Source organism: Microcoleus sp. AR_TQ3_B6, assembly GCF_036702785.1.
GTDB lineage: Bacteria > Cyanobacteriota > Cyanobacteriia > Cyanobacteriales > Microcoleaceae > Microcoleus.
Genome location: NZ_JAUBVJ010000022.1, coordinates 4,935 through 47,281, shown reverse-complemented (window position 1 = coordinate 47,281; position 42,347 = coordinate 4,935). Strand labels below are relative to the sequence as shown.

General features: G+C 47.2%; 38 protein-coding genes. 26 read left to right on the top strand and 12 right to left on the bottom strand.

The annotated features are described in order from the left end of the window. Window positions 1–207: 207 nt before the first annotated feature. Window positions 208–900 (bottom strand): SRPBCC family protein, encoded by a 693-nt coding sequence (locus QUB56_RS13300; protein ID WP_332955706.1) that lies wholly within the window; start codon window positions 898–900, stop codon window positions 208–210. Window positions 901–918: 18 nt separating this feature from the next. After that, a complete protein-coding gene (locus tag QUB56_RS13295) occupies window positions 919–2,082 on the bottom strand; it encodes a baeRF3 domain-containing protein (RefSeq protein ID WP_332955705.1) in 1,164 nt (387 codons plus the stop codon). Window positions 2,083–2,338: 256 nt separating this feature from the next. Between QUB56_RS13295 and QUB56_RS13290 the strand changes: the two genes are divergently transcribed. From QUB56_RS13290 to QUB56_RS13275, 4 genes are read left to right on the top strand one after another with little or no spacing between them, the layout of a single operon-like run. Then, window positions 2,339–3,019: a DUF2834 domain-containing protein gene (locus QUB56_RS13290; protein ID WP_332955703.1), complete on the top strand. Its 681-nt coding sequence runs from the start codon at window positions 2,339–2,341 to the stop codon at window positions 3,017–3,019. A gap of 33 nt (window positions 3,020–3,052) precedes the next feature. Then, on the top strand, window positions 3,053–3,187 hold the full coding sequence (locus QUB56_RS13285; RefSeq protein ID WP_332955701.1) for a hypothetical protein: 135 nt from the start codon (window positions 3,053–3,055) through the stop codon (window positions 3,185–3,187). A 9-nt stretch (window positions 3,188–3,196) separates the two neighbouring features. After that, entirely contained in the window at window positions 3,197–3,796 is a 600-nt protein-coding gene (locus QUB56_RS13280; protein ID WP_332955700.1) for a class I SAM-dependent methyltransferase, read from the top strand. Between the two features lie 21 nt (window positions 3,797–3,817). Continuing rightward, window positions 3,818–4,114, top strand: coding sequence for a hypothetical protein (locus tag QUB56_RS13275; RefSeq protein ID WP_332955698.1), 297 nt, complete (start codon window positions 3,818–3,820; stop codon window positions 4,112–4,114). Here QUB56_RS13275 and QUB56_RS13270 read toward each other — a convergent pair. After that, window positions 4,111–4,596, bottom strand: coding sequence for a GNAT family N-acetyltransferase (locus tag QUB56_RS13270; protein WP_332955696.1), 486 nt, complete (start codon window positions 4,594–4,596; stop codon window positions 4,111–4,113). The two genes, QUB56_RS13275 and QUB56_RS13270, sit on opposite strands and share 4 nt — an antisense overlap. Window positions 4,597–5,065: 469 nt before the next feature. Between QUB56_RS13270 and ycaC the strand changes: the two genes are divergently transcribed. The 3 genes from ycaC (at window position 5,066) to QUB56_RS13255 (ending at window position 6,966) form a co-directional block, all read left to right on the top strand. Continuing rightward, the gene (ycaC, locus tag QUB56_RS13265) at window positions 5,066–5,707 is read left to right on the top strand and encodes an isochorismate family cysteine hydrolase YcaC (protein ID WP_332955694.1); all 642 of its coding nucleotides are present in this window, start codon (window positions 5,066–5,068) and stop codon (window positions 5,705–5,707) included. A gap of 312 nt (window positions 5,708–6,019) precedes the next feature. Continuing rightward, window positions 6,020–6,601: an antibiotic biosynthesis monooxygenase gene (locus tag QUB56_RS13260; RefSeq protein ID WP_332955693.1), complete on the top strand. Its 582-nt coding sequence runs from the start codon at window positions 6,020–6,022 to the stop codon at window positions 6,599–6,601. A 14-nt stretch (window positions 6,602–6,615) separates the two neighbouring features. After that, window positions 6,616–6,966, top strand: a complete 351-nt coding sequence (locus tag QUB56_RS13255; protein ID WP_332955692.1) for a transaldolase family protein — start codon at window positions 6,616–6,618, stop codon at window positions 6,964–6,966. A 306-nt stretch (window positions 6,967–7,272) separates the two neighbouring features. Here the strand turns inward: QUB56_RS13255 and QUB56_RS13250 are convergent, their stop codons facing one another. Further along, a complete protein-coding gene (locus QUB56_RS13250; RefSeq protein WP_332955691.1) occupies window positions 7,273–7,551 on the bottom strand; it encodes a Photosystem I reaction center subunit PsaK in 279 nt (92 codons plus the stop codon). Between the two features lies 1 nt (window position 7,552). On the opposite strand from QUB56_RS13250, the gene QUB56_RS13245 reads away from it, so the two are divergent. After that, window positions 7,553–7,726 carry a hypothetical protein gene (locus QUB56_RS13245; RefSeq protein WP_332955690.1) on the top strand — a complete coding sequence of 58 codons (174 nt, stop codon included), beginning with the start codon at window positions 7,553–7,555 and terminating at the stop codon, window positions 7,724–7,726. 124 nt (window positions 7,727–7,850) lie between these two features. Here QUB56_RS13245 and QUB56_RS13240 read toward each other — a convergent pair whose 3' ends face one another. Then, window positions 7,851–8,063, bottom strand: a complete 213-nt coding sequence (locus QUB56_RS13240; protein ID WP_332955689.1) for a chlorophyll a/b-binding protein — start codon at window positions 8,061–8,063, stop codon at window positions 7,851–7,853. 580 nt (window positions 8,064–8,643) lie between these two features. On the opposite strand from QUB56_RS13240, the gene hflX reads away from it, so the two are divergent. Continuing rightward, window positions 8,644–10,239 carry a GTPase HflX gene (gene hflX / locus QUB56_RS13235; protein ID WP_332955688.1) on the top strand — a complete coding sequence of 532 codons (1,596 nt, stop codon included), beginning with the start codon at window positions 8,644–8,646 and terminating at the stop codon, window positions 10,237–10,239. 198 nt (window positions 10,240–10,437) lie between these two features. Then, a complete protein-coding gene (locus QUB56_RS13230; RefSeq protein ID WP_332955687.1) occupies window positions 10,438–10,620 on the top strand; it encodes a hypothetical protein in 183 nt (60 codons plus the stop codon). 149 nt (window positions 10,621–10,769) lie between these two features. Here the strand turns inward: QUB56_RS13230 and QUB56_RS13225 are convergent, their stop codons facing one another. Next, a complete protein-coding gene (locus QUB56_RS13225; RefSeq protein ID WP_332955686.1) occupies window positions 10,770–11,102 on the bottom strand; it encodes a hypothetical protein in 333 nt (110 codons plus the stop codon). A 342-nt stretch (window positions 11,103–11,444) separates the two neighbouring features. On the opposite strand from QUB56_RS13225, the gene grxC reads away from it, so the two are divergent. From grxC to QUB56_RS13195, 6 genes are all read left to right on the top strand, one after another. After that, entirely contained in the window at window positions 11,445–11,708 is a 264-nt protein-coding gene (gene grxC / locus QUB56_RS13220; protein WP_332955685.1) for a glutaredoxin 3, read from the top strand. Window positions 11,709–11,775: 67 nt separating this feature from the next. Further along, a complete protein-coding gene (gene gshB / locus QUB56_RS13215) occupies window positions 11,776–12,762 on the top strand; it encodes a glutathione synthase (protein WP_332955684.1) in 987 nt (328 codons plus the stop codon). 156 nt (window positions 12,763–12,918) lie between these two features. Further along, window positions 12,919–14,058, top strand: coding sequence for a Gfo/Idh/MocA family oxidoreductase (locus QUB56_RS13210; RefSeq protein WP_332955683.1), 1,140 nt, complete (start codon window positions 12,919–12,921; stop codon window positions 14,056–14,058). Window positions 14,059–14,166: 108 nt separating this feature from the next. Then, complete coding sequence (locus QUB56_RS13205) at window positions 14,167–15,978, top strand: CHAT domain-containing protein (RefSeq protein WP_332955682.1); 1,812 nt, start codon at window positions 14,167–14,169, stop codon at window positions 15,976–15,978. A 160-nt stretch (window positions 15,979–16,138) separates the two neighbouring features. Next, window positions 16,139–16,720 (top strand): hypothetical protein, encoded by a 582-nt coding sequence (locus tag QUB56_RS13200; RefSeq protein WP_332955680.1) that lies wholly within the window; start codon window positions 16,139–16,141, stop codon window positions 16,718–16,720. A 702-nt stretch (window positions 16,721–17,422) separates the two neighbouring features. After that, entirely contained in the window at window positions 17,423–19,924 is a 2,502-nt protein-coding gene (locus tag QUB56_RS13195; RefSeq protein WP_332955679.1) for a glycosyltransferase family 2 protein, read from the top strand. Between the two features lie 589 nt (window positions 19,925–20,513). Here QUB56_RS13195 and QUB56_RS13190 read toward each other — a convergent pair. Further along, the gene (locus QUB56_RS13190; RefSeq protein ID WP_332955678.1) at window positions 20,514–21,947 is read right to left on the bottom strand and encodes an ABC transporter substrate-binding protein; all 1,434 of its coding nucleotides are present in this window, start codon (window positions 21,945–21,947) and stop codon (window positions 20,514–20,516) included. 420 nt (window positions 21,948–22,367) lie between these two features. Here QUB56_RS13190 and QUB56_RS13185 point away from each other — a divergent pair, with 420 nt between their 5' ends. The 3 genes from QUB56_RS13185 to QUB56_RS13175 all read left to right on the top strand — a co-directional run bounded on the left by QUB56_RS13185 (window position 22,368) and on the right by QUB56_RS13175 (window position 26,182). Further along, complete coding sequence (locus QUB56_RS13185) at window positions 22,368–23,549, top strand: hypothetical protein (protein ID WP_332955677.1); 1,182 nt, start codon at window positions 22,368–22,370, stop codon at window positions 23,547–23,549. 442 nt (window positions 23,550–23,991) lie between these two features. Further along, window positions 23,992–24,906, top strand: a complete 915-nt coding sequence (locus QUB56_RS13180; RefSeq protein WP_332955676.1) for a heme A synthase — start codon at window positions 23,992–23,994, stop codon at window positions 24,904–24,906. A gap of 298 nt (window positions 24,907–25,204) precedes the next feature. Beyond that, the gene (locus tag QUB56_RS13175) at window positions 25,205–26,182 is read left to right on the top strand and encodes a heme o synthase (protein WP_332955675.1); all 978 of its coding nucleotides are present in this window, start codon (window positions 25,205–25,207) and stop codon (window positions 26,180–26,182) included. Window positions 26,183–26,392: 210 nt separating this feature from the next. On the opposite strand, the gene QUB56_RS13170 is transcribed toward QUB56_RS13175, so the two are convergent. Beyond that, window positions 26,393–26,584 carry a hypothetical protein gene (locus QUB56_RS13170; protein WP_332955674.1) on the bottom strand — a complete coding sequence of 64 codons (192 nt, stop codon included), beginning with the start codon at window positions 26,582–26,584 and terminating at the stop codon, window positions 26,393–26,395. Between the two features lie 131 nt (window positions 26,585–26,715). On the opposite strand from QUB56_RS13170, the gene QUB56_RS13165 reads away from it, so the two are divergent. From QUB56_RS13165 to QUB56_RS13145, 5 genes are all read left to right on the top strand, one after another. Continuing rightward, window positions 26,716–26,910 (top strand): hypothetical protein, encoded by a 195-nt coding sequence (locus QUB56_RS13165; RefSeq protein WP_332955673.1) that lies wholly within the window; start codon window positions 26,716–26,718, stop codon window positions 26,908–26,910. Between the two features lie 81 nt (window positions 26,911–26,991). Continuing rightward, on the top strand, window positions 26,992–29,052 hold the full coding sequence (locus QUB56_RS13160) for a tetratricopeptide repeat protein (RefSeq protein WP_332955672.1): 2,061 nt from the start codon (window positions 26,992–26,994) through the stop codon (window positions 29,050–29,052). A gap of 24 nt (window positions 29,053–29,076) precedes the next feature. After that, on the top strand, window positions 29,077–29,271 hold the full coding sequence (locus tag QUB56_RS13155) for a type II toxin-antitoxin system HicA family toxin (RefSeq protein WP_445243335.1): 195 nt from the start codon (window positions 29,077–29,079) through the stop codon (window positions 29,269–29,271). Next, window positions 29,268–29,492 carry a type II toxin-antitoxin system HicB family antitoxin gene (locus QUB56_RS13150; protein ID WP_332955669.1) on the top strand — a complete coding sequence of 75 codons (225 nt, stop codon included), beginning with the start codon at window positions 29,268–29,270 and terminating at the stop codon, window positions 29,490–29,492. Before QUB56_RS13155 ends, QUB56_RS13150 begins: the two co-directional genes overlap by 4 nt. Before the next feature lie 79 nt (window positions 29,493–29,571). Continuing rightward, on the top strand, window positions 29,572–29,772 hold the full coding sequence (locus QUB56_RS13145; RefSeq protein ID WP_332955668.1) for a DUF2283 domain-containing protein: 201 nt from the start codon (window positions 29,572–29,574) through the stop codon (window positions 29,770–29,772). Window positions 29,773–29,835: 63 nt separating this feature from the next. Here QUB56_RS13145 and QUB56_RS13140 read toward each other — a convergent pair whose 3' ends face one another. Then, window positions 29,836–30,048: an element excision factor XisI family protein gene (locus QUB56_RS13140; protein WP_332955667.1), complete on the bottom strand. Its 213-nt coding sequence runs from the start codon at window positions 30,046–30,048 to the stop codon at window positions 29,836–29,838. 659 nt (window positions 30,049–30,707) lie between these two features. Between QUB56_RS13140 and QUB56_RS13135 the strand changes: the two genes are divergently transcribed. Further along, window positions 30,708–32,126 (top strand): phosphatase PAP2 family protein, encoded by a 1,419-nt coding sequence (locus tag QUB56_RS13135; RefSeq protein ID WP_332955666.1) that lies wholly within the window; start codon window positions 30,708–30,710, stop codon window positions 32,124–32,126. 322 nt (window positions 32,127–32,448) lie between these two features. On the opposite strand, the gene QUB56_RS13130 is transcribed toward QUB56_RS13135, so the two are convergent. The 3 genes from QUB56_RS13130 to QUB56_RS13120 all read right to left on the bottom strand — a co-directional run bounded on the left by QUB56_RS13130 (window position 32,449) and on the right by QUB56_RS13120 (window position 39,988). Next, on the bottom strand, window positions 32,449–33,219 hold the full coding sequence (locus QUB56_RS13130) for a CPBP family intramembrane glutamic endopeptidase (protein ID WP_332955665.1): 771 nt from the start codon (window positions 33,217–33,219) through the stop codon (window positions 32,449–32,451). A gap of 261 nt (window positions 33,220–33,480) precedes the next feature. After that, window positions 33,481–36,357: a zinc-dependent metalloprotease gene (locus tag QUB56_RS13125; RefSeq protein WP_332955664.1), complete on the bottom strand. Its 2,877-nt coding sequence runs from the start codon at window positions 36,355–36,357 to the stop codon at window positions 33,481–33,483. 109 nt (window positions 36,358–36,466) lie between these two features. Further along, a complete protein-coding gene (locus QUB56_RS13120; protein WP_332955663.1) occupies window positions 36,467–39,988 on the bottom strand; it encodes a hypothetical protein in 3,522 nt (1,173 codons plus the stop codon). A gap of 760 nt (window positions 39,989–40,748) precedes the next feature. Here QUB56_RS13120 and QUB56_RS13115 point away from each other — a divergent pair. Continuing rightward, window positions 40,749–42,347, top strand: a 1,599-nt coding sequence (locus QUB56_RS13115) for a DUF4114 domain-containing protein (RefSeq protein ID WP_332955662.1), incomplete at its 3' end; no start/stop codon positions are given.

Genomic DNA, 42,347 nt, shown 5'->3' with positions numbered 1-42,347 from the left:
ACTAATGAGTTTTTCAGTCCTCTTTGAGAGGACTTTAGCTATTAGACAGGGAATTCATTCCCTGGCGGACTAACGGGCGGGCGGGAGGACTAACGGGCGGGCGGGAGGACTGGTGGACAAAAAGCTTAAGTTGAACACCTATGGGCTTGGCCTAAGTCCCTACACTCGCCGGGTCCCTACAAGGGCTTACCACCAAAAGTGCTAGACTTACTTGCGGCCCGAAGGTTGACCTTCCGTAGTCGCTATTTCCCCAGCTTCCATCAACTGCTTAAAGCGACGCAAATCGTCGGCAATTTGCTGTTCCGGAGCTTCGCCAAATAGTTTAGCAGCACCAGCCGCAATTGCACCGCCCGGAGGGTTGTATTCGATGACAACTTTTACCTCTGTACCGCGTCCTGCGGGTGCCGTTTGAAAGCGCACAAAACCAGAATTCTCAACATCAGCCCCTTCAACAGACGCCCAAGCAATTAAGCGATTTTCTTCTTCGCGGACAATTTCTGCATCCCATTCCACACTATTGCCCATCGGCGCGCTGGCAATCCAGTGAGAACGTTTTTCATCTATTACCGTAACGTGTTTGAGATGCTTCATAAACCGAGGCAAATTTTCAAAATTGCGCCACAAACGGTACAATTCATCAGCCGGTTTGTCGATCGTCACCGTCTTTTCAACTTTAATGCTTTGATTCGGATCGGCAGCCGACTGCAAACCCTCCACAACCCCCAGACCGCGGGCCGCTAAACCGCCGCCCGCAACCGCCAGCAAAGCACCTCGCAAAGAACGCTGCGACAAACCAAAAAGCACCAGCGCCCCGCCGCCAATTAAAGATGCCCAGCGTTCGGTATCGCCGCTGCTACTTTGGTTTTGTTTGTCGGAATTTGTGACTGAAGAAGATTCCATTGGTTTAAACCTGGTAAATTAATAGCGGAAAATAGCAGCTAAAGGCGCCTCCTCCGGCACTTGTTCCGGCGGCACCGCGTAAACAGTTCCGCCGTTGAGAATAGTTTGAATTGCTGCCGCATTCAACAAATCTTCGTCGCCCAATTCTGCTTCTGGGTGGATTTGTACCGCATTCGTATCGGGATTAAAAGTACCCCACTGCTGAACGCCAAGAGCAACAAACAGTCGATCGACCCGTCCAAAATAAGCAGCCGAAACAGCTTCTTTCAAATCAGCAGAAATTTTATCGCTTCCTGTCAGATCGCGGTATTGTGCGATCGCCTCCGACTGAGCCTGCAAAAACAAAGGTTCCACCAGCGGCAAAGCTTCGGCCCGCAACTCTTCCGGCTTGAGAATTTTCTGATTGCCTGTAATTCCTTCTTCAACTAAATGCGGGTAGGTATTGGCTTCTCGGTAAAGCGGGAGCAAATACTCAACTCCAGCTAACACTAAAGGAGCTTTTTTATTGTGCAAATATTCGTGCAGCGCCCCATCGATTATGTGGAAATACTGCAATATTTCGTGCTGGCGCTCATCTCGATCTGGACTTCCTTGACCGTGAAAACTTCCCGGCTGCTGAAAAGAATTATTAGTGCCTCCTTTTGAAGTAGCAATCCGAAACTGACCATCTTTAGCAGTCGGGTCATATTGCAGAGCCTCATCAAGGCTTTTCGGCAAGTTTTCAACTTCAACTTCCCGAGCACCGTAAGCCGTACACTCAATCAGCCTCACTTCCTTCTGACTGAGAGCTAAAACATAAAATAAATTATTTCCTGTCAGCATAGGCATGAGCGGTTTGACGTGAAAATTGTCGCTCACAACCACTAATTCATCAAAATTCACCGGACAAGCATAGTAGCGAAAAAATCCCGAACCGACAAAAATCGCCAGCAGGTTGCTTTGATTTTCCCAAAAGTTTTCCTGGTCAACTTCTGCTCGGACTGGCTCTAGCAATTGGGCAGCTTCTTTTTTGTCAAATCCGTACTCTACTATTTTGTCTTCAGCCTCTCTGATTAAATTTTTGAACCGAATCGGATTTTGTTGAATTTCTGCTCCTTGAGCCACTGGCATATAAATAGAGACGCACAATCCAGGAGATTGTTGTACCAGCGCTTTGAGTTCCTCTACAGATATTAAGTTCACCGCTGAAACTCCTTTTCTAATAAAGGGTGGTGTAATGAAAACAACCGATTTTTTAAAATGTATCTCCCGTGGCGCGGCTCCTGCGTCTACCTAAAGTAATGATCGGCTACTGTAGAGCCTTTCATCCCCGAACTAAAACGGGGTTTGCAGCCGCTGTTCCAATCGAAATGCTTATCACTTAAGATAGACGCCGCTAATTCGGCCGCTACTTTACCATAATTTATTTTAGTCGGGTTCCACTACTCGTTATATATATATGATGAAAACAAAAATGTTTCTGTGGTTGCTGTGGGCAATATTTATTGCCTACACCTTGCTGCTAGCTCCTCTCGATCGGCCCGGAACGCTAACAGTTATAGAAAAAATGCTCAAGTTGCAGCTAGAAGGAATTAACCCCTACCTGGTAACGGTATTCGCTCTCATGGGAGTGTGGCCGATGGTCTACGCTTGCTTCCTATTTATTGATGAGAAAACCCAAAATATATCCGCTTGGCCTGCTTTCATTGCTTCCAACGGCGCGGGTATCATCGGCTTAATTCCCTACTTACTCCTGCGCCAGCCTCAGCCACAATTTTCCGGCCGCAAAGATATGTCGGTCAAAATAGCAGACTCCCGGTGGACAGGCATTGTACTTTTACTAACTACTATCTGGCTGTTAGCTTGGGCTTGGTTAAATGGAGATTGGGGAGATTATGTCAGGCAGTGGCAGTCAATTCCTTTTGTGCATTTAATAACTTGGGATTGTTGCTTGATGGCTGTAATATTTCCCTCACTTCTGGGAGACGACATGGCGCGACGCGGACTCGCGGACGATCGCATTTTTTGGGCCGTGTCTCTAGTTCCGCTGTTAGGGCCGCTAGTTTATCTTTGTCTGCGCCCACCTCTGCCAGAATCTGCAACAGAAATCCCCACTTTCCCAGTGACAGCCAGAAATTGAAACATTGAAAAATTTGGTAGTCTTCAAGATGTAATGAATATTCAAGCCGCAACGGGATTAACAAACGCTCAAAAAGCGACATTGAAAGCGTTAGGGGCTTTGGCGCAGTCTGGGTGTACCGTGGAGAAAGATTTTACTTGTGCTGAAAATCTCGATCGCCACTTATGAGGTGACTCTATGGAGCCAAATGATACATCGGCCCGCTACGACCGAATTGCCCAATGGTGGCAAACTGAGCATCAAGATTCAACCTACGGGATTGCCCAATTAGAACGGGCGATAAAATTTACTTCTTTGCAGCACGCCGCGCTTGATGTCGGGTGTGGAAGCAGCGGGCGTTTTATCAACAGTTTATCCAAGCATGGATTTCAGCCTGAAGGACTTGATATTTCTAGGAAAATGATCGATTTAGCCCAGCGGCTACATCCAGAAATCACGTTTTACCGGGCAGACATTTGTGATTGGCTGCCGCCGAAACTTTACAGCCTGATTGCAGCGTGGGATAGCACGTTTCATCTGCCAATCAACAAGCAAGCGCCTGTGATACAAAAGCTATGCGATGCGCTTGAACCCAATGGAGTGATCCTGTTCACTTGTGGCGGCGGACATACAATCCGCGAGATTTCGGGAGCATTTCAAGGTCAAGACTTTGATTACAGCACTTTGGGTGTAGATACTTTCCTGCAAATTTTGGTTGAGCATCATTGCACCTGCCGCCATCTCGAATATGACCAGTATCCTGAAAATCATGTTTACATAATTGCCCAAAAGATCTAATCTATAATTCGCACCATTAAAGTGTGGGATGTCGCAACTGGTGGCTGTATTAGGACGCTGATGGGCGATCGACTCTATGAAAGCATGAAGATTCAAGCGGCAACGGGATTGACGATCGCTCAAAAAGCGACATTGAAAGCGTTAGGAGCATTAGCACAATCATCAATACCAATCGGCGTTGGCCTAGCCTCTCCCGTGGAGAATCGCCTTAACTTTCCTGTTGAACAGTTGCAAGTAACCTTTGCGACTCCAGCAAGATATCTCGCTAGTTCGCTGCAACAGAGTTGTGTACGCCCATTGCCCCAGACCGCAGTCTAGTCTGCGCTTAACACTTTGCGGAACACGACTTTATCATCGCCCGCCGCGTAAAAGTCGCGAATGCGCGCCTCCTCCTCGTAGCCGCATTTCGCGTAGAACACCCGCGTGCGATCGAACTCCGGCAGCCCTGACGTTTCCACCAGCAATATGCGCCCGCCCCGCGCCGTCAACGTTTGTTCCACGTAGCGCAGCAGTGTCGAACCGCGTCCTTGTCCTTGGCGGTCAGGTCGGATCGCGATCAATTGTAGATTCCACGTCTGATTGGTCATCCGTTCTGCCTCGCAGTAGGCGACCCCAACTGGCCCATTGTCGTCATCGGTCAGCCAGAAATGAGCACTCTCGCTGTCGCCAGTGAAGTAATCAGCCAGCATTTCGCTGAGTTCCTCAACCTCCTTCGGCCCAAAGCCGATCGCCTCAGCTATGGCCAGGAGCGCAGTCCTGTCATCGGGTGTGGTCGATCGAATCATGGCAAACTCCAGCATATTGAGCTGAGTAGATTGTCCTACGGTATACTACAAAAGGCAATTAGTTTGGCTCTGAATGCTCACACATAACTTTTAAGCTGGTGCCCTCACTGACCAACTAGCGACCTAACTCAGTGCTTAACTTGCGGATATTGAGTGGTGAAATTTGGTGAGATTTTGCAAACTGAGTTCATGCCGCAACAGCTTACGCCATAAGTTATTTAGAGGAAATAGACGTTTCGCTTTTAATAAAAAAGCACATTCATTTAAGTTGTACCACTCAAGGCTTTCTGATTCTTGACAAGCGAATTTCAAAGGTGGTACAAGCCCCCAGATTTATCCGTGGAATCAATCCCCAATCGAAAATCCTCAAGCCCCCGCATTAATCCGTGGGGCCAATCTAAAATCTAAAATCTAAAATCTAAAATCGATTGACTCCATTCTGCAATGCCTCATTCACCAATAACCCAAATAGGAGAAATACCTCATGTCTACATTCAAATACAACCGTCTCGACAAGAATAATGCTGCGGTTTTGCTGGTCGATCACCAAACTGGACTGTTCTCACTTGTGCGTGATATTGGTGCCGCCGACTTCAAAAATAATGTGCTGGCGCTGGCAAGTGCAGCCAAATTTTTCAACCTGCCTACAATTTTGACAACTAGCTTTGAGCAAGGCCCCAATGGAGTCATCATCCCTGAACTGAAGGAGAAGTTTCCAGATGCTCCCTTTATTCCGCGTCCCGGACAAATCAACGCTTGGGACAACGAGGACTTTGTTAAAGCAGTAGAAGCAACAGGTAAAAAGCAATTGATTGTGGCCGGAATTGTCACTGATGTATGTGTTACTTTTTGTGCGCTTTCGGCATTAGAGGCAGGTTATGAGGTTTTTGTTGTCACCGATGCCTCTGGAACCTTTGATGAAGCCTGTCGCTATGCAGCTTGGGATCGAATGTCTCGTGCTGGAGTTCAGTTGGTCAATTGGTTTAGCGTTGTGTGTGAATTGCACCGTGACTGGCGCAACGATATTGAAGGATTGGGTAGTCTATTAGCAGAGTTTATTCCTGACTACAAAAACCTCATGACCAGCTATGCAGCAACGGCAAATCCTGGATCTCCCAATAAGTAGTGAGAAAGCGCCTAGTTTATTTAGCTCCTGTGTAACTGAGTTAATATTGTCATCGTTAGGTTATGAATTTTACCTGGACGTAGCGGTGACAACTACTTGGTTGTAAGTCACGTAGAGAGTGTTTTTAATAGCTATTGTCAATGATTATAAGTCTTTTTATAGTCATTTCATCTCATGCCAAACCTTCTCGATCGCATTCGTTAATCTCCCGAATGTTTCAAGACGTGCGGCCGAAAATTGCCAAGCAATTTGGTGTCTCTAGGGTGGTTGTTCTGAATAAAACTTTTCTCTCAGTTAATTCTCTAAATTATTATGTTGGAAGAACCGTTGGCGAGCAATAGCAGTGAAGACAACTCTCTAGTCACCGCTGTGATCTCTCATGTCGTGAAACCGGGGCGCGACGAAGGTTACGAAGCATGGTTTCATGGCATCGCCGCAGATGCAAGAAAATCCAAGGGACATCTGGGTGTCAGCACTATTCGACCCCACGATCACGCTCATCCTGAGTACGTGGTCATTCTCAAGTTCGATTGCTACGACAATCTCAAGGCCTGGCTTGAATCTGATGTTCGGCGAGAGTGGATTGAGCGATTGCAGCCCTTGATTGAAAAGCCAGAAGATATTCAAACCCTCACCGGATTGGAAACCTGGTTTACGCTGCCCAATAAATCGATGAAGGCTCCACCCCCTCGCTACAAAATGGCTTTAGTTACATGGTTGGGAGTGTTTGTTACCATTTCTATTCTCAATCGTTTGCTGGTACCGCTACTATCATGGCTTCCTGGGTTGCTCACATCTCTCACGATCACAGGTCTCACTGTTATGTTGCTCACCTATTTGGTCATGCCGCGCTTAACACAATTATTTCGCAAATGGCTATATCCCATTCCCTAAAATGATATGAATTTGTGGCGCTGCGGCGACGGGGACAATCGGTTGGGCTGGATAATTTTGAGCGAGGCTGGATTACCAACAGTAAGTTGCAGCACTACATTGATGACCGTGGACTACGAGGGGTGCTGTCAAAATTTCAAAGCTTGCAACCTGCAATTGAAGCGAAGAAATACGCGATCGCTGAAGCTCAAATCCTTTGGCGTTCTGTCGGCTGGTGTAATTTAATGCTCAGAATCCCAGCCACTCAAATCCTGCTGCCGGTGATTGCACAACTAATTTGCGATCGTATTAACGTCAATACAACATTGGTGTTTTCTGAGACAACCTACGAGCAAGTAGGGGATGCTTATCTCCGAGGACTATAAAGCCTCATTCAGCAAGGAGAATCTGTGAGTGATATCAAATTCGTTAGCATCGGAATAGTAAATTCGAGTTCACTGTTGACTGTTCACGGCGTCAACAGTCAACATCATTCCGGTGTAACCGGAATTGATATGAGATTGCTTGTTTTACCAGCTTTTCGATTCCTCGTTTAGATGCAGTTATTCATCCATTTCTAGAGCAAATTAAAATTAGGGGTGAGTGCTTTTCACTTACCCCTACCATTTTTTGTCTGCCTTTTAACCTACCGATTGTAGCAATAAATCGCCACAGGAGCGACGCAATTGCTCCTAAAAATACTTGTCGATGTGGAGGGTCAAAATCATGAATACTCCCAGCAAATGACCGGCGCTCATGCAAGCCAGAAATGCTGGTACGCTAACATTGTTGAACAGAGAGGGGAAGGGCAAAGGCATTTTCGGCCCGACGTGGGGATACCAAATTCTGCGACTGATAACTAGCAACGCTAAGAGATTGCAAACAAACATCACCAGAGGCTTTTGCCAATTTCCTGATGCTGTGTCAGTCAGAGTCGATTCTACTACTGCCAGTAAATTTGAGTTAATCATCGTGGATGCTCCTATTTTTCATAAAGTATCAGAAGTGCTCGATGAGATTTCTTGCCAAAAATACAGCAGGGGCGATCGGCTTTACGCAATAAATATCTGTTTTGTTCTCAATATTCCCCGCGCCAGCGGAGCGCCCCTACCCGAAATTGTCGAATCACAGCAAGAATTCTTTTAATGCCATTCAAAAGAAACGAAAGGTACAAATTGACACAACCAGACTCGCTGCCATTTGTAACTTTTAGCCTATCTGACCGTGGTGGCATTTCCTCACGCTCCCAGACAGGAAAGACTGCTCGTCATTACTGAGCAATGTAGTTAGGCAGTAAGTGAAGTATGTCGCGCAGAACGCTATATCCAGCCATGTCCCAAAGCAAATAAGCTAAGAAACCGATCATCGCTAAGCGGCCGTTCCAAAGTTCTGCTTGCGGGTTGAAGCCCAACAGAAAGGCATTGCGATCTTTGCCGTTGTAAGCATTAGTAGTAGGGGGCAAGTTAGTAGGACGAGTTTCCATGCTTTTACATTCCTTAACAATGTTTCGCTTCTCATGGTAGCGGCCTAATTTCTGCTTTGCTATCTGCCGGTAGGCTCAAAATACACACAAGTCTAAAGGAGGATTATGAAACCAAAAAAAAAGTGTTAAGTTTTGTTGAGGGCGGTTTTTTTAGCGATCGCCTTTATCTGTAAATACTAAATATAACGGCAAGTTGAGGTGCCCGCTGTGAAAGGGTCGATCGCAGCAGAGCGACAAAAAACGGCGCTGGTGACTCGACAAGACTTAATCCGCGCTCTGCTAGAGGCAAGAAAATTTAGTAAATTTAAACTTAAAACCCGAACACGATCGCCCTTGAGTTAACTAAAATAGGAGAAAAACAGATCGATCGGGAGAAACAGTTATCGAAACCATCTACGGCAATCTTCAAGGTTTAAAGTCCAGTCAGCTCAAGCAACTCGAAAAGCTGTACCACCAGCGACTACCGGGCGATCGCATCACCACTGCAGAATTCGCCCAGCGCGTCGCCGCCATCAGCACGGAAATCGACAAACCAATCTGCACCTACATCAACCGCCGCGGACAAGTAATTCGCGTCGGCGTGGGTACACCCCGGCAAACGCAGATAGCGCCCTTAGAATTGCCCCGCTACGGGGGAGGTCGCCTCAGCGGCATTCGCTGCATCGCCACCCACCTCAAGCCAGAAACCCCAAGCGAAGCAGCTCTCACCGCAATGGCAATTCAGCGCCTCGACGCCCTCGTTTGGCTGACACTGACCGGCGGAGGATTTCAGCGTCGCGGCGGCGGTGCGACAGGTTACATCCAAGAAACTTATCTCGCTCACCTGATACCCCAGGGCGATAGGCCAAATTTTGAGTTCTCTGTTTTGAGCGCTCAGTTAGAACCAGATGCAACTGATGAAATAGAAGAACCTTCAATTCAAAAGTCACTAATTCAAACTCCACACTTTCCCTGGAAAATATCAGAACCGCTGAATTTGGACGAACTCGCCGACCAAGACTTTCTGGATTTGGTGGAAGGACTCGAAGCGGAGTTTGAAGCAGAGTTTGTCGCCAAGCAGGTCGATGCAGACCAAGACAAAGTGCTGTTGGTAGGTGTAATGACTCAGCACATGACTCAGTTGGAGTTTGAGGACGGGCTCGCAGAAATCAGGCGGCTGGTTGAAAGCGCCGGGGGTCAGATACTGCAAACAGTGCGCCAAAAACGATCGCGCCCCCATCCGCAGACAGTCGTCGGGGAAGGCAAAGTTCAGGAAATTTCCCTCGCTGCTCAGACGGTTAGCGCTAACCTCGTGGTATTCGATCGCGACCTGGCCCCCGCACAAATACGGAACTTGGAAACTCAGATAGGTATCCGGGTAGTCGATAGAACAGAGGTAATTCTCGACATCTTTGCCCAAAGAGCTCGATCGAGCGAGGGTAAATTGCAAGTCGAACTCGCTCAGCTAGAGTACGCCCTGCCCAGGCTCAGAGGGATCGGTCAGGCAATGTCGAGACAGGGTGGCGGCATCGGTACCAGAGGCCCTGGGGAAACCAAACTAGAAACCGAACGGCGGACGATCGCCAAACGGATTTCTCGATTGCAGCAAGAAGTAAATCAACTGCTGGCCCACCGCTTCCGGCTGCGGCAGAACCGGCATCATCACGAGGTACCCTCAGTCGCGATCGTCGGTTACACCAACGCCGGTAAATCGACTCTGCTCAACCTGCTCACGAATTCCGAGGTCTATGCCGCCGACCAGTTATTTGCCACCCTCGACCCGACAACCCGACGGTTGACCATTCCTGGCAATGTCACCGGCGAACCGCTGTCGATCGTCCTCACAGATACAGTGGGCTTTATTCGCGAACTGCCCCCCGCCTTGATCGACGCTTTTCGAGCTACCCTCGAAGAAGTGACTGACGCCGATGCTTTGCTGCACCTTGTAGATCTCTCCCATCCCGCCTGGCAGAGCCAAATTCGATCGGTCATGAATATTTTGACAGATATGCCCGTAACTCCCGGGCCAGCCCTTGTCGCTTTTAACAAAATCGATGCTGTAGATGGAGAGACTCTCGCCCTCGCCCGAGAAGAGTTTCCTCAAGCCGTATTTATTTCGGCGGCCAAAGGTCTCGGGATGGAAACTCTCCGCGACAGACTAGCTCAGCTCGTTCAATACGCACTCTACCCTCGGTAAATACTTAAGTACTCCTTTTAAGTAGTTGACATTCCGGAATACACGTAAATATACTGAGGACAGATATCGTCTAACTATGAGACGATAAAATAGTAGTCAAATCGTGCATTGCAAAGTACAATACAGTAACTCGAGTTTTCGCTGGGTTAAAGAATTAATTTCAGGAGGCGGCGGTCAAGGTAAAAACACTCTGTGTTAATGGCTGTAACGGCCGTTAGTTCAGAGATTGCAAAAAGATGTTGCTTCACGGGAGTGCAAACCACAGTACGCGACGTTAAGGTGAAAGAGAAGAATGATGTTATTAAAGTGTTTGGGCGATCGCCTCAAGCGCTATACAATCTTTTACAGGCGCCCGCCAGAGACAACATCAATTTATTGTAAAAACTCTAAAATCCTTGCCCGTCGTGCAGCGCTACTCTCTAGGACTATTTCTATTTTCCAATCTTACCACTGTTTAACTAAATAGTTATGTTTACGCCACTGGCAAAACTAGCAATTGGACTCTCTGCCACAATGGCAACAGCGTTTTACTATCTAGCTGCTGCCCCTCCGGCTTCAGCACAATACATCTGCGGACCAGGAAATTTTTCCCCTGTCTGCACGAGAAACCCGCAAGCATCACCATCACCATCACCATCACCATCACCATCACCATCACCATCACCATCACCAGTCATAGCAGACCCACTGCCGGTAGTTGAATCACCATCACCAGTCATAACAGACCCACTGCCGGTAGTTGAATCACCATCACCAGTCATAGCAGACCCAGTACCCCTAGATCCGGTAGTTGAATCACCATCACCAGTCATAGCAGACCCGGTACCACAGCCCACAACCGAACCAGCAGTAACCTCGCCCACGGGGGAGTTTCAAAACATATACACCATCACGACGAGGCCACCAACAGCTATCCCAGAACCGGGTACTGTGGTAGCACTCCTGGGGACAGGCGCAGGAATCATCTGTTCCGGCAGAAAACGAAACAAGCAGGTTCGTCAGCAACGGTAGGCAGGCCAAATTTGCTGCTTGTTTTGAAAATCTCTGGGTTTCTTGAAGCGTGGGTGCATTTTTACTTATGGAAGAAAAACAAAGAAAATTGTATAAATAATAACTTTACAGCTTGCTTGCTGCAACAATATAAAAATTAAAATAAGATTGCTTAAGATTAAAATAAAAAAATATTGTTATTGTTTGAGCGGCTGATGACCCCTAAAGTAGAAATTTACACTTGGAGAACCTGCCCGTTTTGCATTCGTGCCAAAGCATTGCTGAAGCGCAAAGGGGTGGATTTTACAGAGTACGCGATCGACGGAGATGAAGCAGCACGAGCTCAAATGACCGATAGAGCCCACGGAGGTCGCACCCTGCCCCAGATATTTATTAACGACAAACACATTGGCGGCTGCGACGACATCCACCAACTCGATTCTCAAGGCCTCCTCGATCCGCTGCTAGCAGCAAAATGAGGCATTCCCTGTTAAATTTTAAGTTAGCCCAAATTTTTCGGCGACCAATTCTTAATTTTAACTGACAATGAAATTTGCATTCATCATCGATCCCCTCGCGCGACTAATTCCAGGACACGATACCAGCGTAGCGCTGATGGAGGCAGCTCAAGAGTTGGGTCACGAAGTCTGGGCGACTCAAGCCAACGAATTAAGCATCATCGGCGGGAAAACCTGGGCAATGCTCAGTCGGGTAGCGCTCACCCCAGTAAAACTGGTAGATGGACGCTGGGAGGCTGCTGAGAATTGGTACGACGTGGAACAGTCTACTTTGCAGCCTCTCGAAGCAATGGACGCAGTATTTATGCGGACAGACCCCCCAGTCAACGTTCCTTACCTCTACGCTACTTACCTTCTAGACGGGATCGATCCGGCTAAAACCTTGGTAGTTAACAGTCCCAAAGGATTGCGGACGGCGAATGAAAAGATGTATGCTTTGCAATTTGAGGGAGCCATCCCCGAGACAATTGTTTCTCAAAACAAGCAGGTAATTCGGCAATTTGTTGAGAAAAAAGGAGCGGCAGTTCTTAAACCCTTGGGCGGCAAAGCTGGCGAGGGGATTTTGTTTTTGGAAGCGGGCGATCGCAATCTCAACTCCCTGGTCGAAATTAGCACTCAACAAGGGCAAATTCCAGTGATGGTTCAGACTTATCTGCCGGAAGCAAAAGAGGGAGACAAGCGGATAGTGCTGTTGAACGGCAAGCCCATCGGTGCTATCAACCGTATTCCGACTGGCAATGAATTTCGCGGCAACATGGCCGTCGGCGGCCGAGTCGCAAAAACAGAAATTACCGCTCGCGAACTGCAAATTTGCACTCAGTTAGAACCAGTGCTGCAACGGGACGGACTGTACTTTGTTGGCATTGATATCATTGGCGGTTATCTCACAGAAGTTAATGTCACCAGCCCTACAGGGATCAGAGAAATTGACTTGTTTGACGGGGTTAGTTTGGGCAAAAAAGTAATTGAATGGGTGGAGAAGGAAGAAGGAAGAAGGAAGAAGGAAGAAGGATGAGGGAAGAAGCCAAGCACGACACAGATGAGGACACGGATACACGGATTAATTATCGACCTTCAGGCAGATGTTGCAGTCGTTAGTTATTTGTTAGTTACTACCAATTCCCAATTCCCAATTCCCAATTCCCAATTCCCAATTCCCAATTATTAAATTATGTCAAAAATTGGCGTGGCAGTAGTCGGTACAGGTTTCGGTCAAAAAGTACACCTTCCCGGATTCCAGGCACATCACCGGACAGAGGTGGTGGCTGTTTACCACCGGAATTTAGACAAAGCAAAGGATCTCGCCTCTAGCCACAATATCCCCTACGCTTGCGACTCGATCGCCGATATAGTAGCCATCCCAGAAGTAGCGGGCGCCAGCATTTCCACGCCGCCATTTTTGCATTTTGAAATGGCAAAAACCGTCTTGGAAGCAGGCAAGCATTTATTATTAGAAAAACCCACAGCCCTGACAGCAAATGAAGCCCGGGAACTTTACCGATTAGCAAACAACGAATCTCAAACCGATTTAAAAAAGGGTGGTGCCACAGCAATTGCCACAATGGACTTTGAGTTTCGCTTCATCCCCGCATGGCAAATGCTAGCAGAATTATTGGCAGCAGGATATGTGGGAGAAAAACGTTTAATTAAAGTTGATTGGCTGGTGTCGAGCCGTGCTGATGCTACTCGCCCTTGGAATTGGTACGCGCAAAAAGAGCGAGGTGGCGGAGTTTTGGGCGCGACAGGTTCTCACGTTTTTGATTATATTAGCTGGCTGTTCGACCCGCCGCAGAGGCTTTCTGGGCAATTGATAACAGGAATTTCGGCGCGCCCAGATTCGAATGATTCGGGAAATTTAAAATTAGTTGATGCCGATGATTCTTGCACGTTGATGTTGGAATTAGCCGGGGGAACGCCTTGTCAAGTTTGTTTGAGTTCTGTTACTTATCAGGGGCGGGGACACTGGGTGGAAATATACGGGAGTAAGGGTACATTGGTGTTGGGAAGTGACAACCAGCAAGATTACGTTCACGGATTTCGCTTGTGGGGTTCCCAAGGTGGAGAACCTTTAGCTGAAATCAAAATTCCTCAACGATTGGAGTTTCCTCAAGTTTATCCAGACGGGAGGATTGCACCGTTTATTCGAGTAGTAGATAGGTGGGTAGAAGCGATAGATGCAGGTACATCGTTGATACCGTCCCTCAGAGAAGGGGTTTACTCGCAGTTGTTGATGGATTTGACCCAGGAGTCGAATGCTACGGGAACTTGGGTAGATGTACCGAATTTAGATAAGTTTTTGGGCGGCAGGTAAAAGTAAAAACTCACAAAGCAATCTCTCGCACTCGATCGCACCCCAAACCCGATAAACTACGAATAGATAAACTCAATCCAACCCTATATCCAGAGTCGGTAGTTGTGAATGGCGCGCCCTCAAAGTCCTTGCCTCAGTATAGCGATCGCTCGCCTGAGAACCGCTGGGGCAAACCATTTTGCCACTTGGGTTCTACAAGCTCCCTATCCTAGCGGGTACGTTCACCACGACTGTATGTGGCCACATACCCTATCCCAATCGTGGAAAGCTTGGCAGGAAATGTTTTCGCCCTCCGGGACAATTCACGAATTGCCCCTAAATCCGGATGGCAGTTTCCTATCGCCGGAACTCAACCAGAATATACTGGCAGAAACTGAACAACGAACACCGACGCCCTCAGTGCCGCTCCACCTCGGTCAAGGGGGGTGGGGGGACAGGGGAAAGCAAAATCCGCCGCCACCGGCGAGCTACAGCAGTCGTCTGATGCAGCATATGGGGATTAATCTTTGGCAGTGGCTGTTTGAAGGGCCGATTCAGGGTAGCCTCCAGGAAAGTAAAGGCATCGCGATCGGGCAAAATCTACCCCTGCGAGTGCGCATAGACTTGCGCGAACCGTATTTAATTGCTTTACCTTGGGAAATTATGCAGCCTCAAGCCGGTCAGCCTGCAATTTCTCTGTCGCAGCAACTGCTTTTTAGCCGCACTACCAGCAATGTTGAACCTTTGCTACCCCTGCCTCCTGCGGAGTCGCTCAACATTTTGCTAGTTTTGGGACAAGCAGAACCCGGCCGCGCTGCTAATTCTCAATTTTCTAGCAGCAATAACGGTCATTTGCAGTTGGGAGAAGAAGCACTCGCCCTAGCTGGCGTTCTCGAAACCGCTTTTCAAACCGACGACAGCGGCAAATATTCTGACATCAGCGTTCCGACTCGCGTCGATACTCTGATCGAACCTACTGCGGCGGAACTAATTTCTCGGCTGGAAACGCAAGCTTACAACATTCTGTTCTACGCCGGCCACGGGATACCGGGCCCCGACGGCGGCTTGCTGTTTTTGGGGCCGGACACCGCGATTAATGGCACTGAACTGGCTCAGGTTTTAGTTCGGTGCCGCGTCACTCTGGCGGTGTTTAATGCTTGCTGGGGAGCTCAGCCTGCAGTGGAGAGGTTGCGCTCAACTAACGGCCAGCAACAGGCGATCGCCCGCAGCAGTTTGGCTGAGGTACTGATCCATCACGGGGTGCCCGCGGTGTTGGGGATGCGGGACTCGATCGCAGATCGCGAGGCCCTGAGTTTTATCCAAAGTTTTGCTCAAGCTTTGGCCGGCCGGATGTCGGTCGATCGGGCCGTCGCCGTCGCCAGACAGCAGCTACTAACCCTCTACAAGTTCAATCAACCGGCTTGGACGCTGCCGGTGCTGTATATGCACCCTGAGTTTGACGGTCAACTAACTGAGCCGGTAGATGACCTCAAAACAGAATTGCCTTTAAATTCTTCTACTTGGCTGGGACGCTTGCCGTCTTCTGCTTACTTGCGGGGGCTCGATCGACCCAATGTCAAATCCACCGAATCGACCAATCAGGTTTGGCCGATTCGCGCTGGTATAGTTCGAGTCGGACGCTGGGAACAAAACGACGTAGTGATTCGAGAACAGTGGGTTTCTCAAAAACACGCCGAGATTTTCTGCCGCAACAGTATCGGAGATACCGAGGGCGAACCTAGCTACTTCCTGCGCGATTTTTCTCGTTATGGGACTCTAGTTTTGGGACCTGAGGGATGGCAGAGAGTTCACCACCAAGAATTGCTGCTGCAATCGGGCACTCAGCTAAAATTTGGCAGTTCTCAAGGTCAGATTTTTGAGTTCACTATTGAGGTTCCCAAAACTTCGGGCTACAGTGGGACTGATTGCGGAACGAATTAAGGTGCGGCTGTAGCTAATGAAGGCAATCGGCGATCCCGACAGCAAAGTTCTGGGCGTTGAGTCGAAAGTCTGAAGTTAAAAGAGTTATTCACAACTCCCAACTGGCGTTTTGCTTTCGTCCCGGTTCTGTATTTTGTTTTTCCCACTTAGGTATTACATCATGGCTACCCAATCTCCTGATTCTCAATATTTTCGTGATTCGCAAACTCAGGCTGAAATGGAACTTCTCGCCACAATTGTTCAGACTGATGTTGCTTATCCCTGGAATCCCGCACAGCTTGAATCAGAATCTTATTTGACTGCGCTAGAGCAAGAATTTGCACTTTCTGATTCCTTCAGCGACAGCGATATTGTCCAGAAGTCGCAAGTTCTATTCGCACAATTAGAACAAGTTTGGCTGACGACTGCTCTGCAAAAGTCTTTGCGTGAAAAATTTACTGGCGTTCCTCAAGATTTTCTTGCCCGCATCGCTCAAAGCGTTCAAAACGCAACAGTTAAGTATCAATCTTTAGCTGACCAAATGGTAGAGTGCGTGTTAGATATTTTGCCTCAGTGGGCTGAGGAAGATTTGCAGGTATTGGCGCGTCCTTTGGCTTATGCAATGCGAGAGGTTGATTCGGAAGGGGCCCAATTGGTCATGGCGACTAGAAGACCTTGGGCCCAACTGTCGGAAATAGAACAGGCGAGAGTTAGTTTGGCTGTCGCCCGCTATGCAATCTCGCAATTAGCAATCTCTGATTAGTTGTTTGATGACTGGCTTTTTGTGCTGCGATCGCGGTAAAAATATTTAATTAAAATAAAATATATCTACCTTTAGCTAGATGTGAAGTTCGGCTAATTATTAACCTCTAGGGATTGCTATAGTTTGCTCTAGCAATCCTATTTGATTTTTGACACAATAATTTGTTGTTGAACAATACCAACCGCGCCCGACGGTGAGGACGTTCTTATTTGCACAAATATGAGTTGTTATATTAGACAAGATTGCATATATTCGCTATCCTATAGCGGTTCTCAGGCGTGGTGAGGTATGCCCTATTTGGCCGATGCCCGATGCCCTATTTGGCCGATGCCCTATTTGGCCAGATAGTACCTCATGTTACGGAGAAAGGCTATATCTTCAAATGCCTCTGCGTTGCATCTACGTTGCATCTCTGGTTTCCCTATGAATCAAAGATTTATGCAATAAATCTATTGCTTCTTCCCTCTCTCCTCAATAACTCAAGCCTTCTTCCTTCTTCCTTCAACATCTGCTATACCTTGCCCGGATTGGACAGGATCAGCGGTTTGGCAGCAGGAAGCAAGATGAACTATCATGCAAATATCAAAATTTAAAAAAAGGTAAATATAGTTAAGTGGGGTGTGTCGGAATTTTCAACAGCATTAAAAAGTGGACAGCCGGAAACCCTTACTGTTGCAGGTACGATCGGGAATTTCACATTTTATGACAACTTCAAGATTTGACCTTCAAGAGTTGAAACGCCACTTTTGGCCGGTTTCGCGACTGCCGGCGGCAACGCTAGTGGTGTTGGGGGCGGTTGCTTTCGGAGGTGCGATCGGCGGATCCTGGTTTGCAGGTGAAGGTACAGTCAGCGGTATTTTTGCCACAATCAACTCTTGGCAGCAAAACCCGCCTGTGTGGCTGCAAGTGCCTGCTACTAGTAAGATGTATTTGTTAGTGCCGACTGTCGTGCTTGTGTCAGTTGCTTTAGCTGCAATTAAAATTTCGCCTCAACCGCAGAAACGATCGGGCGCTGTTGTAGTTGCAATAGTTCTGGCTTTAACCATTCGCTACGTTTTGTGGCGATCGCTCGCTACTCTCAATTTAAGCGACCCCCTCAACGGTATCTTTAGTTTGGGGCTGTTTTTCCTAGAAATGTTAATGGTGTTCACCAGCAGCATTCAACTGTATTTAATGCTGAGAGTGAAAGACCGGCGAAAAGAAGCCGATCGCATGGCAGTTGCAGTTGAATCTGGAAACTTTTGCCCGCCCGTCGATATTTTTATCCCAACTTACAACGAACCCGCATTTATTTTACGGCGCACTGTCATCGGCTGTCAAGCTTTAGATTATGCCAACAAAAAAGTATATTTGCTCGACGATACCAAGCGCCCTGAAATCAAATTCCTGGCAAAAGAACTGGGATGCGAGTATATAACCAGACCCGATAATATTCACGCCAAAGCTGGAAACATCAATCACGCCACAGCCCAAACTAATGGAGAACTAATTGTAGTTTTTGATGCAGATTTTATTCCTACTAAAAACTTTTTAACTAGAACAGTGGGATTTTTTCAAAATCCCGAAATCGCCCTGGTTCAAACACCGCAAAGCTTTTACAACCACGACCCCATCGCCCGCAATTTAGGTTTAGAAAATGTACTCGCGCCGGAAGAAGAAGTATTTTACCGCCAAATTGAAATCATCAAAGACAGCGCCGACAGCGTGATTTGTTGCGGTACATCTTTTGTAGTTAGGCGCAGTGCTTTAGAAACAGCGGGAGGCTTCGTCACAGATTCAATCTGCGAAGATTATTTTACCGGAATTCGGCTGTCAGCAACCGGGTATCGCTTAGTTTATTTAGATGAAAAATTGAGTGCTGGTTTGGCGGCTGAAAATATAGATGCTCATCTAACTCAAAGGTTGCGCTGGGCGCGAGGCACGCTTCAGGCATTTTTTATTGATTCCAATCCTTTAACGATTCGCGGTCTCAGATTCGTACAAAGGCTGTCTCACCTCGAAGGATTGCTGCACTGGTTTACCAGTTTAACCAGGGTTTTTTTTCTGTTGATGCCTTTAGCTTATTCGTTTCTCGGCGTACTTCCTTTACGGGCAAGTGCGCGGGAATTGCTATACTTTTTCCTGCCTTACTATTTGGTGCAAGTTACTGTGTTTTCTTGGCTGAACCGCAGATCGCGATCGGCTTTGCTTTCCGATGTTTATTCATTTGTCCAGTGTATACCTTTAGCGGTAACGGTGGTGAGTGCCATGCTGAAGCCCTTTGCGAAAGGGTTTCAGGTGACGCCGAAAGGAATTGCTAGCGATCGCTTTCGTTTTAACTGGAACTTGGGATGGCCTTTGATTGTCTTGTTTGCAGCTACAGCATTCAGTTTGTGGCACAATTTAAACATTCATTTAATTAAAAATGTTGCCAGCTTACAGGCAATATCAGAAAGGGCAGATTTGGTAAAAGGCATAAGTTTGGGATGGATTTGGAGCGCTTACAACCTGCTGATGCTGGGGATTGCACTACTGATTTTGGTGGATATTCCTAAGCCGGACATTTACGAATGGTTCAATTTACGCAGGGTAGTACAACTGAATATTGGCGGTCAAAGTTTTTGGGGTATAACCACTGTAATTTCGGAAAGTGGCGCTGAAGTTGCTCTGACACAGTGGCCAAGTTTTGCGGTAAAAAATAAAGGCAGTAAAGAGAGTTTTACTGCCGCAGAGATTTTGCCAAAATATGGCGTTCAGACAAGTTTATCGCAGGGTAAAATAAAAGCCATCTCTCCCAGGGCCGCAGTCAAAGCGAGGATCTTGCTAGCGCCGTCTGTTCTTGAGTTGGGCACTGAGGATCCTTTAGCCAAAGGTTTGATTGATTGCGATTCGGCGACTCTGGAAATTATGGAAGAGAAATGTTTTATTCCTGTGGCTAAGATTAAGTTGGTGAGCGATAAATCTCAGTTTGAGTCGAGTTTTCCGGATGCAGCCGGGTGCAGTTTGGCGGAATTTCCCACTGTGCGAATTGCGTTCGATCGCCTGAACATTAGCCAGCACCGCTGTTTGATCGAAATGCTGTACTGTCGCCCGGGCCAGTGGAAGCGGCAGGAAACTCCCGGAGAATGGCGATCGCTGTGGCTGTTGTTGAGAATTGCTTTGAAACCGAGGGCTGTGTTTGAGAGACATCGGCAAGTTAGACCGATCCGAGTTTCCCAACTTTAGATCGAATTCGCTACATACTTTCGTCTCTCTCTAAGATACTAGAAGAAAGTGGCGGACTCAATTCTTTAATCTTTAATCTAAAATCGCCTGACGGAGGGCTTTTCGGTGTCGGGGCGCAGGGCAGATTGGGGGTTTTCGGGGATGAAACGGGGAGATTTTGGCCGCGCCTGCAGACTAGCCACCAAATACCTACACCGACTAGGGCATGGTAATTAACAGCGACAAAAGGACAGCCGGAGCTTTATTTTTGGGGTATATAATATCAATTCCGGTTGCACCGGAATTATTGTTGACTGTTAACGGGCGGGTCGGGAAACTGAATGATAGTTGAGTATTGACTGTTGATTCATTCGCTTTTACAATTCCTCAGCTAGCGGAGTTGATATAAGAACACAACTTGAGATTTTGACGGGAAAATTTAACATGATTTATATTTATATTTCACAGTTTTTATACACTTTTTAATATCAGGTTTGCGTCAATAATATAATTTAATTTGTAGTGATAACTTTAATCCGAGCCAGTTTTATGAGGATTTTGCTCCTCACTACAAACGTTATAACTGTTATTTTAGCAGACATCATACAATTCACAAACCGGATATCGGCACAAACTCGTAACCGTAACTGGTGCGATTTCCGGGTTTAACAGTTACTAATTGAACTGCTCGATTGCGATCGCCCGAAGGTAAAAATCGAATCGGGCCCGATGCTCCTGTTGCCGAAAAATCTGACGCCGATAAAGCTTGTTGAATGCCTGTCCGAGTCGGATTGCGCTCTAAACCTGCAATTAACGCCAGGGCCGCGTCGTAGGCTAAAGCTGTGCGCCAACTTACTTCAGCATCCCAAAGTTGTTTGGATGTTTGGGGAAAGTTTGACTGCGGATCTGCGAGAATGTGCCAAGGAACAGCTAGCACCATATCTGTTGCTCCTGCGCCACCGATTTGCAGGGTTTTAGCAGTATAAGCACCGTCTCCTGCTAGTATTGGCAGCCGTTTGGCGTTTACTTGCACTACTTGCAAAGCTTGGTCGATCGTGGCTGAATTGGATGCTAACATAATCACTTCTGCTCCTTGGGCGATCGCACTTTTAACGCTCTCGGCCGCATTAAAATTGCCCTTAGCAAAGTCAAATTCGCCTACTATTTGTCCTCCATCTCCGTAAAGAGCGATAGTGAATTCATCTTTTAAAGATTTGCTGTAACTGCTGGCAGAATTGAAAAATACAGCAGCTTTTTGCTTTTGCAATTTTGCCAGCATATAGCGGGAAATAGCATTAGCCGCAAACCGATCGCTCGGCACTGTCCGAAATATATTTTTACCAACTCCTGAAAGCTGCATCGACGTACTTGTGGGAGAAATTGCTACTAATTGTTTTTCCTGGTAAATCTTGCTGGCTGCTAGGGTTGTATCTGAACCAAAATGCCCGACCACTCCTAAAACTTCCGAGTTATTTGCTAAAGCGCTGGCAATTTGTGCGGCAATTTCTGGGTTGTTGTCATCGTTAGCAATTACCACTTTTAAGGGAGTACCGCTAAGGCCGCCGCTTTGGTTGATTTCATTTTGAGCCTGAGCTACCCCCCGCAGAATTTCTAGAGCAGCATTGATATCGCCGCCAATGGGAACTGCGGCGGCAATTGTGTAGGATTTTCGAGATCCGATGCGGGCGTTGTTGAGGTAAATTAGTGCTTCTGGATCGTTGCGATTGGTGTTCAGCGAAGCTTGTAAGTCGGAAATAGCTGCGTTATAGTTGCCAGATGCGATCGCCTGTACTCCTGTTTGTTTGGTTGTTGTTGCTTGCTCTGGAATTAACAGTTTTTGTCCGGCACTCAGACGCTGGCCAATTGCCTGCTCTGACTGCTCGGCATTTCCTGTCGGAGACTTGGGAATTGTCTGATTTGGGAGTGATGAACCTCCGAGATTGATGCTGCCTCGGCTTGTCAGCCACCATATACCTGCACCGGCTAGCCCGATCGTAATTAGGAGCGATAATACCAGAACAGCGGTTTCGTTTTTTTGGGACATAATTTTAGATTTTTAGATATTTGAAATAACAAAGTCATTAGTCATTAGTTGTTAGGAGCGAGGAAAAAACATTGACCAAGGAGAAGAAGTGATTTTAAATTGGCGCTCCCGAATTTATGTAGGGTGCGTCAGATACAGTGATTTTATCTATCAATTGATGATCTCGGAGCTGAGGCACCATGGAAGCCTAAAATCCAGTAGTCACTACTCCCTTATTATATGCGATCGCCCGGACATGATATAATTCAGTAACATTGGCTTAGTAAAAATAGCGATCGCACTGTTTAGCCTGAATGCTTTCAAGGTGGTTCCACCAGAAAAGTGCAGTAATTTTTATAAGTTACCGATTCAAAGATTAGTGAACCCTACCCTGCAAGAGCGCCACTTCCTCCATTTTAAATTTAGTTAAGCAGGCAAGAAATGATAACTGGTGGATTAGATAAAACGCTGAGTGTTGGAACTGATGTGGCAGCTTGGTTTCTCTTTCATCCGCACGATCTGGCACATCGTCGGGCAGATCCTCAGAGTTGGTGGGGCTATGACTTTGCCATTTTTAAAGAATTTGCCGCTGGAACACTTGTTGCCGTCCACACAGGGGGGGATGGTAATTCTACAGTTAGGTTCACTAACGTCGGATTGACGGAACGAGAACTTACCTACGCAGTCTGTTGGGCCGATTTTCGGTTGCAGGTAAAACATCAATCTCTCTATCTGGATGGGGGTTATGTGTTGCCAGCAGAACAGTGTGACGAAATTGAGCGATGCGATCCGGAGGGTTATGGATGGATTGAGTTACCCAATGGCAATTATCGAGTGACGGTTCATGCGATCGCTTGGTACGACGAACCAGGTGCGCTGGACGAGAACAATTATTCAACCGAGTCAGCTTTAGCTGCCTATGTTGTTCACTTTCAGTCTGTGGCAGATATAGATTCGATTGCGCCTCCAACAACGCTTCCAGATCTATATCCAGTGTGTTCAACTTCCGAAGATGTGGTATTTTCTGAAGGCGAAGAGTTATTGATTCAAAACACACCGTTGCAATGGTCTGAGTACCCTGTATTGCAGTGGCATGAGGTGATTTTTCCCTACAGTGAACACCGATTAGATCTCACTGGATTAGTAGAATCGTTTGAGCTAAGCGATGGGCAGATGGTTACGGTTTTATCGTTAGACGTTCCTACAATTGGGACACTGGTTCAATACACATATATGGACACATATAGGGAAGGCCACTATCAAGCAATGGGTGTAGTAGCAATCCGGTTGGTTGAGTTGAAGCGCATCTTTAAACGCAATGAGGTTTTTTGGGCAGAGGTTGAACCTTATAATCCAACTTTTGTGCCTGCAGATCTAGAATCCATTGAGGAGTTGAAGCGTCTTTTTGCAGACTGTGCAGCAATCAAACTTACCAATTCCATCCATGTGGAGTATCCTCACTTTTATGCAGAGCATATTGCGTCCCTGACAGAAGCCCGTGAGTTGGGATGGCGGGTTGCTCATGCTCTAGATTTAATAAGCGATCGCCAACAGGAATTACTAGCCCTCTCCGAAAGAGAATTAATTCACAGGTTGATCTATCACTTGAGTCACAGAGAGTAAACCAACATTATACAATCTGAGGTGAGTAAACCTGAGAACTACCTTGAAAAACGCCTAGGGGCTAACTCTTCAGTCCTGTACTTAGTTACAAATTTTTACGTTAAAGTTGGGCATATATCATAAACATTTGAAAAAAAGCTTTTCTTAATCATATCTTTATTTTTCTCCGCGGTAGGGACTGGGAGGGAGGCTGTAACAGCAAAGGGTTCGGTAAAATAATTAAAGTTTGTTGAAATTTATAAAAATAGCTGCAATACTTTGTAATGTAAAGAGGAAAGTTGAAAAATATCTAAAGACAAACTAATTGGATTGCGATGTCGCTAAGGTAGTATATATGACGGTTTGTCAGAGGAAAAGAGTGTTAAGCTCGGCTAAGCTCAGCAAAAGTAAAAGCTCGCTATTTCATTAAGTTCGATCGATAACAAAGGCTAAGGTAAAGTTCATGGCAAACTCAGTTTTAAATCAGCCAAACGCAGCAGCAGGAGTGCAGTGGCAGCCACAAAATATTATCCGCGGCCTAGTGTGGAAAATTGCGATCGCAACCTGGCTGTTAATGGCTGTAGGTAGCGCCACGCGGGTGATGAATGCGGGACTCGCTTGCCCCGACTGGCCGCTGTGCTACGGTCAATTAATACCCGCAGCGCAAATGAATTTGCAGGTATTTCTGGAGTGGTTTCACCGATTGGACGCTGCGGCAATTGGCTTGAGCGCGATCGCACTTTTAGGACTATCTTTGTTTTACCGCAGCCGCCTGCCAAAATGGCTGCCTTGGGCGAGTGCCGGAGCACTATTTTTAATCGTTTTTCAGGGTGTATTGGGCGGCTTGACAGTAACACAACTGCTCAGATTTGACATCGTTACCGCTCACTTGGGAACAGCTTTACTGTTTTTTGGCGCCCTGCTAGTCATCGGTTTCATGCTGACTCCCTACCAAGCTACAGGAAATGTCGGTAAATTGGCTTGGGTAAGTTCGATCGCAGCATTGTTAGTTTACCTGCAAAGTTTGCTAGGAGCATTAGTAGGCTCGAGATGGGCACTGCACCAATGTTTGAGCTCCTCAGAATTGTGCTCGGTAATGAACAGCCACATCGCGGGTATCGTACCAGCTACAGCAGCGACTTTAGCGGTAGCAGTCATGGCTTGGCGGCAGCCTGCACTGAGCCCAAATTTGCGAAAACTGGCTAACTGGGCGAGTGTTTGCCTCATTGCTCAATTAGTTCTGGGATTAGCAACTTTCCGGCTGCACCTTCAGGTAGAACCGCTGACTGTCGCCCACCAAGCAGTCGGTGCTGCTTTGCTGGGAACTCTGGTAGCTTTTAGTGTTTTGGCTTGGCGCGATCGAGTTTTATCAGCTTGAGAGTAATATCATGTCCGGTAGCATGGTTATTATATAGTGCAATGTCTTGTAGGGGCGGGTTCACGATGATTCTCGATCTAAAAGCCAACAGTTTGATAAACCCGCCCCGCCCATACAAGCACAAATCAACCGGACACTCTCTAAAAGGCAGGTTTATCTATTTCTTGAGTAAGAGGGGCCTGATTTATCCCTCGGTGGGGGCTGGTTTATTAATCCTTGTAGCTACAGTAAATATTTCTCGTAAAACCCGCCCCTACCAACCAATGACTGACAACTAACAACTAACAACTAATAACCGATGCAAGAAGTTCTTAGAAACAATAGCCCTCGCCTCCACGAAAACTTTTCGCAAGTCGTGAAAAGTTACTATCAACTAACAAAACCCAGAATTATTTTATTGCTGCTAATCACTACCTCAGCAGGAATGTGGATGGCGGCTAAAGGAGAAGTAGACCCGCTATTGCTGGTATCAACTATTACTGGAGGCGCTTTAGCTTCTGCGTCGGCGAATACGATTAATTGTGTCTACGACAGCGACATCGATTATATTATGGAGCGCACCCGGTGGCGGCCGATTCCTTCGGGGCGTGTCAAGAAGCGCGATGCTTTGATATTTGCGATCGCCCTAGCTACAATATCCTTTACATTGCTGACAGTTGTTGCCAACTTATTAGCCGCACTGCTAGCAATGTCAGGCATCCTTTTCTATGTCCTAATTTACACCCACTGGCTGAAGCGTCACAGCGTGCAAAACATCGTCATCGGCGGTGCAGCAGGGGCGATTCCCCCGCTAGTTGGGTGGGCTGCGGTGACGGGAGATTTGAGTTGGGGTGCGTGGCTGCTGTTTGGGATTATATTCCTGTGGACACCGCCGCATTTTTGGGCGTTAGCAATGATGATTCGCGATGAATACAAGGAAGTAGGGGTGCCGATGTTGCCGGTAATTGAGGGCGACGAAGAGACAGCCCGCCAAATTTGGATTTACACGCTATTGATGATTGCTGCAACTTTTCTGCTAGTTTATCCCCTGCATTTAGCGGGCGCGGTGTATGCGGGAACAGCTATTTTCCTGGGTGCTATTTTTGCCCAAAAAGCTTGGTTGCTGTTGCAGACTCCCGAGGATAAGATGGTTGCGCGATCGCTCTTTAAATACTCTATTCTGTACCTGATGCTATTGTGCGCCGGAATAGTGGTTGACAGTTTGCCTGTGACTCATAATTTTACTACTGCTGTTGTACAAAATGTGCAAACTTTGATTAGTGCAGTTGTGATGTAGTAATCAGTTAAATTGAAATTCTTAAAATGAAGCCCGCATCTAGCGGGTTTTGTTTGTTTATGGTAAAATAGCTATCGCCATTCTCCTATCTGCGTTAATGTGCGTTAAGAAAGAACGCATAAACATGAAAAAAATCATTAAGCTAAATGCTGACTATGGCAATCAATTGAGCGATCGCACTTTTCTAGAAATGCGATCGCTCAATTCTGTCTAACGGCGAGGTTTAGCCATTAAAATGACGCGCACTAATCCGGTGATGCCGCTAATCAGCGTCGAACTCAGAATTGCGATCGACAGAATAATTGCCGTCGGTGATTCGCCATGCTCCACAATGGGTTCGATGTCGATGGGCACACTGGAAGGAACAGTGTGCTGGATGGACGTGGGCTGTTGTTGATTCATTGAAGTAGTCTCTAAAATAAGTTCATGACCCAATTCTTGCAACCCGCTCCAGTTATGTCGTTACGAAAAATTCCGAAAAAGTAAGGTTATTATTGAAACAATAATCATTCCTAAAAGTCTTGGCTGAATTCATGACCCCAGAAGACGCTATTCAAGTCGCTGATGAAGTGTTACTTGCTCGTGCTCGCAATCGTTTAACGCATATTCAGCGCATGATTTTGCGCGAGTCTTGGGCAGGCAAAGGCTACGAGAGTATGGAAGACTACACCTCTCAACACATCAAAAATGAGGGCAAGAAGCTGTGGGACTTGCTTAGTGAAGTTTGAGGAGAGAAGGTCACCAAAACAAGTTTCAAAGGCGCACTGGAGAAACGGCTGAAATCAGGTGATCTGGTGCTGAAACCACCGATGCCATCTACCTACAATGAACAAACCTGGGTAGGACGGGAAGCAGTGGTCAGCGATCTTTTGCCCAAATTGCAAGGGCAGACTCTGTTGTTGTGGATTAAGGGCATTTCTGGGATTGGGAAAACGACGTTGGGAGAATGTCTGGCGAGTAAAGCCTGGGAGAAAGAGCCATCGTTTCAATGGATTTATCTGGAAATTTTGGAGGGGCAAAGCCCAGATTTTGCCTCTGTTGCCGCTGATTTGTTAGCTAAATTGGGCGATCGCGAACTCGATCCCTCGGAACGGAATAATCCCGATCGGTTAGCCAAACGACTCTTGCAAAAGCTGCAATCTCATCCCTACTGGATTCAAATGGATTCGTTGGAACGCTTGCTCAATCCTGAACAGCCGACTGAATTTGTTGATGCTTACTGGGGAACTTTTCTTCAGCGTTGCCTCACTGAGTCCAATTTTGGCAGCCGTTTGGTACTGACGGCGCAAGCCTTCCCCGCAGCAGTGGTTGAATTTAGCGATCGCTACCCCAATACTTGGGCAGAATACCGACTGAATGGGCTGTTGGAGTTAGAGCAACTGGAATTCTTTGCCAAAGGCGGGGTGCTTGTCGAACCTTCTAACCGAGACATTCTCACCCGTATCGCCAAGATATATGAAGGTCATCCGCTGGTTTTAAAGGTGATTGCTGAAGATATTTTGCAGGAATTTGCAGGCGATGTTTCCCGCTATTGGCAAGTTTATCAACCAGAATTTGAGCAAGTTGCCAGGGAATTACAAGCAACTCGCTTGGATGAAACGGAGTACAACGAAGCCCTCGATCGCAAAGTCCGACAACGGATCAAGAAATCCTTAGAAAAACTCCCTGCAGATGCTCTGAATTTGCTCTGTCGCAGTGCGGTGTTTCGCCGCCCGGTTCCCAAAAAGTTTTGGTTGGCGATGATTGAGGATCGCTCTCCCCAACAGCAAAAAGTGGCTTATCGAGTTTTGGGCGATCGTACTCTGATTGAAAAAGAAGGAACTGATATTCGCCAACACAATTTGATCCGTGCGATCGCCTACGACTTGCTCAAAGCCGACACATTAACCAGGCATCACGCCGAACGCCAAGCAGCACACCTCTGGCTCAACGCCTACGAACCTGCCCCCAATGCCCCAAGACTGGAAACCGTGCGCGGCTACCTGGAAGCGTTCGATCACTTCTATGAGATTGAGGCTTGGAGAGAGGCGGAAAAAATTATATTCCTATCTCCAAACAAGTCGAATAATCTTCAATTGCACAGCCAACTATTTATCTGGAACTATTCTCAAGAATTATTTTACCTTTCTAATAAACTCCTAAATATTTCTCATAAAACCTGCAATCGCAGATTAGAAGGAAGATCGTTAAGCAATTTTGGAAATATCTATCTATATATTGGCAACTACACTGAAGCAATTAAATATCATTGGACAAGCTTACTTATTGCACTAGAGTTTAGTGATTGTGAGGCAGTAGGACACTCCCTGGGAAATTTAGGTTTTGCTTACTACTATTTAGATGATTTAGCTATGGCATTTTATTGTTTTAAACAAAATTTTAACCATGCTAAGAAGATTGGCGATCAAATAGGAGAAATCGCTGCTTTAGGAAATTTAGGCCTCATCTATGGTCGTCAGAAAAATTATCTTAAAGTAATTGAGTACGATCAAAAAGCCTCAGAAGTTCAGTCGAGGATGAAAAATTATGGCAAGCAAGGAATAGAGGATTGGTACCAAGGAATTAAGTGGGCAAACCTTGGAAATGCTCTAGGTAAGCTCCAACGATACCCGGAAGCCTTTGAAGTTCTACAGAAATCTTTGAAAATATCTAAAAATATTGGAGATCGAGAAGGGGAATCTCATACACTTAGAATTTTAGCAGAACTGCATCAAGACTTGGGCGAGTGCGACGTGGCCCGGCAATATTGTCAGCAGGCGTTGGCGCTAGCGACAGACTTGGGCATTCCGTTAGCCACAGAGTGTGAGGCGTTACAATTAAAAATTGAAAATGAACAATGCAAAATGGAAACAGAGGGGAGTGGTAAGTAGGGGATGCCCAGAAAAATCAGGGATTTGAAAAGCCTATTATTGAAAGCAGGATTTGCTTGTGAGGCTGCTAAAGGTAGCCACACCAAATGGTCACATCCTCTGCTGTCAGGAAAGCTGACCCTCTCAGGAAAAGACAGCGGTGATGCCAAGCCCTACCAGGAAAAAGATGTTGACAACGCTCTCAAGCAACTGGCCCAAATTGAGGAGGAAGACAGATGAACAGTCATTACACCATTATTATTCAATGGTCAGATGAGGATGGGTGCTATGTCGTTAGCTTTCCCGAATGGGGAGACTATTGCCATACCCACGGCGATACTTACGAAGAGGCATTACACAATGCCCGCGAGGTTTTGGAACTTCTAACTGAATCGACGCTAGATCAGGGTAAAACCTTGCCAAAGCCACAATTATTTGGTCAATCTCTACAACAGGTATAAGCGTCTCTAACCAGAAATAGCTGAATTTTAACTCTGTACTGGACAAATCAACTCAAGCGATATTGGCAGGAGAATCCTGATGAATGTTAAATACGATGCAGAAGCAGACATTCTGATTTTTATCTTCCGCGATGCGTTTCCAGCGAATACTATTTCTGAACCTGCAGGTGCGATCGTCAGTTATGACGAAACTAACAAACCGATTAGCATCGAATTTCTCAATGCCTCTAAACGTCAACCGTTTAATCCTCAAGAGCTCATGCTAACGATCGCAACGTAGTTGATGCGCTTGAGCGAGGTGGCGTGGCAGTATGCGGTTCAAAAGTTATTGTTTCCAAAGAAGCTATGGGATCGCATATCCAGTATGCTGTCGGACTTCGGGTGGATGGAAAGCAAGAACAATGCGGTCTTTGGGTACGCCAGAGGCGACGAGTTCCTCAGTGATGCCGTCTTCAATACCATCATAATAAATCCAGATTTTGTCATTGCGGATTTCGGCATGAACCACATAACCATCAACTCGCAGATGATTTTCCCAACCTTCATGTATCAGCATAAAATGGTTGCGTTAGCGCAGCTTTCCGAAGGAATCGCGCCTGACCACCACATAGGTAATCACCTCCCCATAACTCTAAGGAAAATCCGCATAATATTCGAGGATATTCTCCAACATCTCACGCCATGCCTCTAGGGGTTGATTTGCCCTTGCCATTGGATAATCTCCTCCCTGTTTGAGTCAAAAACGATCGCCCAACAACCACGTTCTGACCGCAGCAATTGCCCAGCTTCTTATTTTTTGTTTAGGCTCCCCCTATATCTATCCTATACGATGCAAGTTGCGATCGCTCGATCGGCCGCGAATGCTAAACACCCTAGGAAAATGTTTCCCTCCAAATTATTACTTATTTTCCAGGGCTGGTTGCCGTATTAGTTCAGCAAAATCTGCAAAGTTTGGGCAAAGTTGCAGCCATGTCCCTCAAACGAGTGACACTCATTTGAGGTAACTCAAAAAAGTGACTGGGCGATTGCCTCAAACTTTAGTGAGAATGAGCGCAATGAGGAAAACTCCTCGGCTAGATTTACTAACTGAAGGTAAGGGTGAACTCAAGCAGAAATTAGCTGCCACTAAAATTAGCAAAATCCCCCTTATTATAGCCCAACGCATTACCGGGCGTTGGTAAGCAGCCGTACTTAACTATTACTAAGAGAAACACAATGGATCCTATTTTGTATTGGAATGAAGTCGCTCTCGAAGCCAATCGCATTAGTTTTACTAACGGAAAGAATGAGCAACCAGGCCCCACTCTAAGTTCTCGCGCTTTGGCGATCGTTCACTTAGCTATGTATGACGCCTATGCAGGGGTACAGCGCAATCTACCCGATCCAGTTAACTTATCTCCTTATCTTCCTAACTTACCTACTCCCAAACCCAATGCCTCAGCCAATGCTGCGGTAGCCGCCGCTGCCCACGCTACATTGTCTAGCTTGTATCCCAGTCAAAAATCCTTTTTTAATCTGAAACATACTCAAGCAGGTTTAGGAGGAGACGGCCTACAAGAAGGTCATGAATTTGGTCTTTTGGTAGCTAAAAAAATCTTGGAGAAACGGCAAGACGATCCTAGCGCTAGCGATGATGGCTATGCTGCATCAGTGGCCCGTGGCGCACACCGTCCCGATCCAGATAATAGCAATCAAGGTTTTCATGCCCCCTTCTATGGCGCACAATCAAGAGGTTTTGCTATTACTAACCGTCATGAGTTAGATGCTCCACCTCAGCTAGAAAGTCCTGAGTATATCAACGCCCTGAGACAGGTGCGCGGGAAAGGGATTGCACCTGAATTGATGGGAACTTTGCCTGCAGATATTTCTCCTCGAACTGCAAATGAAACACTCATCGGCATCTACTGGGGCTATGATGGCGCTGTTGAGTTAGGGACACCCCCTCGGTTGTACAACCAGATTGTCCGTGCCGTGGCGATCGCTCAGAATAATACTGTCGATCAAAATGCTCGTCTTTTTGCGCTAGTCAATGCTGCAATGGGAGATGCGGGTATTTTAGCCTGGGATCAGAAATACATTCACGATTTATGGCGACCTGTCGTCGCCATTCGGGAACACGATCCCTCATTAGGCCCAACCGCTACTGGCAATAACGTCATCTCTGACGATGCTGACCCCTTTTGGTTACCGCTAGGGGCACCGAATACGAATTCCACCGGCAAAAACTTTACGCCACCTTTTCCAGCCTATCCTTCTGGACACGCTACGTTCGGTGCAGCGGCGTTGCACATTACCCGACGGTTTTATGGCGTAACTAGCCACAGCGATGACTGCTTGTTTGATGGGATTACCTTGGTTTCTGATGAGTTAAATGGCATTAGCCGAGACAATAAGGGAACTGTACGACCCAAACACGTTCGCAGTTTCCCTGGTGGACTGTGGCAAATGATTATCGAAAATGGCCTCAGTCGTGTCTTTTTAGGAGTGCATTGGGTATTTGATGCTTTTGCTCCAGATGATACAGGCAATCCCGACCTCGGTCAGAATATTGGTGGTATTCCGCTGGGACTTCAGATTGCTGATGACATCTATGATAGCGGCTTGAATCTATCGACTGTCGGACCTCGGAATTAAAACTCTTTGCCCTATTAATTCTATCCCTGGCGCGAGTTATATCATTTCCGGTTACACCGTCCGTGATGTTGACTGTTGACGGTTGACAGTTGACGGTTGACGCCGTGAACAGTCAACAGTGAACTCGAATTTACTATTCCGATGCTAACGGATTTGATATTAGAGGGGTTAAGCTTTATATAACAAAGCTTGCCCCTTTACCCGTTTTCTGAGTAAATTGCGATCGCCAGCGATTGTCTAAAATCTTTGTCAAGAGAAGCTATGCGCGAGCATATCCAGTATGCTGTCGGACTTCGGGGGGATGGAAAGCAAGAACAATTTTCTAATTTCCTCCAATTCCATGCAGTACCAAATCGGCAAAAAAATGAGATAACATTGCATATTCCAACCCCCAGCGCCAGTACAAAAATCCAAAGGGAATCCCCAAAATAGCATTGAGTACAATCGTTCGGAAAATGACGATTGGGGTTAGTCCCCAGAGATTGGCAGCGGCAGGCAAATGACCCACACCAAACAGAATTGCCGCCCCCACAATTGCCAGCCAAAAAATTGACCCACTAGGTTCCGATCGGCGTCCATGAAAAATCTTCCAAAGTAGCCATGCCATCAATGTCATACCGAATAATCTCACCAAGAGTTCTTCGGTAATGCCTCCGTAGAAAGAAGCTAATATGCGTTTCCAGAGGTCAATCTTTAACGCAGTTGTTGAAGCCATGGGAGGCATCCAAGGTTCAAACGCTAAACTCAATCCAATTAAGACGATGCCACCAACGCCACCGACTATCAGTGCCGTTTTGATAGCAGATTTAGAAAGAGTGGGAACAGGCTGTCGATACACCAGCGCACGAATCAGGGGCGTATCGAGTCCCATTGAGTTGCCTAAGCGCAGTCCAATCCAATTCAGGAGAATCAAAAGAAGTCCAGTTTGAAGGGCGGAGGCAATAGCTATAACAGGTAACGGTGCAGGCAGTTGCCCGACTGCTGGATTCAGAGACAGCGCATAAGGAAATAATGCCAAGGCTGCCAGACTCCCCAGTAATGCCCAAAATAGCGCCAATCGCAGGTGATGTTTGTTGGAAGTATCTGTAGTCATAATTTTTGATTGCAGATAGAAGCACTCAATTAATAAGGAATGACAATTAAATAACTTCCACTCTTGAAAGTGGGACGGGCGGGACGCCCATCCCACAATAACAATTAAAATTGTAAGTTATTTAATTCGCGATCCTAAGTCAGAAATTACGCACTTCCACCAAAGAAACCGGGTTTTTTACCGAATCTGCTGCAGGCTGCCAGGAAATATTCTCGTAAAAAACCCGGTTTCTCGGCCCCTATGCGTAAGCCCTATATAAAATTAATTCGACTGAATTTGCGAATTCAAAACCTTAGAAATTCGATCGCGCGTTTCCTCCAAATGAGCCCGCGTATAAGCATCAGCATTCCGATCCAAATTCCGAATACTCTTGCTCAAACCCTCCCGCAACTGCCGCAACTCGTACCAAGCCAAACTCCGCGCATCCTCAGGAACATTCGTTTTTCGCAGCACCATTCCGATCAAAATTGCTAAATGTTCCCGCTGCAAAGAACGCCTAAAAGTCGAAATCTCCATCTTTTTATTTGTCGGCTGCAAAACCTCTTTCCAGATATCCTTTTGCACAGTATCCAACACTTCCGGCAACCTCAAAGCAGTTTCCGGCGCCGATTTTAACTCGGCATCCCGCAGCCTCGCCAAGCGCGTCGGAGATAGCAAAACTCGCAACACAAACCGCTGCAAAAAAGTAATTCGATCGCCGATCGGGTAATCTAGAGGAAACACCAAAGCCGGACTTCCCCAGTGATCCCAGCGCGAAGGCGCCAATTTGTTGAGCAATTCCGGCGCAAAACTAAACGCATCCGGGGCAAAAACGTACTTCTCTAATGTTGCTAAAGCTTCTCGCTGCTGAGAAAGTTCGATCGGCACAAACGGCAACTTCGCATTAGTATCACCAGGGCGAATCCGATTAAACGACTGTCCCCCAACGTACAAAGTAGCATTCATCACCTGCTGAACATAATACCCAAACACCGAATCAAACATCACCCGCAGTTCGTTATAACCCTCTTCCCCAACCGGAATTCGCTTTTCTAAACGCTTCCACATCGCCCTAGCATTATCCAATTGCCATTGCGAATACCTCAGCATATTAGCGCTGAGATCGAAAGTATTCGCAGCGGGGTCGAGAATATCAACAGAATCCTCATCCGCCGCGTAAGCTAATGGGGGTTCGGCAGCGCGGCTGGCAATTTGTTGCAGCGCTGGTAACTCGCTGCTGGGATTTACGCCGCCAATCACCTTGTAACCGTACTCGATCGCCCAATCGTCATAAGGCCCTACAATCCTGGGATAATAGTCGCCCTGCACAGTTCCCGCAGGTGCCAAATTAATCGGCACATAATCCATCACCGACGCAATCATACCTTGGGTGCGAGTTATCTGAGTATTGTTCAAATCCTCCGGTTGCAGCATCGTACTCCCGTGAAAATTGTGCCTCAAACCGAGAGTATGACCTACTTCGTGGGCCGTCAAAAATCGGATATATTCATTAACATAATTGTCAATCGCCCCACCGCTAGGCGCTGCATTTTCCAACAGATCCATCGACATTGCCCCGATCGCAAACTGTCGGCTCGATTCCAACCCAAAACACATATCCGAACTCGACATCAACCGCGATAAAGGATTTCGCTTTTGCTCTTGGTATCTTTCTACCAAAGTCGGCAAATCATCAGCAATTCCGCCTCGAGCATTTTCCCCGCTACTTTTTCCTAAATCCCCATTTTCTAGCACATTCAAATAGCGAGAATACATCCCGAACTGACAGGGATTAGTATTAGAACCGTTTCGCCCTTGAAAACTCTTAGATACCGATCGATTTTGTTCCACCAAAGACCGATAGCCCTGTTTGAGTTGCCGGACAATATTAGCATCCAAAAGAATGTCAGCATCCAAAATTTCCCCCGTCAGCGGGTTAGTGCGAGACGGCCCGAGCCCGGCAAACTCAGCCTCAAAAGAACTCGACCAGCGAATAGTATTGTAGCGAACATCAGCCGGGTCCCATTTAGCATTGTCCGGCATTTGTTTGACCTGAATTGCCTCCGTAAAACCTGCCTTTTCAAAAGCTTTGTTCCACTCCAAAACGCCCTCGCGAATTGCGTTTCGGTATTCCACAGGCACATTATTTTCAATCCAAAAGACGATCGGCTGCACCGGAGGCGACATCGGCGCTGTCGGGATTTGCTTTTGCAAATGCCAGCGATTGATATAGCGCACAAAAGGCTCCCGGCTGCTCTTGTCAGAAAAGTCCTTATATGCTGTAAGAAAATAGCCCACTCGCTCGTCCGCAAGTCTGGGGCGGTAGCCGTTATTTAGCGGCACTTCCGAGAAACTGTAGTGAATGCGGAGGTCAAAAGCCCGACTGTCAGGAATCGAAGGTAAAGAGTTAACCGCACTGTCATTATCGCTGGAAAAACCGTAAATAGAAGTAATTTCCACATTCAGCGGAAACGCTTTAACATCTTTAAAGTAAGACTTGTCTTCCTCGATCGAGTAAGAAGCGCCCAAAATCATCGGCAAAACTGCTTTTACCCCTGGTAAATCGCGTTTTTCGCTCATCAGCAAATCGCCTAAATCGATCAGCAGAGTTTGTCTTTGCGGATGAATGCTTTTGAGCGGCAAAGAATAGAGAATCGACTCGCTAAATGCCCTTTCCACCGAACCAGCTTGCGGGTCGCCCGGACTGGTGCGAAAATTGATATTTGGTATCACAAACTGCACGTTATTTTGGACTCGGCGCAGTTGAAACAAGAAATCGCCGATCGGCATTCCGCTCAAAATGCCCGCTTCCCCCAAACCCGATGCCAATGTCACAAAGCACAGGAACTTTTTGTCTAGTTGTTGCGGTGTAATTTCGAGATAAACTTTATTAGTTGTTTGATTGCGGTAAAGGGTAAATAATCCCTCTAATTTTTGTGCGTCTTGGACAACCTGTTCAAAGGGTGCCAGAGTTTGATGTTCGCTACTTTGTTCGTTGCTGGGCGCCGGAGATGATAAAGCTAAAGGTAAAAAGAAACCTTTATACAAACTCCAACAGAAAAATGCTAAAGATAATATAAAAAATATCAAAGGCAGATTTTTTCTGGCACTTTTTATATGTGTAGTTTTACTCTTCTCAGGAAATATCAATCTTTTCATTTTCAGTATTCAGCCGCCGGAAAGAATAGTTTTGAAAGAGCCGCGCCGCACTCGCAACGCTGGGCTCCTTTAACTTCTTCTAAAATAACTCAAAACTCAAAAGTCAAAACTATTGTTTCGCCGGCCAGGGAATCATGGGATCTTGAGCCAACCGCTTAGAAACTGCTACAGCACCGTAACGGTTGAGGTGGCTGGGGTCGGAAAAAGATTCCCGCGCCTGGGGCCACAATAAACTTTTATCTAGGAAAATTAGCCCGCTTTGAGCTGCTAATTGTTGCATATATTGCCGGAATTCTTGTTCGTAACTTGTCCGCACCGGGTCTAAATAATCTTCAGTCAAAGGCATATTGACAAACACGAGATTGATGTTGCGAACCTTGGTAAATTCGATCAGATTTTTGAGTGCTACAGTTTGTTCGCCTATCAATTTAAAATCTTGATAGTCGGAGTCGTAGTAGCCAGATACTTTGGGGTGGCTCTGAAAGTAAGTATCGGGATTGAAGCGTATATCGATCGGCAAAAAGCCGTTTGGTTCAAACTCACTGGGTTGTTTGCCCGCAGCAGTTGGGTGGGAATTTTCAGTGGTTTGTTGACCGAGGGCTGCGGTTTGGGAGCTCTCGGTGGCAACAGGGGCTGAGGGATTGGCGATCGATCGCAAAAACCCTTTAAGCCGATCGCGCTGTTTGTAAGTTGCAGAACCCTCCACCAACTTTTGACTGACCAATTGCTGAACGTTAGCTTGAGCTTGTGCCAAATTCTGCACCAATTCAGTAGCAGTCGCCACCGGATTTTTGGCGCTAGGATTCGATCCTTCGGCATCTAATTCATTGGTGCGGATCAGAAAACTACCCCGGGACAATTGCCTGTAACCTTCCGAAGAAGCGATCGCACTAAAAGTCAAATCCGGCCGCCCGCTGTTGAGAGCCCTCGCCCCATCCGCCAGCACCAGCAATTTTGGCAGTTGTTGCGGCGGCAAAATCCGGCGGACGATCGAATCCACAACCTGGAGAGTAGCTCCATTAACCCCAAAATTGTAAGCCCTCAGCCCCGGGTAGCCCGAAGCTGCCAAAGCTGTTTCCAAAACCGCCGGGTCAATGCCCCGCAGCGCCCTCGAACTACCGACAATTAAAATATCCGGCGGTTTTTTGTGGAGGTGGATGTACTCTTGATAGCGCGCTATCTGCTCGTCAAGCTGCTGGCTCCTCAAAGTCGGGAACACGGGTGCTGCAGAAACATCAGCTACAGGAACGCTAGTAGTTCCCGGTTTCGTAAACCCTGAGCCATTGAAAGCCTCTTCCCCCTTCGCGGAGGGCAACGGCTGCAACGGAATTTGAGGCAAATTCACCTCAGAAGAAGGGGGAACGGGGTCGGGGGTTTCGTTCGTTGGTGGAGCTGGAACGTCGCCCTCCGCCTTGGGGGAGGGATTTTGACAAGTTTGGTCGCTGCAAACGGACGAGACGCTAGGAGCTTGACTGACCGTCGCAGATTGCAGAAATAGACCCAGGAGCCAATCGGTATTGAAAGTCAGCAGACAGCCGGCGAGCGCCCAAATCAAAGCCATGCTGGCGGCGCGATCGGCTCTCACGCCCCCGGGCGCGGCAGCATTTGTTGACAAACCATCGTTGGGAACAAACAAGCCCGAAGCGACAAGCGGTTGCACCGCAGCTTGAACTAACTGCTCGCCCAGATTGTATCCGGGGAGTCTGATTTTAAAGGGGGGCCGCCAGGAGTTGGGCACTGGCGCATCGAACATCAAATTCTCGCCCAAATCCGAAAAACTCCCATCCTCGGCCGGCGCAAACTCCGGCACTGGTTCCTTTTTCAAGACAGCCAGTTGCGAGGGAGCCGGTGCGGGTGCCGCCGTTGATTCCTCGTCAACCGCCGTTCTCAGGTCAATTGCGTAGCGCCACAGGGGCTGTTTCTGGCCGGCGCGGCGCCCGTAGACTCGCACCCCTGCCACTCCCGGAATTTGTAACTGCCGCAAGAATTTAGCCACCGGCGGTCCTACCTTCGACTGAGAAGGGCAAGTCAGAGCTTCTGTCATGACGTGCAGCACGTCGGCTTTTTGCAGCACCACAGCCCGAATCCCTCCAGTTTCCAGCTTCCGTCTGAGACTGGGGTTTAGCAACCTGTTCAATAAAAAAGTCAGAGCCAATTGGTCGCCCTCTGCAGCCAGGGTTCTGACGCTCGCCGCCAAGTCGGGGTGGTGGGCGGCCGGCAAGTCCACCCAGTCTATCCACACCGGCGACTCGGGATTCGCCTCTTGGCCGCTGGCTGGTTCTACGCCGTAGATAGTAGCTGCGCGGAGGCCTTGGGGCGCGAAGGAGGCTAACAAAGGGGCGATCGTGTCGGTGGTTTGCTGCCGATCGGGGTATTCTTGCCGTTTAGGCTTTTGTCCTTTTTTGGCTGTTTTGCTGCAAAACAGGTGGAGGGTTGCTTCTTTGAGGGTGGCCCGCACTTCGACTCTCGATGCTGCCAAGTGTTGGTTTAGCAGTTTGGCGATCGCAGCCACGTCTCCCCACCTGGCCCATTCCTTGAGAATTTTGTCCGGCGAAGTCAAATCAACCCGCAGCAGCCAGTCCGCCTTCGCTTCGCCGCTAACTTGGCTGCAGATGACGGCTTCCCGGAAATCCTCTAGTTGTAGTTTCCGCAGCCTGCTGGCGATGGGTTCTGCCAGCAAGGAGGGGTCGGGGCTGTAAGCTGACTCGCACAGCACCAGCAGCCGGCGTTCCTTGGGCTTGATATTTTCTGGCGCATTCAGCGGCAGGGTTTCCCGGCTGCTTTTGAGTTCTTTTTCGCGAATGCTTACTTTCACCGAAACTCCCATCGGCCCGAGGATTTCGCTGAGATAGCTGGCGATCGCCTCTGGATAGCCCCCGCGCGCCAAAGTTTCCGGCGAAACCGTCAATGTTCCAGCCATCTCGCCCTCGCCTGAGTCGGCTTCGGGGGATTCAATCAAAGCCACCGCGCCACGGTTCGCCACAGGCTGCGGGGGAACGGCGGAACTAACAGCGAACCGCGTCGCAGCAGTCGCGGTGTCGATCGTCACGGGGGAAGTTTCAAAAACTTCTGGGTATTGAATCCGTGCGGCGACGGGCAGACTTTCGGCGTCAAAATCCAGTTCTTCCCGTACTTGCGCCGCGCGGGCCGATGTTTCTACCGGTTTTTGTGTCGGTTTGAGTTTGCGGTTTTCATTATTAAATTTGCCGAATAATCCGCCTCTTTTTGGGCGATGTGGCGGTTCGCCGTTGGGGGGACTCGCTGGCGGCGGCACTTCGGCCACTTTTGGTTGCGGTTGCTGTGGCTGTTGCTGCCGCTGCGGACTGCTGCAATCTAGTCGGACTGTCCAGTCATTTTGTCGGGAACCGAGTTTGCGGCCGCACAGAAACAACTGGTAAATTTTAGGTCGATCGGGCAGCAGTCGCGTTAAATCAGTTTGTGCGATCGCCGTGGTAAATCTCGCCGTCACCAATTCTTGAGACGGACACTGCGCTGCTTCGCACAAAATGTGCAGGTGATTTCCCCGCAAACGTGCTTGTACTTGAACTTCGGGAAGCCCTAAAGCTTCTTGCGCCCACTGCGAGGCGGTCGATCGATTGTCTGCCAATATACTCCCGTTCGCCTTCAACATGGGACTTTAAATTTCGTCAAGGCTGCTTTCGTCTTCTACAGATAGCACATTTCGTCCGTATTTTGGCATATATTAGGCTTCACTTAGGCGAAGTCATCAGTCATCGATCGTGAGTAATTATTAGGAATCGCACCACACTATAGGGGTTCTCCAGCGCAGTCAGGTATGCCCTATGCCCCATGCCCTATGCCCTATGCCCTATGCCCCATGCCCGTGGGCCGGTGGGCCAGATAGTAACTCATGTTACAAGGCTATACATATAGTGTGTCTGCCTCTAGGACTGTACAATCTAGTTTGCAAAGCCTTTATTGTTGCGATCGGTTTTTTCGGAATTTTGTGAACAATCAAATTACTTTTTCTAATATGGACACCAAAATCAGTTTGGCGATCGCCAATTCCCAACCCTCAAACGCCCAAAATTCCTAGTGTGAAACTTCACCGTATCGAAGATAGATAAAAGTTTACATAAAAGTTGCTTGCAGATAGTCCAAACCCCTTGACTTCAATAAAAGCTATTGATATTCTCAAATTTATAGATTCACAACAGCCATAAAAAAAACCATTTATTGCGATCGCATCAAACTTTATATCGGCCACTTTCGCCGATTTAGACTCTTCGATATCGCATCTTATGTTCGCCAGGAAAAACTCACAACTCCTGCGTGGCATAGACTCGCTTGACTTACGAAATTTACCCAATAAACTTGCTAAAATTCGGCATTTTTTTATTTCTTTTACTGTCAAGAAAGAACTTTAAATCATGTTACAAATTGAAGCATCTACCCCCGAACTAACAGGCAACTCTTCCATTCTTCCCGATATTGCAGAAGACCTGCAACCAAACAAATATAGCAATAACTACACTTCCCCCTCGGAAAATCTCCTAAAAACGAACGAAATATCATCCTCAAACACCACAATTGAACCATTAGCATCAAACAACCAAATCCTCGATAACAGCCCAGAAACACCACCCCAACCAGACATAGACAGCTTCATCCTCAACACCAATCCCACACCAACAACCAACAACATCCCCCAAACACCGCAAATATCCACCACTCAAACCGACCCAATCACAGGCGATACAGCCCCACCAGCAACTCAAAATAACATCTCTTTCGACTCCGGCATTTTCCAAGCAGACCAAACAGGTAAAATTAGCTTCGATTACCTATCAGATGGAGGCTTGTATCAAGGAGAACTAGCAATTATCAGCCTCACAGGAATGCAGGAATTTATTCCCGATTCCGAAGCATTTATCAAAGAAGCAGCCAGACGCGCTTTAAGCAACTCCTCACTCGGTTATATCGCCATTTCAGACAGTACAGAAGCAGCGAAATTCTCTAGTTTCGAGGAAGAAAACAACTTCAATATCGGGGAATACCGAGGCATCAAAACCTTCGCAATGACTCCGGGAGACGAACTTGGTATCATCCTAGTTCCCAACGGCACAATACAGCAAGTATACGACAATCCAGGCATTGGCGGCGACAAAAAACCCTTATTCTCAATGGCAACCGCTAATTCCAGCGGTGCTTTTAAATCGGGACAAATAGCCAGTGTTGCCAATGGCAGCAGTATATTTGTCATGGAAGATATGGGGATAGGAGAAGCGAGCGATGCTGATTACAATGATATCATATTTTCGCTCAAAGGTGCAACCCCTAAAGTCATTTCAATGGATGATGTAATTGCCAAAAACTCCGATTGGCGTACATCAGAAAAAGGCAAAGAATTGATAGGTGACGCTGCGCTACAAACAGAGAATAAATTAGAAGACAAAAAAGCAGATACTACTTCTGCAACAAATCCTGTTGAAACAAAACCCGAAAATTATCCAGCCACAGAAACCAAAAACCCCACTGTTTCTGAAAATCCCAATTCTCGGACGAATCCTGTTGAAACAAAAACGGAAAATTCCTCAGCCACAGAAACTGAAAATCCGACAATTTCCGAAATTCCTAATTCCCGGACAAATCCTGTTGAGACAAAAACAGATTCTCCCGCAGTAGAAACCAAAAATCCGACAGTTTCCGAAATTCCCAATTCTCGGACAAATCCTGTTGAAACAAAAACCGATTCTCCCGCAGTAGAAACCAAAAATCCGACAGTTTCCGAAATTCCCGATTCTCGGACAAATCCTGTTGAAACAAAAACGGAAAACTCCTCAGCCACAGAAACTGAAAATCCGACAATTTCCGAAATTCCCAATTTTCGGACGAATCCTGCTGAAACAAAAACGGAAAACTCCTCAGCCACAGAAACTGAAAATCCGACAATTTCCGAAATTCCCAATTCTCGGACAAATCCTGTTGAGACAAAAACAGATTCTCCCGCAGTAGAAACCAAAAATCCG

Bases quoted from the DNA above. Each gene is read 5' to 3' on its own strand.
- QUB56_RS13135 (WP_332955666.1), top strand. From the start codon at position 30,708: ATGGATCCTATTTTGTATTGGAATGAAGTCGCTCTCGAAGCCAATCGC.
- QUB56_RS13280 (WP_332955700.1), top strand. From the start codon at position 3,197: ATGGAGCCAAATGATACATCGGCCCGCTACGACCGAATTGCCCAATGG.
- QUB56_RS13200 (WP_332955680.1), top strand. From the start codon at position 16,139: ATGGCTACCCAATCTCCTGATTCTCAATATTTTCGTGATTCGCAAACT.
- QUB56_RS13120 (WP_332955663.1), bottom strand. From the start codon at position 39,988: ATGTTGAAGGCGAACGGGAGTATATTGGCAGACAATCGATCGACCGCC.
- QUB56_RS13260 (WP_332955693.1), top strand. From the start codon at position 6,020: ATGTTGGAAGAACCGTTGGCGAGCAATAGCAGTGAAGACAACTCTCTA.
- QUB56_RS13300 (WP_332955706.1), bottom strand. From the start codon at position 900: ATGGAATCTTCTTCAGTCACAAATTCCGACAAACAAAACCAAAGTAGC.
- QUB56_RS13285 (WP_332955701.1), top strand. From the start codon at position 3,053: ATGAATATTCAAGCCGCAACGGGATTAACAAACGCTCAAAAAGCGACA.
- QUB56_RS13150 (WP_332955669.1), top strand. From the start codon at position 29,268: ATGAACAGTCATTACACCATTATTATTCAATGGTCAGATGAGGATGGG.
- QUB56_RS13170 (WP_332955674.1), bottom strand. From the start codon at position 26,584: ATGAATCAACAACAGCCCACGTCCATCCAGCACACTGTTCCTTCCAGT.
- QUB56_RS13160 (WP_332955672.1), top strand. From the start codon at position 26,992: ATGCCATCTACCTACAATGAACAAACCTGGGTAGGACGGGAAGCAGTG.
- QUB56_RS13180 (WP_332955676.1), top strand. From the start codon at position 23,992: ATGGCAAACTCAGTTTTAAATCAGCCAAACGCAGCAGCAGGAGTGCAG.
- QUB56_RS13145 (WP_332955668.1), top strand. From the start codon at position 29,572: ATGAATGTTAAATACGATGCAGAAGCAGACATTCTGATTTTTATCTTC.
- QUB56_RS13130 (WP_332955665.1), bottom strand. From the start codon at position 33,219: ATGACTACAGATACTTCCAACAAACATCACCTGCGATTGGCGCTATTT.
- QUB56_RS13205 (WP_332955682.1), top strand. From the start codon at position 14,167: ATGGCGCGCCCTCAAAGTCCTTGCCTCAGTATAGCGATCGCTCGCCTG.
- QUB56_RS13175 (WP_332955675.1), top strand. From the start codon at position 25,205: ATGCAAGAAGTTCTTAGAAACAATAGCCCTCGCCTCCACGAAAACTTT.
- QUB56_RS13240 (WP_332955689.1), bottom strand. From the start codon at position 8,063: ATGGAAACTCGTCCTACTAACTTGCCCCCTACTACTAATGCTTACAAC.
- gshB (WP_332955684.1), top strand. From the start codon at position 11,776: ATGAAATTTGCATTCATCATCGATCCCCTCGCGCGACTAATTCCAGGA.
- QUB56_RS13270 (WP_332955696.1), bottom strand. From the start codon at position 4,596: ATGCTGGAGTTTGCCATGATTCGATCGACCACACCCGATGACAGGACT.
- QUB56_RS13185 (WP_332955677.1), top strand. From the start codon at position 22,368: ATGATAACTGGTGGATTAGATAAAACGCTGAGTGTTGGAACTGATGTG.
- QUB56_RS13190 (WP_332955678.1), bottom strand. From the start codon at position 21,947: ATGTCCCAAAAAAACGAAACCGCTGTTCTGGTATTATCGCTCCTAATT.
- QUB56_RS13195 (WP_332955679.1), top strand. From the start codon at position 17,423: ATGACAACTTCAAGATTTGACCTTCAAGAGTTGAAACGCCACTTTTGG.
- QUB56_RS13290 (WP_332955703.1), top strand. From the start codon at position 2,339: ATGATGAAAACAAAAATGTTTCTGTGGTTGCTGTGGGCAATATTTATT.
- ycaC (WP_332955694.1), top strand. From the start codon at position 5,066: ATGTCTACATTCAAATACAACCGTCTCGACAAGAATAATGCTGCGGTT.
- QUB56_RS13165 (WP_332955673.1), top strand. From the start codon at position 26,716: ATGACCCCAGAAGACGCTATTCAAGTCGCTGATGAAGTGTTACTTGCT.
- QUB56_RS13140 (WP_332955667.1), bottom strand. From the start codon at position 30,048: ATGCTGATACATGAAGGTTGGGAAAATCATCTGCGAGTTGATGGTTAT.
- grxC (WP_332955685.1), top strand. From the start codon at position 11,445: ATGACCCCTAAAGTAGAAATTTACACTTGGAGAACCTGCCCGTTTTGC.
- QUB56_RS13250 (WP_332955691.1), bottom strand. From the start codon at position 7,551: ATGATTAACTCAAATTTACTGGCAGTAGTAGAATCGACTCTGACTGAC.
- QUB56_RS13230 (WP_332955687.1), top strand. From the start codon at position 10,438: ATGGCTGTAACGGCCGTTAGTTCAGAGATTGCAAAAAGATGTTGCTTC.
- QUB56_RS13125 (WP_332955664.1), bottom strand. From the start codon at position 36,357: ATGAAAAGATTGATATTTCCTGAGAAGAGTAAAACTACACATATAAAA.
- QUB56_RS13210 (WP_332955683.1), top strand. From the start codon at position 12,919: ATGTCAAAAATTGGCGTGGCAGTAGTCGGTACAGGTTTCGGTCAAAAA.